Consider the following 55,907-nt stretch of genomic DNA (forward strand, 5'->3'; position numbering starts at 1 on the left):
AAAATATTTCTGTAGTGCAAAATACTTTTCAACCTGCTCACTGTCAACATAGACTTGCTCGTTTTCGAATACTTTTTCTATGAAATTTACAAGCTGTATTTGCTCTTTGCATACACGATATTGACCGCTTTTTACTTGCTTTATGTAATCGTCAAGGTATTTACAGTTCGTCATTTACATCACTTTCGACCTTGTTGATTGATAGCCCCATTTGCGAAAGAATCGCAAGTCTTTGCTTGTTGTACATTATTGAATTTTTCACTGACGGATTGTCTTTAGTATATTCTTTACCTGTCGAGGAAATTGCCTTGTATGACAGGCCGTTTTTCTTGATGTCAGCTTGCATTTGTCGTTCAAGTTTAGTGTAGAAAATGTAACTTTCGATTAAGTCACGATACACATCAATGTCTGCTCCTTTTAATGTGAGTTGTTCAATTAAGCTTTCTTTGATTTTTGCCATTTTAACTTGTGCCATTTTATTGATCCTTTCACAAAAATTTCTCGTGCGTGCGTGCGAGGACAAATTGTCTACCCTGTACACCGTTATCCATACGCTTGAGGTAAGTGCGATTTTTGACCCCGGGGGTGCTACCATTTCTCGGAAAATTCTTCTGAAAAAATTTTTTCTTGCAGTTTGTGATGCTCTTTGTAATGACAATCTTTGCACAAACATTCAAGATTGTTGATGTCAAGAGCAAGATCAGGTCTTGCTTTAAGGTACTTCTTGTGATGCACCACTTCACAGGGGCTATATTTTCCTACGGCTCTGCACCGTTCACATTCATCGTGCTCCATTGTACGCTTTTTATCTCGCACTCTTTGCCAGTCAGCGGTCAAATAGAACCTGTATGCTTTGCCGTCCTGTATTTGTTGTATTATCCATTCTGTTGTTACATATCTTTTTATCATTTTGCAAATAAATAAGCCGCTGCATTAACAGCGACTTGTTTAACTTTGTATTTTCTGAGCTTTGCTCAATTATATTCTAACACACCCTCGAGCGAACAAACGAACAACTTTCACCACTCATAGCGATTGCACATCATACGCACTCCGTCCTCTGTATTCCCTCCGCCCATAATGAACGCTATTTCTTTCCAAGAACGCTTATCACGCAAATGCAAAATTAAGCAGCTGCCCTCTGTTGTTTCAGCTGGTATACTACATATTGCAACAGCTCTTCTCGTTTCTGTGTTGTGTAATTCGTTCCGAAGGTCAGCTATTTGGGGCACTATCTTGTCAATGCTCCCTGACGCACTTGCTCCGTTTGCAGCAGTAATGTTTGAGGTAATGTGCGTTACCTCTGCTTCAAGAGTGGCTATCCTGACTCTGTAATTACAGATATTGTCACTCATTTCTCTGATTTGTTTTAGATTCATTGTTTGTCAGCCTCCTTGTTGCAGTCAATTGCATAAATACAAAATGATAGCTTGCTCCAGTGAAGTCATTAATCCACATTTCGTCACGCACAAGATAATAGCCTTGTGGAATTTGCAAAGCCTCGCCTTTTTCAAGTTTTTTGAATTCACGCTTTTGCAAAAAAATGGGCAAATTGCTTTCGTACTCTTGTCCACCATTTCGTTCACCCCCCTGCACCAATAAGCCGTCCGCAGACAGCTTGTTTATGAAATATCAAATTTTTCGTACGCAAGAGGCAAAAAAGCAAAGTACCAGCTTGCACCTGTTATATCGTTGTAATTGTAGTTCTCATCGTCCTTGAGCATAAAACAGCCGTCAGGAATTTTTATCATTTCACCACGCTCAAGTTTCTTAATCTCCCTGCGCCCTGCCTCTTTTACAGTAACATCAGGCTTTTTAAGACATCTCGCCGTCCTTATCCTCTTTTCCCCTGCTACATCTTTGCTTATGTATTCCGCAAGTTTTTCGTAGTAACCGCTTGTGTATAGTGCAGTAAAGTTTATGCCGTCGTACTCCCAATACTTTTCTACAAATTCAAGAGCCTCACGCTCCACGATAATGTGCATATGCCAGTTCTTGCCCAGCTTTCCACACTCCGTAAACGAAATGTACTTAAACTTTTTTCCAATTTTTCGAAAAGCGTCACGCATTTTTCTTTTCCATTTGCTTGCAATCTTTTCGAATTCATCTTCCGTAAACTCCGCCCTTGGCACGTTCAGCCTTACAAAATAGTCACCGCTTGTAAAATTGCAGAGTATAAGCCTCTGCATATTTTTGATTGCTCGCATTCTGTTAGCTCTTTTTTGCTTTTCGGGTGTAAGACTCTGATTTATTTTTCTACCCCCGTAATTTTTTCCAATTTTGCGAAAGGATCTGTAATATTCAATTTCTGTAAGCGGACCACTTTTAATAGTTCTTTTGTATGTAAACATTATATTATACATCCTTTCTCAAAGTTCGTCACTTAAATAATTGCTTTAGCAGGAAAGTCAAGCGGCTCAATGGCCGCTTTTTTCTTTCCGTTACACCTTAATTCCCGCTCTGTTTTATCTCACCATATGCGTCCTTATACGCTTTCAGCTGTCCGCTCAGGTATATGTTCTGTTCAATCGCCTTGCACAAGTTCACTTCATTGCTGCTGTATGTATCATTAAGATTCTTAAGATTTCCATACACAAGGTTCACCTTTTCTCTGTACTTTCTGCAAGCCTTTACAGCTTTTTCTTTTTCATCTGCGAGCTTTTGTGCCTCTTCCGACATTTCATCCATCAACTTGTCCCTGTGAGTAATGCAGCTTTTCAAGTTTTCTATCTCTTCTTTTGTTTTTTTTTATCAATTCTGTAAATTCCATAAAAGATAAAAGAATAAGCCGCAAATAACGCAATTACAATACCCCCGTACATTCTCTAACTCACCTTTCTGTAAACACACTTAATTGCCTTAATCTGATTATCAGTAAGATTAACAATGTCCTCTCTTGAAACGCCTACAAACATAACCGTTCCCTTGTAAATCTCGCCTGTATCCTTGTTCTCAAGATTATCCTTGCCGCTGCCCGAATAAATCATCTTAATTCTGCCTTTAAGCAAGTCCTTGTTTTTGAGTTTCTCACTCCTCAAAAAGTTCTCAATCTCAACCCTGTCAATCATCTCAACCATACCTCTAATCTCGCCTTCATATCCAACCGGTTCGGCATACTTAAAAACCAGTACCTTTTCCTCTGCCATTTTCTTTGTTTCATCCTTTCTTTTTGTATATTTTTCGTAGCAGTTGCACAACACTCCTCTGCTCCTCGCTGAGCAGCGTGTAAAATGCCTGCAATTCTCACAGCTTTTCATCTTCACTGTCCGCCTTTAGCTTTATGTACTTAAGCAGTACAGCCGAGGCCTCCTCCCATCCGTAACACACGAGCGCCAAATTGCCCTGCTCTCTTAGCCTCTTAATCCATTTTCGCTGCTTTTCAGTCGCCTTGTTGTTGCCCACCTTGAGTTCAATGTAAAGTGCGTGATATTTACCCCTCGATACAGGCAGGCACAAATCAGGCACACCGGCTCTCACACCTTGCCTTTTAAGGTTAAACGCCTCTTTCTGATTTCTCTTGCCGCCATTTGGTACATGAAACAGCAAGTCAAGCTGTGGATAAGTGTTCCTTGCATATGCAACCCAGTTGAATAGCTTGATCTGCTCATACGCCTCATTTGTCATTACTTTCACTCCTCCAAAAGTTCGGGATTATCATAGATATTGCCGATAACCGTAAACCACTTGAAATATTCGTTCCTTTCAAACAACTCGAAATCATCAACATAATTTCTGTTGCCGCTTGCTGCAATAGCAAACTTGCCGTTATTGCCGTCCCAAAAGACTTCGTAAATTCCTTTACTGCCGTCCATATCATCAAACGCCAAAATATCACCCTCAAAAATCTTAGCACCGTCCTTGTCCTTAAAGCCTGTGTACTGTCCAATGGTTTTGAGGATAATCGGGTAAGCTGTATTTTCATCATTAGGTTGCATAATGTGATACTGCCACCATATTATTGCCAATAAACCTTCGACCCACGCACCATTATCTACTCTCTTGCCTCTGAATAATATTTCTCTCATCTACATTCTCCTTTCATTTATCATATTCATAACCTTAAGACTGTCGGCTTGCATTATATGTTCATTAACAATCATTTTCTCTGTTTTAGTAACCTTGAAATACTCACCACACAAATTCAGAACATTCTGAATACATTTCTCAACATTGTCCGCCTGTAATTCCATTCCGTATACAGATTTCAGCGATGTAGTGTAGTCTTTTCTCTTTTTGCAATTTGCAAACTTGCGCTTTAAAATTTCGATTATAAAAACTCCCTCACCACAGCAGGGCTCAAGGAAAGTCCGTTCAGGCTTAAAAGTTTCGGGCGGTAGCATATCAAGCATTTGGTTCACTGTTTCAACCGATGTAAAAACCTCTCCAAATTTTTGTATTCGCTCTTTTTTTGTAAGGCTTGTGCTATTCATCAAGTATCACCTCCAAATCGTCAAGATAATCTGAAACAATTTGAAATGCAATCAGCATACCCTCGCTTATGTAGTAGTTCCTGTCTTTTCTGCTTTCGTTAAGCCTGTTCAGCTTGTCCTGCTCACTTTCTATGCGTTCCGTTATTTCTGCTTTTAATTCATCAAGCGTCATTCTTCTGCCTCACTTTCAAGCCAATTTTTAATCCCTGTGGTACAACTTTTATCATCAAAGTAATAACCGTTGCATTGCTTTTTGTAATAAACGCAATTTCCACACTTATCGAATTGGTGTATGAATAAGAATTGAGTCATATCATGGATGCTCATTGATTTGATTTTCTCATAATTAGTCATTGTTTTCACTCTCCTTACCTGTTTTATTTTGATTTTCAAAGTAAAATTCAATTGGATTGTCCGTTTTTTTAATTAGTCCATACTTCACAGCTAATCGAAAAATAAAGACCTTTTCCAACCTTAAAAGCAATGTGCATAACTGTTTTCTAAAATCATCAACTGTCATTGTTGACTTGTAAAAATTGCACATCCTGCAGGCAGGATTATAATTTTCAATATCGTTTGCACCGTTATACCAATACACGCTCTGTATATGGTCAACTTGCATTTCTTTTAAAGTGAGTGTGCAACCACAATAAGCACACCGTCCATTGTACTTCTCATAAACTTTAAGTCTTGTTGCTTTGGAAATTGATTTTCTCTGACTCAACCAAATCACTCCTTAATTGGCTGATTCCAACATTCTATGCAGCCGTCGCGACAATCATCCATGCTCATAAATCCTAAGACATATAGGCACATTTTAGGCACTCCGTCACGGTTAAGAGGAGCATTCGGATAGTTTTTTAAAAACTCACCTAAGTAAGTTTTCTGTGGGTGTTCATTACTCCACTTTTGGACGCTTTCAATAGCTTTTTCGGGATAGAGTGCTTCAAAGTCTGAACACAACATCGTAGAACCATTATTTAAATGGCTCAAAGGGCAGTCAGCACAATTAAGTTTACATGCATATCCACCGTGATTTAGTTTATGTTTTTTCGTCATCCTTTGCTTTTCGGCAAAGTAATTTTCAGTTCTTGAACAATCAATCATTATTTTCATCTCCTACAAGTTCCGGATTGTCATAGATGTTGCCGATAACTTCAATATTTTTTGAATGATAGTGTCTGCCTAATCCCTCAAAGAGTGAATCATACACAATTCCAAATTCAGTTTCATTTGTGTCATACACAACAACTCCATAGCCGTCACCATCCGAGCGGTCAGAAAAATCAAGGATATCTCCCTCAAAAATTTTCGTACCGTTTTTGTCAGTCAAGCCCGTATACTGTCCAACTGTATCAGCGTAAATATGCCACACATTTGAAGTATTGTTCTTGTACTGCTCTTTAATTACCAGACCCTGGGGTTCAATACTTAAAAATCCGTACTTCCATTCGTTTCCGAATTTACCTCTAAATAATATTTCTCTCATCTATATTCTCCTTTTATTGCTCAGTATCGCATATTTCCTCTGAGCTTGCTTAATTCTCGCAGATCTGCACGCATTACATATGTCGTTACTTTTCCTTTCAAAAAAAGTAATACCGCACCTTTTGCAAAACTGCGGTTCAACTCTCTTAAATGATGTGCAGCTGTCACAGACATTCTCATTTGCAAGACATCCTTTTACATCGTCCCATAACTTGCACATATCTTTTTGCCAATACTGTTTGAACTCATCTGCCACAGGAGATTTCTCTTTAGCAATACATCTAATCTCTCCTGCAAGAGCAGCAAGCAAACTGTTTGCCGCTGCTCTATCATCTTCAGCCATCAGCCTTCTGTATTTTAGCGGTCTAATCGGAATATTATCTCCAAACCGGTCATTCCCAATATATGCACGAACTAAATCAAGCCTCTCGGTCAAATAATGGTCAAACACTCGACCTCTAATAGCTTTGGCGGAACGGTTTATTTTTTCTGATATTTCCTCGTACTTACAGCCTTCCTTAATCATTTCTCCAAGTATCTCAAATTCTTCCTCGCTCCAGGGTATATGATTATCCGCTTTCACCGGGCGGTATCTAATGTTAAGATCGCATATTCTCCTTTGTATTGCCCCCTCTGAGCGGCATAGAATTTTTGACAACTCCTTGTATCCGTATTTCTGCTTTTTTAGCAGCTCGCTCAAGTAGTTGTCCTCCCATTTTGTCCAAGGCGTAGTCTTAATATGCTGTATCCGCACAATATCAGACTTTCTTTTCCTGTCAACCCATTCAGGCTCTGCACCCAAACTATTCTTTTCAAACTTTGAAAAATCCAAAAAGCCTTGATTCTTGTACGCCCAATCCCAAAACTCTTCAATCATCACCGTTTCAAAGACCTGTTCATTGCGCCTTACCTTATGAGTTTTAAGTCCTCTGCTCAAAAACCAAGAAATTTTGCTATATGAGTTCGAATAATTAAGTCCCAATGCTTTAAACAACTGATTTTTAGTGATATATATACTGTTTTCGAGGAACGCTCCCAAGTGCAGCCTGTAAACTTTTTGCAGCACCGAGTTTTCACTCCTGCTCAAATTTTTACAAATCAGCCCAAGTCTAACATTTCCCCACGCATTCCGTAAGTAATCAACCTCTTCCTGCGTCCAGTTCCTTCTCATTTTTTACCTGCCTTTTTCTTTTCTCCTGCTTTCTCGCTGCCCCTAATCTTGCCCTCACGCACTAAAGCGCTGTACTCTCCATAGCTGTAATGCGTGTTGTGCAGCTTATTGTATCTGCTTATCTCTATACATTTCTTGTCCAGTCTGTCTAAAACTTTTTTCATAGCCTTTCACCTCAATATTCTATCCCTATGTAATCAAGCACCCTTGCCCAGCCGTACTGAGTTCCGTCCTCGTCTTTACAACAACGGTACATCCAATACTCCCACTCTTTGGGGTTTCGCTCTTTGAGCAAATCAAATCTATGCGGCCTTTTTTCAAGTTGAATACCAAATCCACACATAGAGCAGCCTGTGCGCTGTGCCTTTGTTGTATACAGAGTACCGTCATCTTTGCGCTCAATCGTTCCGTAAATTTCAGGAACAGGTACTTCCAGCTCAAGCGCAAGCTGTAAAATATCCTGCCTGTTAAAAATAGCGAATGGAGCTGATCGCACCGTTGTCTTGCCAAAATAGTTACACCCATTAATCATAAGTGACTTTGCTCTTCTACCACCCTCAGACGCCATAAGTCCCAGATATGGCACGCTGTTATGTTCTTTCGCCCAGTCGTCGCAAGGCTTTTCCTTTAAATAGTAGCAGCATTTCGATGAAACTTTAAAATTCGGTATGCCATAATTCACACCCTCATTTTCGTTCTCATAACCGCCAAATTTCTCGAGCCATTTGTTGCTCAGTTTCATTCGTGTGTTTTTCCTATAACCGCCAAACTCTCCCGTTTCACCTGTTATTATTGCGTGTCTTACTGTTTTATTTTTCTCAGTCGGATGTTGCAAAGTTTCAATCTTACCTGCAATCTCTTTTGACAATACAGGAAATCCAAACTCCTGCAATATCTCTGGCTTTTTCCATCTATGCTCCGTTCCGTTCTCGTCAACATATCTTACAGCTGACTTTAAGCGCTCAATTCCTAATTGTTTATGTACTCTCTGAATGCTCACATCTTCAAGTATACTAACGCTTACGCCGGGCGCATTAATTCCTATTGACCTCAAAAACATAAACAAAGTAATACTGTCAAGTCCGCCTACGCTCACATGAACATTTAAATCACGCTTTGCAGCCTCGTTATAAAACTCCCATGCTCTTATATATGCATATCTTTTCTTAAACTCATAATCTTGTTTTTGCTTAACTTTAAAATCAGCAATCTTCTTCTCAGCACCAATTCTGTTAAGTCTTTCCATTATATTCTCTGCCATTGTGAAAACCTCTTTTATTTTTAGTGTGCCGGAGCAGCCGCACCTGCTCCGCAGTAACATTATGCAAGTCAGTATATTAAATTTTAGGAAGAATAATCAACAAAAGTTAATTACCAATATATAACAAGCTGTGCGGAGCTTATTAACTCAGTTAATTGATTTTATTCATCGCTCATCAACAGTTTTTCGGCACAAAGCGATAAAAACTCACTCACCGTTAGCTTTCCGCTGCATTTGAAATTCAGTATGTTTTCCCACAATACTTTATTTCGTGGCAGCGTATTCGCTATTGCATTTCTTATTGCTCTCTCGACTCTGTTGCCGTTAGAAAAGAACTCTTTGCCTACTTCCTCGTACAGCTTGCAATAGCTCACCTTCTTGCGTGCTTTTCTCTGCTCAATCAGCTTGCAAATCGCACTTGCAGAATATCCGTATCCTATCAGATTCGGAGTAATGCCCAAAGCGAGCAGCAATATTCTTGTCCTTTTTTCAATCGACTTTTTCATAATTTCACCTCTTGATTTTTCTGCGGCTTATTGCTATAATAAATATGTAGTTTAGGCAATAAGCCTTACTTGAGCGTTGACCACTGCCCTGTGTCAGCGCTCTTTTTTTATGTTTGCACCTCTTGCAACAATAAGGTGCTGCCTTTTTCCCATATCCGTCTGAACCATATCAACAAGTTCAACCGATACCATCATCCTGCCTTTTTGACTTCTGCGGTATATCACAGCATTAATACTGTCAAATCGTTTTTCAATCATATTCGGCAAGCTCAGCACAACAGGCTCTCTGTTGATAAATGCCTCTTTAATCTCCTCTGCTGTCATTACTTTCCTCCAGCGGCTCAAAAATATCTTCTTTGCACCTAACTTTAAACATCTGTATTAACCCTTAACCGCATACTTGCAGCACTTAATAAACTTCTTGCAGTTCTTAACAACACGCTTAAATCCGACTGCTTTGTTACAAAGTTTGTGATTGTCGAGGCTCTCTTTAGTTTCAGCTACATAGTTTAGTATGTCTTCGAGCCTTTCGGCTGTCACTGTATCAAGTCCCTGCAATGTCATTACCTCGCCGTCCTTAATGTTGATAAGTATGTTTTCCGTCCTCATTCGTTCTTCATCTCCTTTGCATATCCGCACGCCGTAGGATCGTTTTTACACGCCTTGTCGCACTCGCCTTTCTTACCGCAGAAAAAACAACAGTTGCCTCCTTTGCAGTATTTCCCCGCACTTACCAAAGTGCACTTAAAGTTATACTTCTCAAGCCTTTCCATCACTCAAGCTCCATTCCGCAAAGCTCCATAAGCTCCTCGCCTGCCTCAAACTCAATGTATTCACCGTCAACCTCAACAGACAGTCTCCAGCAAATCTCATTCTCATTAGGGTAACCCTTGCGATACAGCGTAGCCGTTGTCCATTCGTCTGCCTCCTGCTCTTTGTCGCCCTCGTAATCATCAGGGTAAATCTCAACACCCTTAAATCTAAGTACCGCCTTGTCCTCTCTAAGCTCAAACTTGCAGTCCTCTGCACTCTTTGCCATTGCAAAATAATCGTCCCTGTACATTTCGTACACACTGCCTGCATATGTCTTTACAAGCTTAAACATACTCTCTTTTGTAATAATTGCAACTCTCATAATAATCACTCCTCTCTTAAAAACTCCTGAAGTTCCTCTTTGTAAAATCTCCACTCGTTAAGTACCTTGTGTGCAGGAATTTTCTTTCTTCTGCACTTCTCCGTTATGGTTTCGGCTTTAAAGCCGAGCAGCCTTGCTACATATGGCACATCGACTATTACAGGAACCTCATCCCAGTCCACTATCGTTTTACTTTTCATATAATCACCTCTTTGTTAGTTTCGTTGCTTTGCATCCTCAATACAATGTGATATAATTTCAATGAAAGGAGGTGCAAGCTATGCGGTTAAATTCGGATTGTGTTCGTGATATTTTACTCGCAATCGAAAAAGATGTTGATTATCACAGAATATTGGAGTTAAAATTTGATGATACTCTTCCTGACAATCTCCAAAAATATTCTGCCGAGGAGCTACTCTACCACATTAGACAATGTAAGATAGCAAATCTTATTATTGATGTGCATTCATTTGATGGGGGAAAATATGTAACGATTGCAGATTTATCGCCTGATGGGCATCAATTTCTTGCTAATATTCGTAATGATAATATATGGGGCAAGGTTAAAAAGATTGCTGGAGTTGTTGGTAGCAACTCTCTTTCCGCAGTTACCCAAATTGCTTCAAATGTTGTAACGGAACTTATAAAAGCTCAATTTGGAATTATTTAAACTTTATCGTATTGTCGGCTGCTCGCTTTGTGCAGTCGGCAATTTCTTCTTTAGTGGGGGACCTGAACTTTTCTTCGCAAAATAGTGTAATTGCTCTTGTTGCGATTTTCCACTTCACAGCTTTTATAATTGCTACTACCGCTACAACGGTAGCAATTACTGCGTATACACTTAAAAACATTGTTATCACCTCTTATGCTGTTTTAATATCTTTGTAAAAATTAATTGTGTTTTATTCCTTACAATGTTAAAATCAAATTGTAAGGAGGTGTAATAATGGATAGTACTGTTGCCTTAATAATTTCTATATCTGCACTTTTATTTTCTGTTCTTTCTCCGATAGTCACTGCAATAATAAATGGGCATTATTCAATTAAGGAGAAGAATTTGGCAATGCTCTCAAATAATGTAAAAGAAAATAATGATTTTTACATTAAGCATAGAGCCGAGGTTATTGAAGCTTATCTATCAGCTGCCGGCAGAGTTATCTACTACAATGACAAAAAGGCATCATCTAATTTCGGAAAATGTGCTACGGAGATATACTTATATATTGATGAATCAGATTGGCATTATATAGATTCTATAAATCAAGGTATATCGTCTTTTAAGTATTCCGAAACAAAAGTTGCTTTAGAATCATTGGCAAAAATTATTGCTAAGAAATATAATGTTAGAATTTCAAAATAAGTAGAATACATAAGTATAATAAACAGCAAACGGTTCCAAGTATGTGTGTTATTATTGATATAGCATACTTGGAATTTTTGTATGCAAATGTATAAATTAAAGCAATTATTTCAAGTGCAACTCCGATTGCTCCCAAAAAATATAATGAAAATATATTTTTACACCTCCAATCTGTTCTTATTTGTTCTGTTCAGTTTTTATGCTGTCTTAATATGTTCAATGCTTTGAACTTTTGGATCAAAAAAATATTTCGGTATATCTTCATTACTAATTCCTAAAATCTCACAAGCTGTGCAGATTTCGGTTTGTTTCCATTGTGTTTTTCCGTTCATTTTTAAAGATATGCTTCGCTCTGATAAGCCCATTTTATATGCAAAAATGGCTCTAGTCCTGCATTTTTCTTTAACCAGTCCTTCAAGTTTTCTATAATCGAATGGCATTTAATCAACTCCTTTGTAGTTCAATCTCTTTGAACAATTTTAGAATAACACAGCTTGATTACTATGTCAATACTTTTCTTCAAAAAAATTGAACTTTTTTTCAATATGCTATTGAACTTTTGTTCAAGATGTGTTACAATACACTTAAAGCAAGGTGATATAAGTGAAAAAGTATACAACTTCATATAGATTGAAACAAATAATGTCAGATTTAAATCTTAAACAAGTTGATATTCTTAATTTAGCTGCTCCATATAGCGAAAAATACGGAATTAAACTTAATAAAAATGATTTAAGTCAATATGTTAGTGGTAAAGTTGAACCGGGACAAAATAAATTATACATATTGGGTCTTGCACTAAATGTTAATGAAGCCTGGTTAATGGGATTTGATGTTCCTATGGATAGATCAAATTATAATTGTGATAGTAAAGAATTAACTCTTAATGCACACGAAAAGAAACTTGTTGTTGCATATAGAAATAAGCCTGAAATGCAACCGGCTATTGATAAGTTACTAAATATTAACGATGATTCAAGTGAAGAGTATGTTACAGTTTTAACCGCTGCGAGGAGCAGCGATAATAGACCTATTGAATTTCAAAAAATTTCAAAAGAAAAACTTGAATTACTTAAAAATGCTAAATCCGTTGAAGATGAATCTGATTTGTAAATAAAAAATGCCTCGTTGGTTAAAATACCTACGAGGTGTGATGAATGGATTACGGCAAATACAAAAATGCTCGTAACGCCGCATGGCAATGTATATTAGACTACGATATTAAGACACTACCCATTGAGGTTACGAATATTGTTAGAAAATCAAATGATATTAATTTAGTTAAAAACAGCGATGTTAATATTCTTCAAAACAATGCAAGCGGTGTTACAATTGTAAATAATAACAGTTTTATAATTGTATATAGAGATACAGATAGTTCACGGCGCTGTAGGTTTACTATTGCTCACGAATTAGGGCACATTTTGCTCGGACATATGCTCGTGGACAAAATAGCATACAGAACATTTGCAGTACAGAATGATACCGAGAGCGCAGCTAATGTATTCGCTCGTGACTTGCTTGCTCCTGCGTGTGTATTGCACGAACTCAAAGCCTTAACTGCTGAGGAAATATCTCGGTTATGTAATATAAGTCTTGAAGCTGCGACATATAGATCAGAGCGTATGCAAGAGCTTGAAAAAAGAAATGCTTTTTATAAGCACCCACTCGAGCAAAAAGTTATAAAACAATTTAATCAATTTATTAATAAAAATAAAAGTCAGTCGTAGCACCACCTACGACTGACTAAAAAAGATGTGAGAAGAAAACGCACTCCTCTAAATCTATTTTACAATATATTATATATTTTGTCAAATATTATATTATGTGAGGAGCTTAGCAATGGGATTTTTTGATATTTTTAAAGTTTCACAATATAAGAGTGAAATTGAAACGCTAAAAAAACAAAATGATGAGTTAAAGCAAAAATTAAGCGAATTGTGCTTTGATGATTACGATACATCACAGAGAATTATTCAACAATTAAAGCAAGAAATTGAGAAAAGCAAAGAAGAAGCTTTAAATCTTGAAAATCAGCGTGCTTTATTAAAAAATAAGCTTAACGATGAAACTGAATCAGCAAAAGAAAAGCTTAATGATTTAAAGATTAAAACAGATGAGAGAATACTGAGCTTAAATGTTGAAATCGAAAAAACAGAAAAGAAATTAAAAACAGCTAAAAACAAATTAGACAGAACGAAAGAGCTATACAAGAGTATTGATTATTCTATATCTAATTTTTTTGAATATTCTCCTGATTTAGCAGAATTGAAATTATATAAATCAGAGTTTGATGAACTTGAAGAGTTGTCACCGTCTGTTATTCTTAAGCTACATTATATGGATGTTAAAAGTTTAAGAAAAGCATTTAAAGATAATGACAAACAAATCGAAAAAGTTTTATCACAATATCGTAGCAGGTACACTACAAAGGCGAATCAAGCTATTTATGATTTAATGGTAATAGCTTTAAGAGCAGAATTGCAGAATATCTTATATAATCTGAAATATGAAAAATTAGATAATGCTATTGAGCAAGTAAAAAATACTTCTCAAAAATATCTGAATATCGCAGCTCAAGGTAATCAGAATATAGCTGGAACTCTTACAAAATTTATAGGCGAAATAGAATATTTATTTATAAATGCTGTAAAAATAGAGTATAACTATTATGTAAAAAAAGAGCAGGCGAAGCAAGAGCAACTTGCTATTAAAGAGCAAATTCGTCAAGAAGCTGAAGAACGCAAGGCACTTGAGCAGGAAAAGAAGAAGATTGAAAACGAAGAACTTAAATATAACAATGAAATTGAAAAATTAAAAGAGCAGTTAAAAGCTTCGGCAGATGAAGAAAGTAAAGCTTTAAATGCTAAAATTCTCGAATTGCAAGCAAAACTTGCTGATGTCACTATTAAAAAAGATAATATCGTTCAACTTCAAAATGGTAAGGCAGGTAATGTATATATTATAAGTAATCTTGGGTCGTTCGGTGAAAATGTATTTAAAGTTGGTATGACAAGAAGAATTGACCCGCAAGACAGAGTAAACGAATTAGGAAATGCTTCTGTACCATTTAAATTTGATGTACATAGTTTCATTTTTTCGGAAGATGCTGTTGGACTTGAAAGTAAATTACATAGCATTTTGAACGATAAAAGAGTTAATAAAGTCAATATGCGTAAGGAGTTTTTCTATACTACAGTAGATGAACTTGAAGAGCTTGTAAACAAAATTGAGCCGACTGCTGAATTTAATAAAACTATGCTCGCAGAAGAATTTAGACAATCTCAATCATCTAATGAAAATTATACAAATGATTACACAATAGATGAAGAAGATGAGTAAATAAATCCGCCCTAAAATAATACTTTGCTCTGCATTCTTGGCAAAGTTGTGGGATTTTACAATATTATGTAATAAATTATTTATCAAAAGCTATTGACACATAATAAATTATGTATTATAATATATACATAAAGGGGAGATAAAGTTGAAAAGCTATACTTCAAGAGATGTAATCAAAATTCTTAATGCTGACGGTTGGTATGAGGTCGGTTGCGTTGGCGACCACCACCAATTTAAACACCCAACCAAGAAAGGCAGAGTAACAGTTACTCACCCGAGAAAAGATTTTCCGATTAAAACCTTAAAGAGCATTGAAAAGCAAGCAGGCATTAAATTTGAATAATGCCTGCATCCCCTTAAAACTATTACGGAGGTTTTTACTATGAAAGACAGATATTCGTTCATTGCAGTATTTGATGTTGCAGAAGACGGCATTTCTATTGAATTTCCTGACTTACCGGGTTGTCTGCCTTGTGCCGATACTATGGAAGAGGCATTAAAAAACGCTCACGAGGCACTTGGACTTCACCTTTGGGGACTTGAGCAGGACGGCGAAGAAATTCCCGAACCTACACAAATTCAGAACATCACACTTGAAAAAAATCAAGTCCCAGCTGTTATTGAAGTGTTTATGCCTGCCTTTCGTGACAAGCTCAACAACCGCTTTGTAAAGAAAACTCTTTCTCTCCCGGCTTGGCTTGCAGATATGGCAGATAAGGACGGCGTAAACTGCTCTAAAGTATTTCAAAACGCTTTAATTGATTATCTTGGAGTTAAACAATAATATAAAAAACCGCCCTGCTCGACTGGTCCTCGAACAGAGCGGGATCACCTACACAGGGTGCAGATGATACGATATTAACGCAATAATATTGTACCACAATCCCCTGAATTTTTCAAGCATTGAATTTCAGGGGATTTTTGCACCCTTTTTACATTAAAAAGGAGTGTTTATAAAATGAAAAAACAAAAAGACGGCAGATACCGCATTAGAGTGTTCCTCGGTTGTGATGAAAGCGGTAAAAAGCAGTATAAATCTGTTTACGGCTCGACAGTTAAGGAAGTTAAAGAGAAAGAAGCGGAAATCCGACAGAAAATCGCAAAAGGTTGTACGGTAATATCTTCACTTGTAACTTGGGGAGATTGGGTTGACGCCTGGATTGAATACAAAGCTAACCTCGTGACTGAAAATCAGCTTGCGGCTTATAAAAGCAATATTGAACACTTTGACGAATTACGAAACTATGAACTGCTAAAACTTAATTATGGTGACTTTCAACGAATTATTGACCGTCTTGCAAAAAGAAATCCACATACAGGAAAGCCAACTGCAAGAAAATCTTTAAAAGAATTTAAGATGTCCGCAGGTCAAGTTTTTAAGTATGCTATAAAGAATAGGGTAACGGAATACAACGCAGCACAATACATAGAAATCCCTAACGCAGCCGCTGCACCCAAACACCGCAGAGCATTAACCAATGAAGAACAAGCATTGATAATTAACACACCACACAGAGCACAGTTACCTGCAATGATAATGCTTTTATCCGGACTGCGACTTGGTGAATGTCTTGCACTTCAATGGTGCGACATTGATTTGGGTAACGCAACAATAAATGTACATCAAGTTCTTAGGACGAAATCGGGTAAAGCAGTTATTGAGCAGGGAGCAAAAACCGATAATTCTATCCGCACGGTCGACATACCACAAACTCTTGTGAATTTCTTGAAAGTACAGCCAAGCCACACCCCATTTGATTATGTTGTCACAACGGCAAAGGGTGCATTAATGAATAAAAGTGCTTGGCGCAGACTGTGGGAAAGCTATATGACTGACTTAAATATCGTTGTGTATAACAGCGGTAAAAGCGGTGTAATTGACATAGAGAGAAAACGCAGTAAATACGACCCTAACGGTGTTCCGCAGATTATACAGCCTTTTACAGCTCATTATTTAAGACATACTCACGCAACGAACTTGTTTTATGCAGGTTACGATGTACTTTATGTGCAGCACCAGCTCGGTCACAGTAAGCCTGAAACAACAATGAACATATATACGCATTTTGTTGCTGAAAAGAAGAAAACAAATGTTTCAAAGCTCGATAGTTATCTTGCACAAAATGTAAGTTAAAAGTTTGTATAATATTTTTCGCAAAAATGCTCCGAGAATTTATATTTTTTTCTCGGAGCATAATTTTTTTTGAGCCACCTCTTGAGCCACCTGTTTGCAATTTTTTATACCTTTTTATATGGTTTTAAGTGGGTAGCAAAAAACAACAAACCGCACTAAAACGCCTGAAAACGGCTTAATAGTGCGGTTTTTCTATGGTCGAGGTGACAGGACTTGAACCTGCGGCATCTTGGTCCCAAACCAAGCACTCTACCAAACTGAGCTACACCTCGAAATTATTTAATTTTTGTCGCCTCAACAAGTCAGCTTCATTATTATATAACATAAAATTTGATTTGTCAACAATTATTTTTAATTTTTTTGAAACTTTCGTGATTTTTATTTTTCTTTAATTGACATACGCTGTTATGGGGTATAAAATATGATTACACTGATTAAATATATTACTTTGAAGGGCGGTTTTATATGTCTGACAATACAAAACTAAAAATCTCAAACGGGTTGAACGAGGATAAATATTCTGTAAAAAGCAAGTTTGTCAACTTCTTTTTGCTTGCGATGTTTACGCTCTTTCCCCTATTTTACACGGATTACTACTATAATATAAGACACGACAAATATTATTTTTTTCTTGTTGTCACTGCGGTGCTTGTTTTGATGATTGGCGCTGTTGCAATCACTAATTCCGATTCGCAAAGCGGAACAAAAGACAAAGCCGAATCCGTGCCTTGGTACAAAAAGTTATCGTTTACGGACTATGCATTTGGTGCATTCATTTTGGTATGCACCGTATCCACTGTTTTTTCTCAAGATCCTGCCGATGCTTTCTTGGGTCTTAGCGGAAGAAACAACGGTTTATTGCTGATGATTTTTTATGCGGTGGTTTATTTTTTAATTACCAGATTTTTTTGTTTTAAAAACTATGTCTTTGTTGCCCTTGCAGGTTGTTCAATTGCAATATATCTGCTTGATATTCTCAACTGTTTTTACATAGATCCGCTTGGAATGTTTGCAAGCCTTACAGACGAGCAGACAATCACAAACTTTACCTCCACAATTGGCAACAAAAACCTTATGTCAAGTTTTATCTGCATTGTTATGCCCGTAACCGTCGCTTTTTCGGTTATAAGCAAAAATCGTAATCACCGTATCGTTTATCATATTTCGTCCGCATTCGGTTATATGGCTCTTATGACAGCCGACAGCTACTCGGGTATACTTGGTCTTGGCACTGTTTTTGCCGTGCTTTTAATATGGTTTTCACGCAGCATTGCAAGACTTAAAAGATTTTTCCTCGCAACAACAATTATGCTGTTAAGCGGCAAAATTCTTCGTTTGTTTTCCTTTTTTATGGGTGACAAATCAAAAGGTATCTCGGAATTTCAAAGTCTGCTTGTTTACTCAAAAATCATATGGGCGGCAATTGCATTGTTCGCAATAATTACCGCAATTTTATTTTTTGCAGACAGCAAAACTCCCGACAAGACTTTACCTCTTGCCGTTCCTATTATAATCGGCAGTATATTTGTTGCCTGCATTATTGCAATGCTTTTTGCCGTATATTATTTCAGCGTAATTGACACAAAAACAAATATCGGCTTTTTGAAAAGTTTTTTGAGATTTAATGACAGCTGGGGTACTCACCGTGGCTATATGTGGATAAGGTCTTTCTATATATTCGGAGATTTTTCTCTTTACAACAAACTTTTCGGATGCGGACCTGACACCTTTGCCACAGTGTTTGAACCGTATTTTGAGGGGCTTAAACATTACGGTGACAGCTCCACAAACTGTGCCCACAACGAATACATAAATTACCTTATTACTACGGGAATTTTCGGACTTGCTTCTTACCTTTCGATAATTTTCGGAGCGCTGAAAGGTGCGATTAAATCCGCAAGTAAAAATCCGATTGCAATTGCTTTTGCGGTATCTGTTATCAGCTATGCCGTGCAGGCCGTGGTAAACCTTGCTCAACCGATTACAACACCGCTTTTTATTATTTTTATTGCACTTTGCGAGGCAGTTGCCCGTAAGCAAAAAACAACTGAATAAGCACAAACAAGACAGCCTATATACTAAGCTGTCTTGTTATTTTTTACGCAGCTTTTCTGCGTGATGTATGCCTTGTTGCCGCATTTCGTTTCTTATTTTTTTGTTGAGATTGGGGCTTTTTGAACAATATTGACTTTACGGGATAACGCATAGCGTAGCTTATAATTACGAAAATGCAGACATTAACATATAAATCAGCGTCAGGCATTTGTACAACTCCTTAAGTTTATTTGGGGCTTTGTTATAATTAGCTTAAATGACAAAGTGAAGTTCCTAAACTTAATTTTTGGTAAATTCCACATTCAATAACTATCCTTTCAGACAATGATAAACGACTCATATTTTCCTGCTTTCCGCAGACAGTAACCGTTTTCATTTTACCATACTCTTTTGTCAAGGTGAACCCGTGGTATTTCTCTTTTTTTCCTCAAAAATCCGAACTTCACTTTGGCAATTTAGGTTTGTTATAATTAAATTATACAGTACCGGCTGGGTAATAAACAGGACTTTGCTATGATGTTTGCCGATTTTTCAATAATATTTTTTCGGTGTATTTAACGATTATAAAAGTTTGGTCAACCTTAAGGCTTGACCTAAATTTTAAAATTATTACAAAAACAAAAGCGCAATAACCGCAGTTACCGCACTTTTATTTTGAAAATATAAATTAGAAAGATTTTTAAACCAACATAACTTACTTTTATTAATCGTCAAAATTAGGAGTTTGAATTGCATCGTAGCCGGTTTCGCCTGTACGGATTTTTACCGCCTGCTTTAAGTAGTAAGTAAAGATTTTACCGTCACCCGGATTGCCTGTAAACGCAGTCTTTTTAATAGCTTCTATGGTTTTTGCTTCCCATTCTTCTGATGAAACAACTATTTCAAACTTGATTTTAGGCAATACCTGCACATCTACTTTTTGACCTCTTACATATTCGGACATACCTCTTTGAATACCGCAGCCTACAACCTGATAGGCTGTGATTCCGTTTACGCCTATATCCATTAACGCTTTTTTTACATCGAGGAACATTTCCTCTCTTACAACAGCCTCTATTTTAATAAGCTGAACTTCGTTATTGTTATCCATATGTTAATCCTCCGTTAATTATCAAGACCGTTAAATGACGGGTAAGCAGCTTCACCGTGCTGTGTAATATCAAGTCCGAGCATTTCATCACGCTTGCTTACTCTGATTTTACCTGTAATAATTCTTGTTAAGCCGTAACAGATAAGTGTACCTGCAACTGCAATTACAAGTGTAATTACAATACCTAAAGCCTGTGCGCCGAACTGAGCAAACTCACCGTAGATAAGTCCGTTGCCTGCGTCTGCGTTAATAGCTGTGCTTGAGAACACACCTGTAAGAAGTCCGCCCCAGATACCGCCTGTACCGTGACAGCTGAATGCGTCGAGTGCGTCGTCAAAGCCGAATTTCTTTTTACCGAATGAAATCATAAGGTAGCAAACAGGGCTTGTTGTAAGACCTATAATTACTGCCGCCCAAATCGGAACAAAACCTGCGCCCGGAGTAATGCCTACAAGACCTGCAACCATACCTGTGCTTGCACCGATAAGTGTAGGCTTTTTATTTTTAATTACATCGCAAAGCATCCAAGAAAGGATTGCGGCTGCCGCAGAAACGGCTGTTGTCATAAATGCGTGTGCAGAAAGTCCGTTTGCCTCAAGTGCAGAACCTGCATTAAAGCCGAACCAACCGAACATAAGAAGTGAAGCACCTAAAACTACTGTAGGAATATTGTGGATTCTGTAGTTAGCGTGTTCGTAATCGTGGCGTTTGCCGAGGATAATGCAAAGGACAAGAGCTGATACACCCGAACTGATGTGAACAACATCACCGCCGGCAAAATCAAGAGCACCGATACCGTCAAGACCGAGAAGTCCGCCGTCTGCCCATACCATATGAGCAAGAGGATAATAAACAATTAAAGACCAAAGAATGATAAATACGAAAAGTGATTTAAACTTCATTCTGCCCGCAACAGCACCTGTAATAAGAGCAGGAGTAATAATTGCAAACATCATCTGAAATCCGCAGAATACCATATTAGGAATAGCCGCACCGTCTATGTAACCATCGGTAAGAGATACGCCCTCAAGTCCTATCCAACTAAGGTCGCCTATAATGCCGTTTGAGCTTGGTGCGAACGAAAGTGAGTAACCGAAAAGCACCCACATTACAATGCCTGTACCGATGATGAAAATTGAAGTCATCATTGTGTTTACTACATTCTTTTTGCGAACAAGTCCGCCGTAAAACATTGCAAGGCCGGGAGTCATAAGGAACACCAAAGCCGAGCAGATAAGCATAAAAGCTATATTTCCTGCATCCATTTTAAAACCTCCACATAAACCGACTGAATAAAAACAAGGTTCACCGTATCTTTGAAATTTGCAGGAAAATAAATTTAAATTGCAAATTCTTCAAAGATAAAGTGAACCTCTTTGTTCTTGATTATTCATTTTCAAATTAAATTAAAATAAGAAGTTTTCCGGAAACTTTACTTTACAACTTGAATTATAGCGTTATTTTTACCCTTTGTCAATAGATTTTTGCAAAAAAATCAGCTGAAATTTAAATTTTTCTTATCATAGCCAAATTCAAGCACAAAGTATATGGATATTCAATTTTGCAAGAAATTTTATAAAACTTTCATAATGCCCATAAAAATCAGGATAACGCTTATACAAAAATTGATAAATTCATAGAGTCTAACTTTTTGTGGTCGGCTCATTTTCAAGCCCACTCGGAACATTGCATTTTTATAGACTGCTTTATATTAAAATTCCGTTGCAATGGTCTATTTCGTGCTGAATTATCTGTGCCGTAAAATTTGTGAAAGTGCGTGTAACCGTTTTGAATTTATCGTTGGCATATTTTACGGTTACAGTTTTATAACGCTTTGTTTTGCGCTCCCCGTCAAGCGACAGACAGCCCTCTTCGGTTTCGTATTCACCGTAAGCCTTAACGATTTCAGGATTAAACATAAGAATATACTTTCCGTTATCGCTTATTGCAATAATTCTTTTTGAAACGCCAATCATATTTGCGGCCATACCTACACAGCCCTCAAAATTTGCTTTTAAAGTATCAAGCAAATCAACGGCTATAGGCATATCCGACATATTTGCTTCAACCGATTTTCTCTGTAAAAACATCGGATCTCTTACTACTTCTCTTACCATATTTATCCCTCGCTTAGTTTTTTCTGATTATAGCATATCGGGGATAATTTAACAACATAAAAAGAGTCAAATATAAAAACATCTCAATACACAATAAAGACGCACTCCGAAATTGAGTGCATCTTTAGCAATTGTAAAACACTTATTCAAACTTTTTTATTAAACCGTAATCTTTAAAATCATAATTTTACAAATGCAATTCCACACGCATTTGTGCCTATGTGACTGCCTATAACCGCACCGACTTTTACAGTTTCAACGCCATGCACATTCGGCAGCAGCCTTTTTATGTCGCTTGTCAAATCATTTGCAAGGCTTTCGTTGTCGGAGTACATTACATATACAGGGAAATGAGGATTAAGTTCTTCCCTTTCAAGCCTTTCGGCAAGGCTTTTTATGCCACGCTTAATGTTAAAACTTTTTGCAAGCAACTCAACATTGCCTCCGCTGAGTCTTATTACAGGCTTTATACGGGCAACAGTCGTAAGCATTGCTTTTGTCTGACTTACTCTGCCGCCGTTATGCAGATATTCAAGGGTATCGAGGCAGGCAAGCAAAGATATTTTTGTTTTTATGCGCTCGATTTCTTCATAAATTTCTTTTGAGTTTTTCCCTTGTCTGCGCAGTTTTACCGCATATTCAACAAGCAGTTTTTGACCTGCCGAAGCGGTCAGTGAATCAATAACATACACATTTTTGCAGCCGATCATATCGCAGGCAATTTGTGCGGTATTTGCCGTTCCGCTGATTTTTGACGACATAAAAATTGCCACACCTCCGTCTTTGCTATGCTCGGCAACCTCAAATTCTTCTACTATATCATGCAGTGACGGTTGCGAAGTTTTGACGGTTTCCGTTGTATTTTTTAGTTTATCGAAAAACTCATCTTTTGAAATAGTAACATTATCCTTGTACTCCTCATCGCCGAAATTTACGGAAAGAGGAATACAATCAATCATTAATTTTTTCAGTTCGTTCGGTTCAAAATCCGATGCAGAATCTGTTATTATCTTTACCATTAAAGCACCTCTGAAAAGATTTACATTAACAGTATAACCAATCTGCATTTAAAAAATCGGCACAGAGCGTACCGATTTTAAAATTAATGTGTATTTACATATTCAATAAATTCAGGAGTTTTTGACCAATACTTTATACCCCAATTTTCAAAATTCCACTCTTCCATATAATCATTACATTCGTAGTCTATGTAATAAAGGGTTTCGTTTTGCACTACAAAGTTTGTCGGGAAATAATCTATATTCGTGTTATTTGCGTAAAGCAGTTTGCACATTGCTTTTACCTGCTCCGCATATTCTGACTTTACTCTGTCTGCCTTTACCATATCAAATATTGTGTCGCCCTCTATGTACTCCTTTAATATCCGTTCGTTTTCAATATCTATGTCGAGCATTTTCGGCATAGTTATTCCGATTTTTTTAAGGCGGTTATAATCATTTAATTCGGATTGAATTTTGTCGCCAAACTGATAATAGCTGCACGGCTCGTGATGAATCTGCTTTAAAACATACTGATTTGTACCGTCGGATGCAAGGTAAGAATAACCGCCCTTGCCTTTGCCAAGCAATTTTATTACGGAGTAATTTTTACCGTTTACCGAAAGTTCTGTAGGAATTGCATTTGACATATAATCGCCTCATATACTTCATAAGTTACAGAATAAATATATCATATTGTAGATATTTAAATCAATAGCTTAAACCGAATTTTATAATTATTTGGCAAAGTATTCTGTCAAAACATAATTTATTACAGTTTTTAATAAAAACTCAAAAATCACCGTAAAGCAAAAACTTTACGGTGATTTTTTTGCGCACAGAAACGCATATATTATGTTAATTTCAAAACTTTCAGGCTCTTGCCTTAAGGGCAACACGCTTAATTTTTCCGCTTACAGTCTTTGGCATTTCATCGGTAAATTCAATGTACTGAATCCACTTATATGATGCAAGACGCTTGTTTGAAAATCCTTTAATTTCATTTACAAGATTTTTGTCCGCTTCGCAGCCGTCAACGGTTTTAATAATTGCCTTGATTGCCTGTCCACGGCTATCATCGGGAACACCGATTACTGCGCACTCAAGCACGGCGGGGTGTTTCATAAGCACATTTTCAATTTCAAACGGGCCTACTCTGTATCCTCTTGTTTTTATAAGGTCATCGGCTCTGCCGACATACCAAAAATAGCCGTCCTCGTCCATATATGCGGTATCGTTTGTGTGGTACATTCCGTTTCTCCACGCATATTGGTACATCTGCTCGTCACCTATGTAGCCTGTAAATATACCGTACTGCTTTCTGTCTTTTGGCGGAACAACTACTATTTCGCCTGTTTCGCCCTGCTTTACTTCATCGCCGTTGCTGTCAACAAGTTTTATATTATACATAGGGCTTGGTTTTCCGATTGAACCCGTTTTGCCGTGAGTACCGTTGAGATTTGCAATGAGCAATGTGGTTTCACTCTGACCGTAACCCTCCATCGGATGAAGTCCTGTTTGTTGATATACAGCCTCGGCAACAATCGGATTGAGCGCCTCACCTGCAGTTGTCAAGTATTCGAGTGAACTCAAATCATACTTCTGCATACCTTTTTTCACAAAATATCTGTAAGCGGTCGGAGGTGCGCAGAATGATGTAACCTTAAATTTTTCAATTACTTTCAAAATTTTTGACGGAGAAAATTTATCGAAATCAAAAGCCATAACCGCACAACCGCAAAGCCACTGACCGTAGATTTTTCCGTATGACGCCTTTGCCCAGCCTGTTTCGGCAATTGAAAAATGCAGTCCGCCCTCTTTTACATTCTGCCAATATTTTGCGGAAATTATATGGCACAAAGAATAAATATGATTATGCACAACCGCCTTCGGATAGCCTGTTGTGCCCGATGTAAAGTAGATAAGCATTGGCTCGTCAGCTTTGGTTTCTACCCGTTCAAGCTCGTCGCTTGCAGCTTCAATTTCTTTTGTAATATTTACCGTACCGTCAAAATCTTCTCTCGCAACAAATACGGTTTTTAATGAATTTTCTCGGTTTGCCGCTGTTAGCAGATGTTCAATCGTTTCGCTGTCAGGAGTACATACAGCCATTTTAATATTTGCAACATTTACTCTGTAGCTTATATCCTCGGCAGTAAGCATATTTGTAGCGGGAATTGCAACAACTCCGAGTTTGTGCAGAGCCGTAACAATGTACCAATATTCATAGTTGCGCTTGAGCATCAGCAAAACTCTGTCGCCCTTTTTTATACCGTATTTCAAGAAAACATTTGCGGCTTTATTGCTTAATCTGCTTAAGTCGGCAAAAGTAAAAATTCGTTCTTCGCCCTCGGGATTTGTCCACACAAGTGCAATGTCATTCGGTGCTTTCTCTGCCATTTTATCAAGCACATCGTATCCGAAATTATAATTATCATCAAATTTTAATTTAAAACTTTTCAGCGTATTATCACTATTAAATTCTTCATTGCAAAACTGTTTGTACAACTGCATACTATCTCGCCTTTCAGAATAAAACTAAATTTATTACAAATAAAATAATAGCAAAAATAGACTGATTAGTCAATAAATAAAGCTATTCTTATTTTATTAATAAATCAATCGGTTATGCAAAACTTGCATAACCGATTGAATAATTATATAACCGCCGAATATTACCGCTATTGCAAAAGCAAGGTATTTTTGGTATATTTAGAGTATATAAAACAAATAAAATTTTACAGGGTGTGATTAATATGAAAAAATTTACTCTCGAAGAAATAGCCGCTGCCTGCGGCGGTAAATATGTCGGCGACGAAAGCTTAAAATCAACCGCAATTTCATCGGTTGAGCGTGACAGCAGATGCATTATGGAAAATTCTCTTTTCCTTGCCATTAAAGGAGAGCGTGTTGACGGACACGATTTTATTGAAAAATGCTATGCTGACGGCGCTGTCTGCGCTGTTTGCGAAAAAGCGCCGCAGAACCCGACAAAGCCGTATATTCTTGTTGACTCAACACTTGAGGCGGTTAAAAAAATCGGTATGGCCTACCGCAAAAAATTTGATATTCCTGTAGTAGGCGTATCCGGCAGTGTAGGCAAAACTTCTACAAAAGAGATGCTCTATGCCGTACTTTCTCAAAAATACAAAACTCACAAAACACAAGGCAACCTAAATAACGAACTCGGCGTACCGCTCACTCTCCTTGCAATGCCCGAAGATACCGAGGCTGCTGTAATAGAAATGGGTATTTCAGACTTTGGCGAAATGAGCCGACTTGCGCAGATGGTACAGCCGACTGTATGCGTACTTACAATTATCGGCTGTTGTCACCTTGAAAACCTCGGCGACCGCAACGGCGTTTTAAAGGCAAAAACCGAAATGTTTAAATTTGCAAGCGAAAATGCGGAATTTGTACTCAACGGCGACGATGATAAACTTTCTACAGTAACGGAAGTAAACGGCAAAAAGCCAATCTTCTTCGGTCTTGACCGCAAAAATGACTATTACGCAGAAAATATTCAAAACAATGCGGACGGCGGAGTGCTTGCCGACCTTTGTTTCGGCGACACAAAACTTTCCGTAAAAATTCCTGCAATCGGCAGTTATATGGTTTCAAACGCACTTGCAGCCGTGGCAGTAGGCAAACTTTGCGGACTTAATGACGAACAACTTGTAAAAGGTGTTGAGGCTTATAAAACCGTAGGCAGCCGTGCAAATGTTATCAATACCGAAGATTACAAAATCATTGACGACTGCTACAACGCAAACCCGACCTCCGTTATGGCAAGTATTGACACACTTGTAAATTTCAGCGGCAGAACCGTTGCAATTCTCGGCGATATGAAAGAACTCGGCACAAACGAACTTGAAATGCACCGCAAAACAGGCGAACACGCAAAAGAAAAAGGCGTTGACCTTGTAATTGCAGTCGGCCCGCTTGCCAAAGCACTTGTCGAGGGCAGCGGCGGAAAGTGGTATGCAGACATAGACTCTCTCCTACCCGACCTAAAAAGCCTGCTCAAAAAAGGTGATACAGTTTTGGTAAAAGCCTCACACTCAATGCAATTTGAAAGAATCGTTGCATTTTTGAAAGGTTGAAAATAGGCAATCATTTTGTATATAAATAAATTTAGGTCAAACCTTTAAAAATGTTGACCTTACACCTTACTTTTATAATTGTTAAAAAGCGCTTAGCTAATTCTCAATTTACCCCAACTTTCGATAAAATCTAAAATTCACTGACAAAAAACGGTCATTCGCAAACTTTATGCGAATGACCGTAATTTTGTTTATGCTTTATTTAATGAAATGATACGCTGTAATTCTGTTACATCGCTTATATCAATTTTGCCGTTTCCGTCAACATCTGCGAGCTTTAACTGTGTATCGGTGAAATCAGCGTTTTTAGATACATACATCTGAAGTTCTGTAATATCAAGAATATCTATAGCACCGTTCATATTAATATCACCGTGCTCGTAGTTGTTTCCGTTATCAAGCGGCTTGTCCCTAAGATATTTACAATAATCAAGAGCTACCCAACCCTTTACATTTTTATAAGTTGTATAACCCCATGTGTAACCGCCGGACTGTTTTACATCTGTAACATAAAGTTCTGTACCGTTGTTAATCTGATAAACAGTTTTTGATGAAGTTGTTGCGCTCTCTCTCATATTAAGATAATCGCTTACTTCAACCTCATAAACACCGTTTTTGTAGTCTGTAACAACATTATCGCTGTCACTGCCCTTGTTAAAGTCGCCAAGGTAAATAAAGCCTTGGAAATTCCAACCTGATTCACCCATTGCAGGGTCATTAACATCTGCATATGTAAGATAGAAGTTTTTCCAACCCCACGCAGAGTTTGAAAATGTAACAGTACCGTTCTCTACCTTTTCAACAACGGCAACATGACCGCCTGTTTCGCCGTTTCTGTAATATTCCCAACAAGCAACAGCGCCGACTTTCGGAGTCTGACCTCTGCTGTAGCCGTCGTTGTAGTCATACCACTCGTAAGCGTCATAGTGACAAAGTCCGGGATCTCTGCCAAGAATTTCGTATGCTCTGCCGTAAGCATAAGCTGTGCAGTTTGGCATACCATAGCCGTATTGGTAATAAATATTTTTATTGCTGTAATAATAATCATTGCTGTATGACGGTGCATCAAGTCTTGGTGTAAAAGACGATGACGCATTAGCAATCATTGAATACGAAAATACTGTGGTAAAAAGTAATGCACAAACTAAAAACATTGCCGGAATTCTTTTGAGTTTTTTAAAAAACAATTTAAATCTTCCTTTCTGTCAATTATGTTTACATTTCTGTTTATCAAAGAACATTTTACCACAAAGCTCCGCAAAAGGCAATATTTTTTTAATAATGTTGTAATTATTTGTAATCTTTGTAAAAGTCATTAAAGCAGGCTCTTGATATTTTGGCAGTATTGATATATAATAAAAACCAATAGTAGCATAAAACAAAATGCTGACAAATGGTCGAGAAACCGAAAAAAGCGTCTGTTTTACTTATATTTTTAGCTTTTGTGCAATCGGAAGTGTTAATATGAAGGTTAATGTCGGTGACAGAGTTGAAATGAAAAAACCGCACCCGTGCGGTTGCAAGGAATTTGAAATATTAAGGATTGGAATGGATTTTAAGATCCGTTGTACAAACTGCGGCAGAGAAGTTATGGTGCCGAGAAATAAAATCGAAAAGAATATTAAAAAAATTTTAACCGATAAGGAAAAATAATATGTTTGAAAAAATAGAAATTTTTGATAAAAGATACTCCGAACTTTCGCAAAGACTTTACGAACCGTCTGTTGCGGCAGATCCGGAGCAATATCAGAAAACAATGAAAGAGCTTAAGTCTATTGAAGAAATAGTGCTTACTTACCGAGAGTACAAACAGGCGGTAAAATCTCAAGACGAAAGCATTGAAATTCTTGAAGAGAGCGGCGACAGCGACTTAAAGGAACTTGCACAGCTTGAACTTGACGAGGCAAAACAGAACATAGAGGAGCTTTCGGAAAAGCTTAAGATTTTGCTTTTGCCGAAAAACCCAAATGACGAACGAAATGTTATTGTGGAAATTCGTGGCGGAGCAGGCGGCGAAGAGTCGGCACTGTTCAGTGCGGTGCTTTTCAGAATGTACAGTATGTATGCCGAGAAAAAGGGTTATAAAGTAGAAATAGTAAACGCAAACGAAACCGAGCTCGGCGGCTATAAAGAAATTTCTTTTATGATTGAGGGCGAGGGTGCTTACTCACGCTTTAAATACGAAAGCGGTGTACACCGTGTTCAGCGTGTGCCCGAAACCGAAAGTCAGGGCAGAGTGCATACTTCTACCACAACCGTTGCCGTTCTTCCTGAGGCGGAAGATGTGGAGCTTGAAATTGACCCTAAAGATTTGAAAATAGATACTTTCCGTTCAAGCGGCGCAGGCGGTCAGCATATCAACAAAACAAGTTCGGCTATCCGTATTACTCATTTGCCGACAGGTACGGTTGTTGAGTGTCAGGACGAAAGAAGTCAGTACAAAAACAAAGATAAAGCGCTCAAGGTGCTCAAGAGCCGACTTTTAAAAGAAAAGCAGGATAAGCAGGCGAGTGAAATTGCCGCTAACCGTAAGTCACAGGTCGGCACGGGCGACAGAAGTGAAAGAATTAGAACCTACAACTATCCGCAGGGCAGACTGACTGACCACAGAATCGGACTTACGCTTTACAAACTTGAGGATATATTAAATGGAAATCTTGATGAAGTTATAGACGCTCTTGTTACCGCAGACAGAGCAGAAAAACTCAAAGAAAGTATGGAAAATTCATAAGCAAGGTGACAATATGCAAACATTATTGCTCGACAGTACACAGGAAAATATAAATAAAGCAGGAGAAATCCTAAGAAACGGCGGACTTGTAGGTATGCCGACCGAAACCGTTTACGGACTTGCGGCAGACGCTCTCAACGGTAAAGCCGTTGCCAAAATTTTTAAGGCAAAAGGCAGACCGATGGATAATCCGCTGATTGTTCATATTGCGGAGTTTGGGGATATTGAAAAATTCGGTCTTGTCTCCGAAATTCCCCAAAAGGCAAAAATTCTTGCCGAAAAATTTATGCCGGGCCCTCTTACAATTATAATGAAAAAATCGGAGATTATTCCTGACGAAGTGTCAGCAGGTCTTGAAACCGTTGCAATTCGCTGTCCGTCACACCCTGTTGCAAGAGCGCTCATTAAGGCGGCAAATACACCGCTCGCTGCGCCGTCCGCAAACATTTCGGGTTCTCCGAGTCCTACAACCGCAACCCATGTTATGAATGATATGAACGGTAAAATAGAGGCTGTTATTGACGGCGGCGCAAGTGAAGTCGGCGTTGAAAGTACGGTTATCACTCTTGCGGGCGAAGTTCCTTGCCTGTTAAGACCGGGCGGAATCACCCTTGAACAATTGAGAGATACAATCGGAGAAGTCGAACTTAACAAGGCGGTACTCGACAAACTTGACCCTAACCAAAAGGCGGCAAGCCCGGGTATGAAGTACAAGCATTATTCGCCGAAAGCGAGAGTTATACTTCTTAAAGGCACAGACGAAGAATATATTAATTATGTGAACAGCAAGGACGACGGCAAAACCGCCGCACTTTGTTGTGATGAAGATATTGCGCAGCTTAAGGTAAAAACATTTTCGCTCGGCAAAAGGCAAGACTATGCACAGCAGGCACACAGACTTTTTGATATGCTGAGAGAGGTTGACGAGGTCGGCGGAATTGACACCGCTTACTCAAGACTTCCGTCCTGCGATGGCGTAGGTATGGCACTTTACAACAGACTTATAAGGGCCGCAGGCTATGAGGTGATAGACCTTGAAAAAATATAAAATATTGGGGCTTACAGGTCAGACGGGCGCAGGCAAAAGCACTGTATCAAAAGTTTTTGCAAAAAACGGCACAGCGGTAATAAATGCAGATGAGCTTGTTGCGGAACTTTATATGCCCGACTCGGTATGTCTTAAGATACTTTCGGCTGAATTTGGCAGTGACATTATTTTGCCTAACAAAAATCTTGACCGAAAGAAACTTGCTCAAAGGGCATTTGCAACAAAAGAAAAAACCGCCGTTCTCGGCAAACTTATCCACCCGTTTGTACTTTCCCTTTTCCTTGAAAAGGCGGAAAAACTTGTCAACAGCGATAAAAAATTCATTGTATTTGACGCACCGCAGCTTTTTGAGAGTAAAGCAAATGTAATTTGCGATTATATCATAAGCGTTACGGCTGATGAAAACATACGCAAACAGCGCATAATGCAGCGTGACGGAATTTCGGAAGAAATGGCGGAAAGTCGTATAAACGCTCAACTTTCCGAAAACTATTTTAAAGATAATTCGGACTTTATTCTTGAAAACAACGGCACAAAGCAAGAACTTATCGACAAAGCCGAGGGGCTATTCGGATACATACGGCAGGTGATTTAATGGCGGCAAATCCCCGATACAAAAAGAAACCCAAAAAGAAGGGAAAAAATTTTATTGTTGGCGGTTGCATAGTTTTAACGGCGGTCTTGCTTGCACTGTTTGTATTTAATTACTATGACAACGCAAAAAAACAACTGCTCGAACTCAGCTATCCGAGAGATTACAGCCAATATGTTCAAAAAGCCGCAAAAGATTACGAACTCGACGAATCACTCATATATGCCGTTATCCGTACGGAAAGCGGCTTTAATGCAGACGCACAGTCGGATGCGGGTGCTTGCGGAATTATGCAGGTTATGCCAAGTTCGTTTGAATGGCTGCAGCAGGTAAGAGATTGCGAGGGCAAATATACGGAAGAAGATTTGTATAACCCCGAAATCTGTATAGATTACGGCTCTTATCTTTTAAAATATTTTCTTGATTTTTATGGGACAGAAACATCGGCTATTGCGGCGTACAACGCAGGATTTGTGGTTTCGGACTGGCTTGATGATCCGAATTACAGTACCGACGGTGTAACGCTTACAGATATACCGTATCCCGAAACAAAAGAATATGTTGAACGGGTAACGGACGCAAAAGCAAAGTATATTGAGTTATATTATTCATAAAATAATATGGTACATCTGATGAAAGGAAGATAAATATGTCAGACGAAAAAAGCAAAGCTACACTTCTTAAAGAAGAAATTATGATGAAAGGCAGCAAGGGCGCAGCAATTCTCAATGCCGAAGAGATTAAAAAAGCAGACGATTTCTGCGTAGGCTATAAAAAGTTTTTAGACCATTCTCCTGTTGAGCGTGAGGCTGTAAGCTACACACTTGAACTTGCAAAAAAAGCAGGCTTTACAGAATACGATGAAAATGCGTCATATAACGCAGGCGATAAGGTTTATTATGTAAACCGTGACAAAGCAATCGCACTTGCTGTTATCGGCAAAAACGGTGTAAAGAACGGTGCAAGACTTGCAATCGCTCACATTGACTCACCACGAATTGATTTAAAGCCGAATCCACTTTATGAGGACACAAACCTCGCACTTTTCAAAACACATTACTACGGCGGTCTTAAAAAATATCAGTGGACAGCACTTCCCCTCTCACTCCACGGCACAGTTGTAAAACTTGACGGCACAAAGGTAAACATTACTTGGGGTGACGATGAAAACGAATCTTGTTTTTGCGTTACTGATTTGCTTCCACACCTTGCTAAAGACCAGGTTTCAAAGCCGCTTGCAAAGGTGTTTACAGGTGAAGACCTCAATGTTCTTGTCGGCTCTCGTCCATATGCTGACGGCGAAGACGAAAAAGACCTTGTAAAACTCAATGTAATGTCAATTCTCAATAAGAAATACGGCATAGTTGAGGGGGATTTCCTTTCGGCAGAACTTTGTCTTATTCCGTCATTCAAAGCAAGAGATATCGGCTTTGACGCAAGTATGATAGGCGGTTACGGTCACGATGATAAGGTTTGCGCTTACCCTGCAATAATGGCTTCGCTTGATGTTGAAACTCCGGAGCAGACCTGCGTTACTTATCTTACAGATAAAGAAGAAACAGGCAGCGACGGCAATACAGGTATGCAGAGCGACTTTTTGCGTTACTTTATATATGACCTTGCAAAGCAGGACGGTATTGACGGCTACAAAGCACTGTCTAAGAGCACCTGTCTTTCGGCAGATGTAAGCGCAGCTTATGACCCAACATATGCATCCGCTTACGAAGCAAAGAACTCTTGCTATATTAACGAAGGCGTTGTAATTTCAAAATACACAGGTCACGGTGGAAAGTACGATACTTCCGATGCGTCTGCCGAGTATATGGGCAAGGTAAGAGCTTTGCTTGAGAAAAACAATGTAATGTGGCAAGTCGGCGAACTCGGTAAAGTTGATATGGGCGGCGGCGGAACAATCGCAAAATATGTTGCCAATATGAATGTTGATGTAGTTGACCTCGGTGTGCCTGTACTTTGTATGCACGCACCGTTTGAAATCGTATCAAAAATTGATGTATATATGGCTTACAGAGCATTTTTTGCATTTTTTGATGATAAAATTTAAAAAATTTTAAAAAACACTTGCTTTTTATAAAAGAATGTGGTAATATACTACTTGCGGTTAATAATTAACCGCATATGCGCTGGTAGCTCAGCTGGATAGAGTGTCTGACTACGAATCAGAAGGTCGGGAGTTCGAGTCTCTTCCAGCGCGCCAATAACACACCTTGGTTTTTCAGGGTGTGTTATTTTTTTCGAAATATCTGCGATGAGATTTGCTAAGCATTGTAATTGTTAAATTTTTCGTTAAGTCCGAAATACAATAAACTTGTGTCTGCAAAAACTTTATTTTCACTATTTGTACCTTTCTGTAAATCCTGTTGAATTTCTTTATCGTAAAGTATGCTTCCGGAATTATCTATAGCTGAATTATTATCAAATTCAACACAGAACTTATTATTTTGTTTATCTCTATATATAAATGTGGTTTTTACAGATGACCAAGAGTTGTTTCCATAGGAATCAAAAGTAAATGAATCATTATATTTTTCCGTCAAATATTTTTCAACAGTATCAGTGACTGTTGACATAAATCTGTTGACACGAATTTTTAATTACGATAATATAGTTAGTGTAAAGAAACGGCTTTAGCTGTTTATCTTTTAAGACAAATTATTTTTATAACCGCCTTGTAATCGCAACTACAAGGCGGTTATTTTTTACAATTTCAGATTTAAGGTAAATAACAATTCACTAAAAAAGTTTTTATCAAAACTTGGCACAAATTGTGGTTTAAGGCGAGTAATTTATAATTTAGGTCAAGCCTTTGATTAAAAAAAGGTTGTCCATATTTTTAATGCGAATAATTAGGAATGACTTTTCAAAATTTTTTTGTAACTTTTACATAAATTTTACTTGAAATATTTAAGATTTAACAATATAATAAGAATAACAAGGAGTGATATAATGACTTCAACAATTGATGTAAAAAAGAAACAAGAATTAAAAAAATGGCTTGAAATGCCTTACAATAACAGAGAGCTAAGCTGGCTCGATTTTAACGCCCGTGTACTTGAAGAGGCTTTTGAAAAGGAAAATCCTATAATGGAAAGGTGTAACTTCCTTTCTATTACAGCGTCTAACCTTGACGAATTTTTTATGGTTCGTGTTGCAGGCGTACTTGATAATATTCATCGTGGCACAAATAAGCCCGACCCATCGGGACTTACCCCTAAAATGCAGATGAAAAAAATCAGTGAAAAAGTACATGCCTTTGCCGAAAAGCAGTACAACTGCTACAATCGTTCCATTATTCCGTCACTGAGAGCAAACGGTATTAACTTTGTTAAGGCAGATGAAATGACCGACGAGCAAAAAGCATTTGCAGACGATTATTTTCAGAGAGTGGTATTCCCTGTTCTCACACCGATGGCGGTTGACACAAGCCGACCTTTCCCATTGCTTGCAAACAAAAGTCTTAACATTGCAGTTCTGCTTACAAATGCAGAGGGAGAAGAATTTTATGCGCTTGTACAAGTGCCGTCAATCCTTCCGAGATTTTTGGAACTTCCCGCAAAAGGCAAGCGTGACTTTATAACCCTTGAAAGAATTATTACTATTCACCTCGGTGAACTGTTTGAGCTTTATAACATCAAACAGTCGGCAGCTTTCAGAATCACAAGGGACTCTGACCTTGACATTGACGAGGACACGGAAGACCTTATGGAGGAAATTAAAAAATCCATTAAAAAGCGTCAGCGAGGTGTGCCTGTAAGACTTGAGTTTTCTAAAAAATGCCACAAGTCAATCCGCAAATTCCTTGTAGATGCATTGCATGTAACCGAGGACGAAATTTATGTACAGCACGGTCCGCTTGACCTTACTTTCCTTTCTAAATTTGCAAGAATAAAGGGCTGCGAAAAGCTCTGTTTCGAGCCTATTACACCTGTAAATCCGCCTGCCGAGTTTTACGATTGCGATGATATTTTTGAGGCTATCCGTGAAAAAGACAGACTTGTCCATCATCCGTATGAGAGTTTTGATGTGGTGGTTGACTTTGTCAAAAAAGCCGCAAAAGACCCGAATGTACTTGCAATCAAGCAGACTTTATACCGTGTAAGCGGTAACTCTCCTATCGTTGCGGCACTTATTAAAGCCGCCGAAAACGGCAAACAGGTTACTGTACTTGTAGAACTTAAAGCTCGTTTTGACGAAGAAAATAACATTCAGTGGGCAACCAAACTTGAAAAAGCAGGCTGTCATGTAATTTACGGTCTTACAGGTCTTAAAACCCACTGTAAAATCTGTCTTGTTGTCAGAAAAGACAAGGACGGAATCCGCCGTTATCTGCATATGGGTACAGGTAACTACAACGACAGCACAGCGAGATTCTATACAGATATCGGTATGTTTACCTGCCGAGAGGAATACGGTCTTGACGCATCGTCATTATTCAACACACTTACAGGCTATTCTTTACCGCCCGAATACAATAAATTTATTGTTGCTCCTCAAGGTATGCGACCTTTCTTTGAGGAAATGATAAGAAAAGAAATCGAAAATGCAAAACAGGGACTTCCCGCATCAATCACTGCAAAGGTAAATTCACTTGTAGACCCCGCAATCATCTGCTTGCTTTACGAGGCATCGCAGGCAGGCGTAAAAATTGAACTTATCGTGCGTGGTATTTGCTGTCTTATTCCCGGATTAAAGGGGTGGAGTGAAAATATAAAGGTAATCAGCATTGTAGGACAACTCCTTGAGCACAGCCGAATTTTTAAATTTGAAAACAACGGCAATCCGCTCTACTACCTTGGCAGTGCAGACTGGATGCAGAGAAACCTTGACAGACGAGTTGAACTTGTGTTCCCTGTTGAGGACGAAGACATTAAAAACAGGGTTGAACAGATTTTAAAAGTTACGCTAAAAGACACGGTAAATGCAAGAAAGCAGTTACCCGACACCACATATCACCTTGTAGATAAGCGTGGCAGAAAACGACTTAACAGCCAAAAACATTTTTCAAAACTTGCACAACAGGCACAAAATGCCGTTAAAAAACAGACATATGTAAGAACAGTAGGCACTCCTATAGTACCTGCAAAGGAAGGAGAAAAAGCAGAATGAAAAGAATCGGTATTTTAACAAGCGGCGGTGACTGTCAGGGACTTAACTCTACTATCCGTGCAGTCGCAAAAACACTTTATCAGAATTACGGCAATGACGGTGTGCAGATTATCGGCATTATTGACGGCTACCGAGGACTTATTTACAACGAAACAAGGATGATGAAACCTGATGATTTTTCGGGTATTCTTACAAGGGGCGGTACTATTCTCGGCACATCAAGACAGCCGTTCAAACTTATGAGAGTTATTGACGAAAACAGCGTTGATAAAGTTGCCGAAATGAAAAAGAACTATAAGAAGCTTGAGCTTGACTGCCTTGTTGTTCTCGGCGGAAACGGCACACAGAAAACCGCAAACCTCTTGCGTGAAGAGGGCTTGAATGTTGTTTCTCTGCCAAAAACAATTGACAATGACCTTTGGGGTACAGATAAAACATTTGGTTTTCAGAGCGCCGTTGACATTGCAACAAATGTTATCGACTGTATTCACACCACCGCAACCTCACACGGAAGAGTTTTCATTGTTGAGGTTATGGGTCACAAGGTTGGCTGGCTGACTTTGTATGCAGGTATTGCCGGCGGTGCGGATGTTATTTTAATTCCGGAAATTCCGTACGATATTAATTCCGTAATTAATACAATTAAGAAAAGAACCGAAAGCGGAAAGAAATTCTCAATTCTCGCCGTTGCAGAAGGTGCAATTTCAAAAGAGCTTGCGGCTATGCCGAAGAAAAAAAGAAAAGCCGCTATGGCTGAAATCGCATATCCGTCAATCTCATACAAAATTGCAAAAGAAATTCAAGACGCAACTGGTCAGGAAACAAGAGTTACCGTACCCGGACATTTCCAGAGAGGCGGAAGTCCTGACGCATACGACCGTGTGCTCTCCACCCGTTTCGGTATTGCAGCTGCCGAACTTATCATAAACGGTGACTACGGCAAAATGGTTGCACTTGTAAATAATAAAGTAGTTGCAGTTCCGCTCGAAGAAATCGCAGGTAAACTTAAAGCCGTTCCTGCCGACCACGAAATAGTAGCTGCAGCAAGAAAGATGGGTATCTGCTTTGGCGACGAAAAATAATTAACAATTTAAGTTTGAAATGTTGAAAACTTTGGCAGTGTGAGTATTAACCTCACACTGCCGTTTTCTTTATTATATCGTTTTACAAAAACTAATCTTCCCCTCCTTATCAAAACCAAAAAAATTGCCCGAAAAAGCAAAAATCTCATTTCAAAATCAATGAAATGAGATTTCTGCTAATATAAAAATCAAACTTCCAATTTCTTAACCACTGAAATAGAAACAATGTAAGAAACCACTAAATAAACTATAATGCAAACTCCGCTTGCGAGTAATGTTTGTACCGAAATGTTATTTACTGCAAGGATAGAAACCGCATTACCAAGCCATAAACAGCTTAAATTAATATGTAAGTATGAGCTGATTATCGAAATTCCTGTTGGCAAAGCCAAAAGAGCAAGCAACGAAACAACTATTGCAGGAGCGCTCTTTTTAAAGATTGAACACAGCATAAAGAATATGCCGGCAAATGAGATAAGTCCAAACACAAGGATAATTAATTGCGGAATAAACAGAGCGTATATTGAGCCGATGTTATGATATAAAGCGCTTGATACCGCAAAAACAGCAACTAAATTGAGGATTACCATAAAAAGGGTGCTGACAATAACCGCCATAAACTTTGCCGTAAAAATCGACTGTCTGCTGTAACCTCGTGAAATAATATTTTTCAATATGCCGTTGTCAAAATCATTGCAAATAAAGCTGCAAATAAACATTAGTATAAATACTGTAACGGGACTTGTTTTAAAAAATCCTATTGCACTGATAATACCGGACTCCGGTGATACTATTCACTGCATATTTTGCGAAGATTGTAACGAAAACATACCGAATGAGCAAAGCAGGTAAATCAAACTAAGTGCAACCGATGAAAAAGTCCAAATATAAAGGCTTTTGTTTTTGAAAAGCTCACGAAGTTCAAATAATAATAACCTTTTCATTTTATGCCCCTACCTTGCGTAAAAAGTATTCTTCAAGATTAATTGCGTGAATAGAAATCTGATTTACCGTAACACCATTTTCAACAAGATATTTATTAATTTGACCCGTTCTGTCAATCATTGAGTCAAGATAAACAGATTTATTATAAATATGTATCTGTTGAGGCGGCATAATTTTTGATAAAATCTCCGCCGCTTTTTGCGGATTGTCAGGCACAATTAAAACTCTGTCGCTGCATTTTTGTGAAAGCTCAACAGCGGAAATTTCTTCTATAAGTTTGCCGTCATGAATAAATCCATATCGTGTGGCAATCTTTGACAGTTCCTCAAGCAAATGGCTTGAAATCATAAAGGTAATTTTCTTTTCGGTATTTAGTCTGATGATTAAATCACGAATCTCCATAATACCTGTCGGATCAAGTCCGTTTATCGGTTCGTCAAGAATAAGCAATTCTGGATTGCCGAGCAAAGCCATAGCAATTCCAAGTCGCTGGCGCATACCGAGCGAAAACTGTCCTGCTTTTTTGTTGCCTGTATTGCCAAGACCTACAAAATCAAGAATTTTCCTGACACTTTTGTCTGAACTTCCTGTAAGAATTGCCATTCTCTTCATATTTTCGTATGCGGTGCAGTTTTTATAAATTGACGGAAACTCAATGAGCGAACCGATTTTCTTCCTTGCAGTGTTGAGCGGCTCACCGCCAAAGAGGGTAATTTCGCCACTGTCGGGAAAAGCAAGCCCTAACACCTGGCGCATAAATGTAGTTTTGCCTGCGCCGTTCTTGCCCACAAATCCGTAAATATCACCTTTGTTTATCGTAAGGCTGATGTTGTTAGAAACAATTTTATAACCGTATTTTTTCACTAAATTTTGTGTCGATAATATTGCACTCATAATTATTCTCCGTAATTAGTTTTTAGCGTCATAAATTCTTATTAAGAGGTCAAGAACCTTGAAGTAGAGCCAAATTACTGTAAATGCCAAGCCAAATGAAACTGACCACTCGTATTCTTTTGGGCGCTGATTTTCAACTGTTTCACGAATAATCTGAAAGTCGCTGATAAGAAACAAAGCTGCGATAATAATAAAAATAACTGACATTGCTATGTCAAAGATAGGATTTCCTGCGAAAATCATTACATAACCTCTTGTTGCAGTAATGAGGTAGCCGATAAAAGCAAGGATTGAAATGCTTATTGTTGAAAGTAAAAGTGCAAGTGTAACAGATTTAAATTTTTCTGTTGCCTTAATCTTGCCTGAAGTATAGAGTAAAAGCATTGTAAATACGATTACAAGAGCTTATATGTCAATACAATATAGGCAATTTTACACTATTCTTGCATCCTGTATACACAAAAAAGGATTGCAGATTTTGCTCTGCAATCCTTTTGAATATGATTATAACTTTTACGAATTATGCGATATAAATCTGTAATGCGGTTGCGTCAAGAATATCAAGCTTGCCGTCGCCGTACATATCGGCAGCGTCAAACCAAGCCTTGTTTGTAACATCAATAAGCTGATTTTTATCGTCATTTGAAATGTGAATCTGTAAGTGTGTAACATCGTTTACATCTACAACTCCGTCGCGGTTTACATCGCCCTTGAGGATAGTTTCCTGCTCGCCGCCGTCCGAAATATAGAATGACTTTGTGCTTTCAGCTATACAGCCGTCTGAATCAATAGCCTTTACAGACAATGTGTATGTGCCTGCATTATTTGCTGTAAAATTGTATGTATTGTCAGATGAAGTCTTTACAGTTGCACCGTTTACCGCAAACTCGTAAGTAACATTGCCATGGTTGTTGTATGGCTCTGCTTTAAGCTCGAGTGCTGTGCCAACAGGCTGAGATGAGCTCTTGTCTGCGCCAAAGTTTACTTCAAACTCTGCCTCCTGAACCTGTGTATCAGGGAGGATCTTGCCAAGTCTTGCAAGCGGAACTGTAATGTTGTCTATATCCTCTTTTTCGTGTGAAGTAGACGGATCGTAGCTGTATTCACCATCTGCAACATCAAGCATTGAGGGGTCGTGTGGAAGTGTATCCATACCCGAAGTACCGTATGTGAGAATCTGCATTGCGCCAATGCCCTGAGTTTCTACATAATTTCTGTCGATACCGAGTGCAGAGTAAGGAATAGCAACCTCGTAAACATAACCGTAGTTTTTCTTGTAGCCGAGTTTAAAGAAATCAACCCAATTTGAGTTAGGGTCAGTGTTGTCGCCTAATGTTCTGTCGCCCTTTACTTCTCTTACACCGTAGAGAGTTTCGCTCTTTGTGCCGTTTGCATATTTAATTTTGAATCCGTTCCGGTTATCCTGTGCCTGATAGCTTGTTACGCCAATCGGAACTCTTGTATCATAATCAAACAGGTATGTTCCGTCCGTATCCTGAACATCAGCCTTGAAGATTGATGCGCCGCCGTTTGAATTGTTTGAATCGAAAGCAACAAGTGTATCAATGTGAGTTGTAAAGCCTACACCGCCGTCTTTTGCTACGCCGCCGTCACAACCCCATACAAACGGATTTGTGTAAACAGAGCCGTCTTTGTTTGTGCCTACTGCCTTGCCTGTTGCCTGCTTGCTTGGGTCTATTGAAAGCGCAATATACATTGGAATACTGTTTCTCCAAGGGCGAGCCTCATTTGATGCCGCAAAATTATCGCTCGGAGAAGTAATGTATGATGTATTTGCCATTTCCCACATAAAGTAGAGGTTTTCATCGTCCCATGCGCCATAGAGAGCGTATGCGTCCCACGGCTGCTCATGCATTGAAGATGGCATATATACTCGGGGGTCATCGTTTGCTGTACCCTGAGCAATAATCATTGAGCTGTCCCAATCGCTTACATCGCCGTCAACAGAAATTGTCTTGTATTTACCCAGCTGCATATTCGGGTTTGTTCCGTAATAGCCGCTTTCGGGAGCTGTTGTGTGTCCGTCCGAGTCAGCAGAAAAAGTTGTTTTGTCTGCTGTAAATGTTTTGTTGTAAGTGAAAGTCTGTGTTGTTTCAACACCGTCATCGCCTGTTGCTGTAAGCACAAGAGTAATTTCGCTGTTACCGATTTTACCCTCGCCTATTTCAATAATTGTGCCGTCGGTATAAGATTTTTTTGCCGAACCGTCAACAGAATAGTATCCTACTGAGGCATTTTTTAGTCCGAGCTGAACCTGCAAAAATTCTGACGAAAAGCTTTTACCGGAGGCTGTGTAAGCAATTCCGTATCCATGAGAATCAGGCTTGCCGTAATCTACCCACTGCTTTGCGGCTGTGAGAAGCTTGCACTGACCTGCCTTTAAAGAAAGTCCGCTTGCCTTTGGATACTGCTCCTTGCCCTCGTCCTTTTCTTTGCCGTTATTAAAAATAATGCTTTCTGATTTATATGCTGAAGTAAAGCTTGCCTTGTAAAGTCCGTTATCAGTTGCGCTCATCAGCTGACCCGGCCATTTGGCATTTTCTTTTGTGCCATAGGCATAAATATAAACATTTTCCCAATTAAAAACCGAATTATCAAAATATACCTCTGAGCCGTCTGCTGCGGCAGCCGCCGAAACAGCTGTTATCACCATGGCAGACATAATGATAGCTGCACTAAGCAACAAACTTATAATTTTTTTGCTTGTTTTCATAAAAAAAATCAACTCCTAAATTCAAACTTTATTTAAAATTATATCATTGCCTCATTTTATTTACAACAATAAAAAATAATTTTGTTTACTTGACCAAAGAGTATAAATGATTTTTGAACAAAAAAGCAAGGCATATGACTTATTGTATAAATCATATACCTATATTTTATATAATATTTTTATTTAGTTTACAGTTATCTCTTATATATCCTTTTCCACTTGCCTGTTCTGTACTCCAAAAAGGATATAACCCAATTTGAAAACCAACCGATCGGCACTGCAATCCATACCATTTGCAAGCCGAAAATCGGTGCAAATGCCATTGCGACAAACACACGGATAAACAGATTTACAAAGTTTGCGACTGTAAACATTTTCATATCTCCAGCACCTCGCAAAAGTCCGTCAACCGCCATTTTAAATCCGATAAAGCAGAAGAACCACCCCATAAAACTAAGGTATCCGCAGCCCGTATTCATTGCGGTTATTGTGCCGTCATCACCGAGAAACATTGATACAATCGAACCGTTAAAAGGTTCTATAATCAGAATAAGTAAAAGAGAAAATGCTGCCACAAGAATGTTTGCGGCATGGTAACCCTCTACAACACGCTTTTCATTCTTTGCACCCAAATTTTGCGCAGTGTACGAAGACACAGCATTGTTTATACTGTTAAAGGGAACTATGCAAAGCGATTCCACTCTTATTGCGGCAGAATATCCTGCGAGAGCCTCCGAACCGAAGCCGTTTACCACCGACTGCACAAGCATCATTCCGATTGATACCGTTGACTGCTGAATAATTGACGGAAAAGCAATTTTTGCCATAGGCAAAAGCTCACTCTTTTCAAAAAATTTTGCACGACCTATGTTGAGCTTTTTAAACTCCCACACAAGCACTATGAATGATAATACAACCGAAATTCCTTGTGCAATAAGTGTTGCCCAGGCAACGCCCGTTACACCCATACTGAAATTTTTTACGAGCAAAAGGTCGAGCGCAACATTGAACACCGATGAAAAAATCAAAAAATAAAGCGGTATTTTAGATTTTCCGAGTGCATTGAACATTGCGGAAAGCACATTATACATAAATAAAAACGGCAAACCCGCAAAGTAAATGTTCAGATAATCGACCGCCAGATCAAGTACATCAGACGGAGTATTGAGCGCAATAAGAATAAGACGGCTGAACACAAGACCGATAATTCCAAGCAAAACACTAAGTGCGGTAAAAGCAATCAGCGCAGTGTACACTGCCGTTTTTGTCTTTTTATATTCCTTGGCGCCAAAATACCTACTGACTATTACCGACGCACCTATTCCGCCACCAATTGCCACACAAATAAAAATATTCGTAAGCGAATATGACGCACCTACCGCCGCCAAAGCCTTTTCACTTACAAATCTGCCTACAATAGCCGAGTCCGCCATAGTGTATGTCTGCTGAAAAATATTACCTATAATAATAGGCAGAGCAAACACAAAAAGCGCATACATCGGCTTTTTCTTAACTAAATAATCATTATTCACATAAATCACCTATCCGCAGATATTATAACATATCTTGTCGGAAAAAGGAATATTGTTTAATCACGGTTTTGCAGATGTACACCGCTAAGCCATAAATTAAACCAATTTTGATAAAGAACCTCAGAAAAGGCTTTGGGCAGTGCTCAAACGAACACTGCCCTTCGCAAACTATTATTTAGAGTTTGATTATGAAACTTGTTATCTGATTAATTATAAAAGAGTTTTAAGATAGTCGCTTATCTCTTTTTCGGTAGTCATTGCAAGTACCTTTTCGGCAACCTTGTCTGCCTCTGCCTTTGACCATGTAGAAATTGTTTTTCTTACCTTTAATACCGACGGTGCGGATACACTGAACTCGGTAAGTCCGAATGACATAAGTAACGGCACCATCATCGGGTTAGCCGCTGCCTCGCCGCACATACCTACAGAAATATTATTCTTGTTTGCGCAATCAATAATATACTTAATGCCCCTTAATACACTTGGCTGTAACGGAGAATACAGATATGCAACATCGTCATTTCCTCTGTCGCAAGCCATTGTATAACCCGTAAGGTCATTTGTACCAATGCTGAAAAAGTCGGATTCTTTTGCAAGAATATCAGCAATCATAACTGCCGCCGAGGTTTCTGTCATAATGCCTACAGGGATATTTTCGTTAAATTCTACTCCCTGTTCCCTAAGTTCAGCCTTAACCTCTTCAACAAGAGCCTTGCCCTCTCTAAGTTCTTCAACGGCTGTAATAAGCGGGAACATAATTCTTACATCGCCAAAAGCGCTTGCTCTTACAATTGCACGGAGCTGTGTTTTGAACAAATCTTTATGCTTTAAGCAATATCTGATTGCTCTGAAGCCCAAGAAAGGATTTTCCTCTTTTTTAAGTCCGAGATAAGGAATTTCCTTGTCGCCGCCGATGTCAAGAGTTCTGATAATTACAGGCTTTCCCTTTAATGTAAGTGCCGCCTTTTTGTAAGCGTCAAACTGCTCGTCCTCTGTAGGCAAAGCGGTTCTGTCCATAAATAAAAATTCAGTTCTGAACAAACCAACGCCCTCGCCGTCTGCATCAACTGCCTTTATTGCATCCTCCGGCTTGCCGATATTGCAGAAAAGCTCATATTCCTCACCGCTTAAAGCTTTAGTTGCCTTGCCTCTGAAATTTTCAAGTTCTTTGCGCTCTTTAAGAAAATTAATTCTCTTTGTATCGTACTCCTGAATAACAGCGTCATCCGGCTCATCAATTACTACGCCCTCACTGCCGTCAACGATTACATAAGCACCGGCCGAAAGTTTTGAAACCGCACCGTTTACGCTTAGCACGGCGGGAATTTCAAGTGCCCTTGCAAGGATAGCCGAATGAGATGTTTTGCCGCCTGTTTCGGTAATAATTCCGACAATATTTTCTTTATTGATGCCTGCTGTCATGGACGGAGTAAGTTCTTTTGCGACAACTACCGTACCCTTTGGCGCTGCCGAAAGTTTTACTTCTTTTACTCCGAGCAAAATGCTTAGCATACTTGTTTTTAAGTCTTTTACATCTGCCGCTCTCTGCTGTGTAAGTTCGTCATCTGTGGCAGAAAACATAGAGATGAACATATCGCACATATACTCAAGTGCAGCCTCGGCACACTGACCGTTATCAATCAACTTTTCGATTTCGCCGCACATATACGGGTCTTTCATCATCTGAATGTGACCCTCAAGAATTTCTGCCTCTTTTTTACCTGCCGACGCTTTCAGCGCATCTGCCTGTGCCGCAGTATTGTCGCAAAATATTTTAACCGCATTTCTGAAACGCTCAACCTCTGCCTCGGTATCCGTAACAGTTACATTATTATATTCAAGTTTTGCTTCTTCTACAATCATTACTCTTCCGAGTCCGATACCCTCGGAAGCGGGTGTTCCGTGTAACATAACCTCACCTGCTTTCAAATTTTAGAAAGAAAGCGTGCCAAAAGACACGCTCCCGTTTTTATTCACCAAGTCCGCCTTCAATAAGCTCTACTGCCTTTGCAAGAGCCTCTTCTTCGTCAGGACCGTTACATTCTACTACAAACTCGCTGCCGCACTTAATGCAAGCTGCAATAATATTTAAAAGACTTTTTGCATTGATTTTGTTTGAGTTGAAATCAATTGTAACATCACTCTGGAACTTTGCCATTGCTGTTGCAAATACTGATGCGGGACGCATATGAAAACCTGATGCATTATTTAATGTAAGTTTTTTTGATACCATAATAGAAAACCCCTTTATAATAGTTTTGTGTCAGACAGGGAGGGTTACTCCCTGTCTGAATTAAGTTTATTTTATCATATTTTAAGAAAGAATGGAAGATTTTTTGTGAAATTTATTTAACTTTTTTAATCTCTCTGTTAAGAGGTTTTTTAAGAAGTGCAAGCATAAACATTGAAACTACTGCACCGATTGCAAGAGCAAGGAGGTAGAAATACCATGTACCCTGCATTGTTGCGAATACGAAGATACCGCCGTGAGGAGCCATAAGCTTACAGCCAAAGAGAGCTGAAAATGCGCCTGCTACTGCAGAACCAACGATACATGAAGGGATAACCTGAAGCGGATGACCTGCTGCGTAAGGAATTGCACCTTCTGTGATGAATGAAAGTCCCATTACATAGTTTACGGGAGCATTCTTTCTTTCTTCGTCTGTCCAACGATTCTTGAAGAATGTGTTTGAAAGAGCGATTGCGATTGGAGGAACCATACCGCCGATCATAACTGCTGCCATAATGATGTATGCCTGATCGTCTGCGTTTGCAAGGTTAAGTGTTGCGAATGCATAAGCTGCCTTGTTGAAAGGACCACCCATGTCGATAGACATCATACCTGCGAGGAGCGCACAGAGCGGAACCATCATTGCAGGGTTAGAGGCAATAGCGTTAAGGCCGTCTGACATACCTGAGTTAATCATACCCATGAACGGGTTGACTGCGCACATTACAACAAGAATACCGCCGAGTCCGAGAAGCGGATAGATGAGAACGGGCTTGATACCCTCAAGAGCCTTAGGCATCTTATCGCACATTTTTTCAATAGCAAGCATTAAGTAACCGCCTGCGAAACCTGCAAGCAATCCACCGAGGAAGCCTGACGGAACTGTGTTAACAGCACCCGGATCTGCAAAGGTTGCGCCTGATGTTGCAAGGAAACCGCCTACAAGACCAACGAGAAGGCCGGGACGGTCTGCAATTGACATTGCGATAAAGCCGGAAAGAATAGGAACCATAAGGTTAAATGCCACACCGCCGAGTGTCTTAAACCATGCGGCTGCAGGAGTTACCGTACCGAATGTACTGCCAGCCTCCTGTGCGTTAACACCGCATGCAATATCAATGAGGAATGCAATTGCAATGAAAATACCGCCTGCTACAACGAACGGGAGCATATGTGATACACCGTTCATAAGGTGACCGTAAGCGCCGCCTCTCTTCTTTGGAGCATCTGCAGAACCGCCTTTGTGATGATATACGGGAACTTCTTTGTTTACAATCTTGTTGATAAGCTCTTCCGGCTTATGAATACCGTCTGAAACGGCACACTGTAAAACGGGCTTGCCGTCAAAACGGGCAAGATTTATTGTGATGTCAGCGGCAATGATGATACCGTCACAATTTGCAATTTCTTCTTCGGTAAGCACATTCTTTGCACCGCCCGAACCGTTTGTTTCAACCTTAATCGGAATGTTAAGGCTGTCGCCGGCTTTCTGGAGTGATTCAGCCGCCATATAAGTATGAGCAATACCTGTTGGACAAGCTGTGATAGCAAGAACTCTGTAACCCTTCTTTGCAGGAACTTCTGCCTTTGGTTCATCGGGGAACTTCTCTGTTTCTTTTGCGTCAATAATAGAGATAAATTCTTTCGGAGTTTTTGCGGCTTTAAGTTTCGCTGTAAAATCTTCATGCATTAAAAGCTGCATAAGTCTTGCGAGAACCTCAAGGTGAACATCGCCGTCTGTTGTAGCCGCTATCATAAAAATAAGTTTGCAAGGCTGTCCGTCCGGAGCCTCATAATCTACACCGTTAGGAACTGTAATTGCAGCAAGTGCAGGAGCTTTAACTGCTGTGCTCTTTGCGTGCGGAATGGCAACTTCCATACCGACTGCTGTTGTTCCCATTTCCTCTCTTGCGAGGATTCCTTTCTTATACTCGGCTGCGTTTACAAGGTTTCCGCTCTTTTCGTGCAATGAAACGAGCTTGTCGATTGCTGCCTGTTTTGATGCCACTGATACATTAAGCTCTATGGCACTTTGTTTTAATAAATCAGTAATACGCATAAATTTTTCTCCTTTTTAGTTTATTTATTTCTACCCACTCAGAATTGAGCGAGCAATTCATCAATTTTATCTTTTGTGGCAAGTCCGTTTAAAAATGCTGTTGCATTTCCGCAGGCACTGCCGAGCTTTAACGCATAGGCGTAATCATTTTTGTCAATGCAGCCGGCTACAAAGCCTGCTACCATCGAGTCACCCGAGCCTACTGTATTCAGTACCTTGTGACCTTTAATAACGCCCTCTTTATGAACCTTTCCGAATTCGTCAACAAGTAATGCACCGTCGCCGCCCAGAGAAACGAGAACATTTTTTGCACCCATTTTCTGCAATTCCTGCGCATATTTGACAACATCGCTTTCTGTCTTTACTGTTGTGTCAAAAATTTCTGAAAGCTCCTGACGATTCGGTTTGATTAAAAACGGTTTGTATTTTAGTGAATTAACAAGCAACTTTTTAGTTGCATCAACTACAATTCTTACATCTTTTCCGTCAAGTTTTTCGATGATTCTTTCATAAACATCGTCAGGCAATGTATTTGGAATATTTCCTGCAATGATAAGTGTATCACCACTCTGAATATTGTCGATTTTATCAAACAGATTCAAAAGTTCTTCCTCATCTATGTGCGGTCCTTGACAGTTGATTTCGGTTTCTTCGCCTGCCTTGATTTTGATGTTTATTCTTGAAATTCCGCTTTTAAGCGTGATAAAATCTGCTGTGATTTTAGGATTTTTAAGACCTTTTTCAATAGCCTCTCCGGTAAATCCTGCAACAAAACCAAGCGCTGTGCTCTTGATACCGAGTTCGGCAAGTACGCACGAAACATTTATTCCCTTGCCGCCGATGTAATATTCCTCACTTGTTGTTCTGTTTGTAATGCCTGTCTTAAGCTCATCAAGACGAACGATGTAATCAATTGACGGGTTTAGTGTAACTGTGTAAATCACTTCATAACCTCCTTGATTATTGTTTTTTCCGAAAACTCATTATACGGGAGTTTGTCGGTTATAATACAGCAGTCTTTAAGCTCTGCAAAGGTAATCGGAAATACCTTTCTGAATTTGGTATTGTCGGCAAGAACAAAAGACATATAACTTCTTTTTATAACTTCCTCTTTGATCAAGCCCTCTTCCATATCAGGAGTGGTAAAGCCTGCATTTAATTCAATTCCGTTAGTACCCATAAAGGATTTTGTAAAGTTAAAGGTTTTCAGCGACCTTAAACCTTCCGCGCCCATAATAGCCTCGGTAGCAGGTTTGATTCTGCCGCCGATTGTGTATGTTGTAAGTCCCTTTCTTATAAGATTTTTTGCGTGGGTAATACCGTTTGTAACATAGGTTGCGTTTTTGTTTGTAATGTAATCTGTGAGAATATCAGTGGTTGTGCCTGCGTCTATATATACAAAATCCGTATCGTTAATAAGTTTTGCACAATAAATTGCGATTGCTTTCTTTTCGTCAAGCATTATACCTTCTCTTGATTTCACATCAGCCTCATATACGCCCGAAAGCTGGTGAATTGAGGTTGCTCCTCCGAATACTTTATTAAGCTTGCCCATCTCGTCAAGTGTTGTGAGGTCACGCCTTATGGTTGACTCCGATGTATTCAAAAGCTTTGTAAGCTCCTGTACCGTGACTGTGTTTTTCTCGCTTAATATTTGAAGTATTGTTTGATATCTTTCCTGAGTAAGCATTTCCCTCACCTCTTGACTACATTATAACACCTGTTTTGTTAAAGTCAAGCAAATTCTTTCAAAAAAATTCATCAAAATTGAAATTCAGTTAGTTTATATCAAAAATTGCATATAATTTTGTACGTTTTAACAAGTGATTTTGCTTTTGCATTTTTAAGTCATTCAGATTCAGTCATAAATCAGTCAAGATTATTCAAAAATATTCTATCCCGATTACTGTCTTTTTATTCCCGTATTTTATCATTTATAAAAGCAAAAAGCTGTTCGATAACTCTTGCCCGAACAGCTTTAATGTACTTTTAATATTAAGTTTTAATTACGAAGCAATAATAGTCTGAATCTTTGTAACATCGGCAACATCAATTTTACCGTCGCCGTTTGCGTCTGCCGTCTTTGTATTTTTAATTACATATGATGAATTGCCCGAAAGATACATCTGTAAGTATGTAACATCCGATACATCTATTTTGCCGTCATTATTTATATCACCTACAGGTACAGTTTCCTCCTGCAATGCTTTGAATGTAATTTTATTTTTGATTGCGTATGTCTGCGCCTTTGTATTTTTATAGCCGTAAATTATAAATCCGTCAATAACGCTGCCATCACTATAGCCCACTGCGGTTGTACCAAAATATGTAACACTCTTTGGAATAGTAATAGATTTCATAGCTTGGCAATTTTTAAATGCAGATGTTTCGATTGATGTAAGAGTATTCGGCAAAGTTACCGAGGATAATTTTGTACAGTCATAAAAGGACATTGAACCGATTTTCTTTACTGTATTCGGAATTGTTACTTTAGTTAAATTTTTAGCGTTACTGAAAAGATTGTCTGCTACTGCTGTTGCGCCGTTTTCGATTGTGGCTGTTTTAAGTGCCGAACCGTTAAATACATCAATGCCTGCTTTGGTTACAGTCTTCGGTATTGTAATTGTTGTGAGCGCTGTTGTTCCGTTAAATGCGCTATAGCCGATTTCGGTAAGAGTATTTGGCAATGTTACCGATGAAAGTTTTTCACAATGATAAAATGACATTGAGCCTACTTTCTTTACTGTATTCGGAATTGTTACTTTAGTTAAATTTTTAGCGTTACTGAAAAGATTGTCTGCTACTGTTGTTGCACCGTTTTCTATAGTGGCTGTTTTAAGTGCCGAACCGTTAAATACATCAATGCCTGCTTTGGTTACAGTCTTCGGTATTGTAATTGTTGTGAGCGCTGTTGTTCCGTCAAATGCGCTATAGCCGATTTCGGTAAGAGTATTTGGCAAAGTTACCGATGATAGACTTTTACAACTGTAGAATGACATTGAGCCGATTTTTTTAACTGTATTCGGTATAGTTACTTTAGTTAAATTTTTAGCGTTACTGAAAAGATTGTCTGCTACTGCTGTTGCACCGTTTTCTATAGTGGCTGTTTTTAGTCCCGAATCTTCAAACACATCACTGCCTGCTTTGGTTACAGTCTTCGGTATTGTAATTGTTGTGAGCGCTGTTGTTCCGTTAAATGCGCTATAGCCGATTTCGGTAAGAGTATTTGGCAATGTTACCGACGAAAGTTTTTCACAATGATAAAATGACATTGAGCCTACTTTCTTTACTGTATTCGGAATTGTTACTTTAGTTAAATTTTTAGCGTTACTGAAAAGATTGTCTGCTACTGCTGTTGCACCGTTTTCTATAGTGGCTGTTTTAAGTGCCGAACCGTTAAATACATTATTACCGGCTGTTGTAACCGTTTTTGGAATTGTAATTGTTGTGAGCGCTGTTGTTCCGTTAAATGCGCTATAGCCGATTTCGGTAAGAGTATTTGGCAATGTTACCGATGATAGACTTTTACAACCGTAGAATGACATTGAGCCTACTTTCTTTACTGTATTCGGAATTGTTACTTTAGTTAAATTTTTAGCGTTACTGAAAAGATTGTCTGCTACTGCTGTTGCGCCGTTTTCTATAGCGGCTGTTTTAAGTGCCGAACCGTTAAATACATTATTACCGGCTGTTGTAACTGTTTTTGGAATTGTAATTGTTGTAAGTGCTGTTGTTCCTTCAAATGCATTATAGCCAATTTCCGTAAGATTGCTTGGTAATGTAACTTTTGAAAGTTTTGTACAATTGTGAAATGCCATTGAACCGACAACTTTTATTGTATTTGGTATTTTAACAGAAGTTAATGTGCTATTGTTGTAAAAAGAATTATCAGAAATTTTTACAACATTTTTATTTAAAATTTGTGACGGAATTATAATATCAGTTGCTATACCCTTATATCCCGCAATATTTACGGTATCATCTGAATTTACAGTATATTCATAGTTGCCGCTTATAAAAATAGTTGCCGCATTTGCTGTAATTGAAATCACAGATAACCCGCTTACAGCTAAAACCACAGCAATAATTGATGCTAATATTTTTTTCATTTATTTTCTCTCCTTGTCATTATGACAAAATATTTTATATACTTCTCAATATACAATAAAAATAATAGCAAATATGAAATTTACTGTCAATACAAAATTGTGCAATTCAGTTACATATACAATCATCAAAAATATAAATTTTTTTATTTGTCAACTTTAACACAAAAAGGTCACATCATTGCATAAGCGGAAAGTATTTGTGGGCTTTGCCCACACCCACAGCCTTTGAAAAAGTTGACCAAACTTTTATAATTGCTTGGAAAATCAATTTGCTAAACCATAATTTATTAATGCTATCTCAAATAATCTTATAGCCTTTGACCGAAAACAAGTCAAAGGCTATATATTTTTCTCAATATTACTTTTCAAAATCAATTGAAAGGCTCTTTTTGTCGGAAGTAAATTTACGGCACGCTACCCCTGCCGACTGCAACATTCTTTTAGACGCAACAGTTGCGGCGCTGTCGGCATATTTATCATAAAGATAAACAACCTCTGCTATACCCGACTGAATAATGGCTTTTGCACATTCGTTGCAAGGAAAAAGGTCAACATACAGCCTTGCGCCCTTAAGATTTTTGCCTCTTGCATTAAGTATAGCATTAAGCTCGGCGTGTACCACATAGCTGTACTTTGTGTCTTCACCATCTCTGCACCACGGATAATCATCATCGGAACAGCCGAAAGGAAAGCCGTTGTAACCAGTTGAAAGAATGATATTGTTATTGTCTACAATACACGCACCCACCTGAGTGTTCGGGTCTTTACTGCGCTTTGAGGCAAGAATAGCCACACCCATAAAGTATTCGTCCCATGAAATATAGTCTTTTCTTTTCATTTATCTTTATCCTCCTTATCAATAACCTGATTTTTTCAAGTCTGCAAGCATCTGCACATAAAATTCTCTTATGTCAAAGTCCTTAATATTTTCACGGTTAAGGTCAATCATATCTCCGTGAGAAATACCTCTTTTACCTTTTTTAGTAATGTATGTATATTTTTCGCCCCAGGCAAAGGAGTTTTCTGAAACCAAGCCGTCATTCTCGCCGTCAAAATATTTTACAAGATTGTATGAAAAGTTAAGCGGAAATTTTCCGCCCGACGCTCTGTTCAGCTTTGAGCCAAAGCTCTGATAATAAACCTTTGGTGAGTCAAATACATCAGCGTTAAGTTTCGTACAATTTGCCTGCGTAAGGTCGGTTACGGCAGAGATGAAGTCGGGATTTTTGTCGCCAAACTTTAAAAGTGCGTTATTGTATGCAAAAGCAATTTTGTTTTTAACATTAGGCGAAACTTTTGTTAAAAGATAGTCGGCAAAACCGCAACCACGATGCGGAGTGTTTATTGTGGTGAGCGATGCTGTCATATCTTCAACGCCGTAACAGGCAATCGCCTTTCTGCAATCAAGCCCGCCCTTTGAATGAGCAATAATGTTCAGCTTTTCACAACCTGTTTCCGCAACGATTTGTTTAATTCTCTCGGCAATCTCTTTGGCGCTGTCATCTACAGATGCGGCCGATTCGTGATTACCGTAGTAAATTTCTGCGCCATTTGCAATAAGCTCTGCCGGCACTCTGCCCCAATAATTGAAATATGTGCTGTCACGAAAAAACACACCGTGCACAAGCAACACAGGGTATTTTGTTTTGCAAATTTTCTCATTAATTCTTTTTCTGTCTTGTTCGGCTTTATCAATCTCAAAATTAACCTCTTGCATAGTTATTTTTATAATAACGCCAAGACAAAATAAATTTACAATCGGAATAAAACCGCAAATTATTCCGATAAACCTATGCTTTATACCAAGTTGAACCGATGTGCAATAAACGGAAATGATACCGTTCCAAAACAAAATAAACTCCGCAAGCAGAGCACCTCCAAGGCACAGCGCCCATTTTACCCAATTGTCAGGTAACATTTGAAAAGCCGACTGAATATAAATCACACTTGAAAGCAGAGTTGTTATTAAAAATTGCAAGAGCAATTCACTGCCGTGTGCAATCATTCTGAATTTAAAAGACGGATAGCCGTCCTTTGCACCGGACGGAAAAACATTTGCGGCAACAAACGCAAAAACACTGATAAGCGGCAAATACCACCTGTCAAGCATCTCTGCAAGAAAAATGCCGTTAATACCGACCATAAGCATAAGCGTGAGCAACAGCCTATAAAAGAATGTAAACACTCCGGATTTTTTCATTAAATCACCCGTTTTTATAATAACACGCACACACAAAAATTGCAACAAAAAAGCGGATGCAACTAATGCAACCGCTTTAAGATAATTATTTAATTACACCATAAGACTGCAAACGAGATCTGCATATTCGCCGGGATTTTCAATCGGAAGTCCTGCAATGAGGAGAGCCTGATCGTAGAGAAGCTCTGCGTACTTCTTTGCTTTTTCAATGTCTGTCTGCACTGCGCTTTCCATTGCCTTTACAGCCGAGTGGTTCATATTAAGCTCAAGAACTCGCTGAGCTTTCATACCGCTGTCAGGCTGAACTGCGTTGAAGTACTTTTCCATTTCAAATGAAATTCCGCCCTTTGCGGTAAGGCAAACAGGGTGAGAAACCAACTTTTTAGACGCAACAACTTCGCTTACCTTGTCGCCGAGTGTTTCTTTTACAAAAGTAAGGATTGCACTGCTGTCCTTTTCTTCCTCTTTGTTCTCGTCATTCTCAATGCCGAGGTCATCGTTTGTTGCCGAGCAGAATTTCTTATCCTTATACTGCATAAGTGTCTGGAGTGAGAACTCATCAATTTCTTCTGTACAATAGAGGATTTCGTAACCCTTTGAACGCAAAAGTTCTGTCTGTGGGAGATTGTCAATTGAAGAAATGTTCTCGCCGACTGCAAAGTAAATAAACTTCTGATCCTCTTTCATTCTGTCAACATATTCCGAAAGAGTTACAAGTTTTTTCTCTGTAGAAGAGTAATACATAAGTAAGTCTTGTAATTCTTCTTTATGCATACCGTAGTCGGCAGATACTCCGTACTTAAGCTGTCTGCCAAAGGCATTGAAGAACTTTTCATAATTTTCTCTGTCATTTGCAAGCATTGAAGTAAGCTCGTTCTTAATCTTCTTCTCAATGTTCTGTGCAATAGTGATAAGGTGACGGTCATGCTGGAGCATCTCTCTTGAAATGTTAAGAGAAAGGTCTGCACTGTCAACAATACCCTTTACAAATCTGAAATGTTCAGGTAAAAGCTCCTCGCAGTTTTCCATAATAAGAACACCGCTTGAATAAAGCTGAAGTCCCTTTTTGTATTCCTTTGTATAGTAATCGTAAGGTGCCTGTGACGGAATGAAAAGCAATGCCTTGTATGTAACAACACCCTCTACGGAAGTTACGATTGTATGCAAAGGCTTGTCCATAGCCATAAACTTTTCACGATAAAAATTATCGTACTCCTCCTGCTTAACATCTTTCTTTGCTCTTTGCCAGATTGGGAGCATACTGTTAAGAGTTTCGGTTTCTGTATAATCCTCATACTCCGGTTTTTCGCTGTCCTTGGTTTCTTCCTTAACTCTGCTGTGAGTCATATCCATCATAATCGGATAGCGGATATAGTCGGAATACTTCTTGATAAGTCCCTGGATTCTGTACTGCTCAAGGAACTCATCATAGTTTTC

69 protein-coding genes and 2 tRNA genes (2 of these 71 running past the window's edge) are annotated in these 55,907 nt (G+C 38.8%); 19 read left to right on the forward strand and 52 right to left on the reverse strand.

Annotation, left to right across the window (positions count from 1 at the left end):
- The 24 genes from KGF34_RS06750 to KGF34_RS06865 form a co-directional block, all read right to left on the reverse strand.
- Positions 1-174, reverse strand: partial view of a terminase large subunit gene (locus KGF34_RS06750; protein WP_252558514.1) — the 5' end (the start) only. It extends 1,473 nt beyond the left edge of the window; only the first 174 of its 1,647 coding nucleotides appear in the window; its start codon is at positions 172-174; the stop codon falls past the left edge of the window.
- Positions 161-475: a P27 family phage terminase small subunit gene (locus KGF34_RS06755; RefSeq protein ID WP_252558515.1), complete on the reverse strand. Its 315-nt coding sequence runs from the start codon at positions 473-475 to the stop codon at positions 161-163. The genes KGF34_RS06750 and KGF34_RS06755 overlap by 14 nt, the downstream gene beginning before the upstream one ends.
- Positions 476-588: 113 nt before the next feature.
- Positions 589-909 carry an HNH endonuclease gene (locus KGF34_RS06760; RefSeq protein ID WP_252558516.1) on the reverse strand — a complete coding sequence of 107 codons (321 nt, stop codon included), beginning with the start codon at positions 907-909 and terminating at the stop codon, positions 589-591.
- 110 nt (positions 910-1,019) lie between these two features.
- Positions 1,020-1,379 carry a hypothetical protein gene (locus tag KGF34_RS06765; RefSeq protein WP_252558517.1) on the reverse strand — a complete coding sequence of 120 codons (360 nt, stop codon included), beginning with the start codon at positions 1,377-1,379 and terminating at the stop codon, positions 1,020-1,022.
- Entirely contained in the window at positions 1,348-1,539 is a 192-nt protein-coding gene (locus KGF34_RS06770) for a hypothetical protein (protein ID WP_252558518.1), read from the reverse strand. Before KGF34_RS06770 ends, KGF34_RS06765 begins: the two co-directional genes overlap by 32 nt.
- An 83-nt stretch (positions 1,540-1,622) precedes the next feature.
- Positions 1,623-2,351 (reverse strand): hypothetical protein, encoded by a 729-nt coding sequence (locus tag KGF34_RS06775; RefSeq protein ID WP_252558519.1) that lies wholly within the window; start codon positions 2,349-2,351, stop codon positions 1,623-1,625.
- A 97-nt stretch (positions 2,352-2,448) separates the two neighbouring features.
- On the reverse strand, positions 2,449-2,688 hold the full coding sequence (locus tag KGF34_RS06780; protein WP_252558520.1) for a hypothetical protein: 240 nt from the start codon (positions 2,686-2,688) through the stop codon (positions 2,449-2,451).
- A 137-nt stretch (positions 2,689-2,825) separates the two neighbouring features.
- Complete coding sequence (locus KGF34_RS06785) at positions 2,826-3,257, reverse strand: hypothetical protein (protein ID WP_252558521.1); 432 nt, start codon at positions 3,255-3,257, stop codon at positions 2,826-2,828.
- On the reverse strand, positions 3,244-3,624 hold the full coding sequence (locus tag KGF34_RS06790) for a VRR-NUC domain-containing protein (protein ID WP_252558522.1): 381 nt from the start codon (positions 3,622-3,624) through the stop codon (positions 3,244-3,246). The genes KGF34_RS06785 and KGF34_RS06790 overlap by 14 nt, the downstream gene beginning before the upstream one ends.
- 5 nt (positions 3,625-3,629) lie before the next feature.
- Positions 3,630-4,025 (reverse strand): YopX family protein, encoded by a 396-nt coding sequence (locus KGF34_RS06795; protein ID WP_252558523.1) that lies wholly within the window; start codon positions 4,023-4,025, stop codon positions 3,630-3,632.
- Positions 4,026-4,430: an N-6 DNA methylase gene (locus tag KGF34_RS06800; RefSeq protein WP_252558524.1), complete on the reverse strand. Its 405-nt coding sequence runs from the start codon at positions 4,428-4,430 to the stop codon at positions 4,026-4,028.
- Positions 4,423-4,602, reverse strand: coding sequence for a hypothetical protein (locus KGF34_RS06805; protein ID WP_252558525.1), 180 nt, complete (start codon positions 4,600-4,602; stop codon positions 4,423-4,425). The genes KGF34_RS06800 and KGF34_RS06805 overlap by 8 nt, the downstream gene beginning before the upstream one ends.
- Before the next feature lie 174 nt (positions 4,603-4,776).
- Positions 4,777-5,154, reverse strand: coding sequence for an HNH endonuclease signature motif containing protein (locus KGF34_RS06810; protein ID WP_252558526.1), 378 nt, complete (start codon positions 5,152-5,154; stop codon positions 4,777-4,779).
- A gap of 5 nt (positions 5,155-5,159) precedes the next feature.
- Positions 5,160-5,537, reverse strand: coding sequence for a hypothetical protein (locus tag KGF34_RS06815; RefSeq protein ID WP_252558527.1), 378 nt, complete (start codon positions 5,535-5,537; stop codon positions 5,160-5,162).
- A complete protein-coding gene (locus tag KGF34_RS06820; protein ID WP_252558528.1) occupies positions 5,530-5,919 on the reverse strand; it encodes a YopX family protein in 390 nt (129 codons plus the stop codon). Before KGF34_RS06820 ends, KGF34_RS06815 begins: the two co-directional genes overlap by 8 nt.
- Positions 5,920-6,855, reverse strand: coding sequence for a hypothetical protein (locus KGF34_RS06825; protein WP_252558529.1), 936 nt, complete (start codon positions 6,853-6,855; stop codon positions 5,920-5,922).
- 230 nt (positions 6,856-7,085) lie between these two features.
- Positions 7,086-7,253 (reverse strand): hypothetical protein, encoded by a 168-nt coding sequence (locus KGF34_RS06830; protein ID WP_252558530.1) that lies wholly within the window; start codon positions 7,251-7,253, stop codon positions 7,086-7,088.
- A gap of 11 nt (positions 7,254-7,264) precedes the next feature.
- Complete coding sequence (locus KGF34_RS06835) at positions 7,265-8,350, reverse strand: hypothetical protein (RefSeq protein ID WP_252558531.1); 1,086 nt, start codon at positions 8,348-8,350, stop codon at positions 7,265-7,267.
- Positions 8,351-8,511: 161 nt separating this feature from the next.
- Positions 8,512-8,856 carry a sporulation initiation factor Spo0A C-terminal domain-containing protein gene (locus tag KGF34_RS06840; protein WP_252558532.1) on the reverse strand — a complete coding sequence of 115 codons (345 nt, stop codon included), beginning with the start codon at positions 8,854-8,856 and terminating at the stop codon, positions 8,512-8,514.
- Positions 8,857-8,949: 93 nt separating this feature from the next.
- Positions 8,950-9,180 (reverse strand): hypothetical protein, encoded by a 231-nt coding sequence (locus KGF34_RS06845; RefSeq protein WP_252558533.1) that lies wholly within the window; start codon positions 9,178-9,180, stop codon positions 8,950-8,952.
- Positions 9,181-9,237: 57 nt separating this feature from the next.
- Positions 9,238-9,465 (reverse strand): hypothetical protein, encoded by a 228-nt coding sequence (locus tag KGF34_RS06850; protein WP_252558534.1) that lies wholly within the window; start codon positions 9,463-9,465, stop codon positions 9,238-9,240.
- Positions 9,462-9,629, reverse strand: a complete 168-nt coding sequence (locus tag KGF34_RS06855) for a hypothetical protein (protein ID WP_252558535.1) — start codon at positions 9,627-9,629, stop codon at positions 9,462-9,464. The genes KGF34_RS06850 and KGF34_RS06855 overlap by 4 nt, the downstream gene beginning before the upstream one ends.
- A complete protein-coding gene (locus KGF34_RS06860) occupies positions 9,629-9,991 on the reverse strand; it encodes a hypothetical protein (protein ID WP_252558536.1) in 363 nt (120 codons plus the stop codon). The genes KGF34_RS06855 and KGF34_RS06860 overlap by 1 nt, the downstream gene beginning before the upstream one ends.
- A gap of 5 nt (positions 9,992-9,996) precedes the next feature.
- The gene (locus tag KGF34_RS06865; RefSeq protein WP_252558537.1) at positions 9,997-10,191 is read right to left on the reverse strand and encodes a helix-turn-helix domain-containing protein; all 195 of its coding nucleotides are present in this window, start codon (positions 10,189-10,191) and stop codon (positions 9,997-9,999) included.
- An 80-nt stretch (positions 10,192-10,271) separates the two neighbouring features.
- Here KGF34_RS06865 and KGF34_RS06870 point away from each other — a divergent pair, with 80 nt between their 5' ends.
- Positions 10,272-10,661 (forward strand): DUF2513 domain-containing protein, encoded by a 390-nt coding sequence (locus KGF34_RS06870; protein WP_252558538.1) that lies wholly within the window; start codon positions 10,272-10,274, stop codon positions 10,659-10,661.
- Here the strand turns inward: KGF34_RS06870 and KGF34_RS06875 are convergent.
- Positions 10,654-10,842, reverse strand: a complete 189-nt coding sequence (locus KGF34_RS06875; RefSeq protein ID WP_252558539.1) for a hypothetical protein — start codon at positions 10,840-10,842, stop codon at positions 10,654-10,656. The genes KGF34_RS06870 and KGF34_RS06875 overlap by 8 nt on opposite strands.
- 95 nt (positions 10,843-10,937) lie before the next feature.
- Between KGF34_RS06875 and KGF34_RS06880 the strand changes: the two genes are divergently transcribed.
- The gene (locus tag KGF34_RS06880; RefSeq protein WP_252558540.1) at positions 10,938-11,351 is read left to right on the forward strand and encodes a hypothetical protein; all 414 of its coding nucleotides are present in this window, start codon (positions 10,938-10,940) and stop codon (positions 11,349-11,351) included.
- A 197-nt stretch (positions 11,352-11,548) separates the two neighbouring features.
- Here the strand turns inward: KGF34_RS06880 and KGF34_RS06885 are convergent, their stop codons facing one another.
- Complete coding sequence (locus tag KGF34_RS06885) at positions 11,549-11,791, reverse strand: DUF739 family protein (RefSeq protein WP_252558541.1); 243 nt, start codon at positions 11,789-11,791, stop codon at positions 11,549-11,551.
- A gap of 163 nt (positions 11,792-11,954) precedes the next feature.
- Here KGF34_RS06885 and KGF34_RS06890 point away from each other — a divergent pair, with 163 nt between their 5' ends.
- The 6 genes from KGF34_RS06890 (at position 11,955) to KGF34_RS06915 (ending at position 16,827) form a co-directional block, all read left to right on the forward strand.
- A complete protein-coding gene (locus KGF34_RS06890) occupies positions 11,955-12,464 on the forward strand; it encodes a hypothetical protein (protein ID WP_252558542.1) in 510 nt (169 codons plus the stop codon).
- Positions 12,465-12,508: 44 nt separating this feature from the next.
- Positions 12,509-13,081 carry an ImmA/IrrE family metallo-endopeptidase gene (locus tag KGF34_RS06895; protein WP_252558543.1) on the forward strand — a complete coding sequence of 191 codons (573 nt, stop codon included), beginning with the start codon at positions 12,509-12,511 and terminating at the stop codon, positions 13,079-13,081.
- A gap of 112 nt (positions 13,082-13,193) precedes the next feature.
- On the forward strand, positions 13,194-14,693 hold the full coding sequence (locus tag KGF34_RS06900; protein WP_252558544.1) for a GIY-YIG nuclease family protein: 1,500 nt from the start codon (positions 13,194-13,196) through the stop codon (positions 14,691-14,693).
- Positions 14,694-14,838: 145 nt separating this feature from the next.
- The gene (locus KGF34_RS06905) at positions 14,839-15,036 is read left to right on the forward strand and encodes a type II toxin-antitoxin system HicA family toxin (RefSeq protein WP_252558545.1); all 198 of its coding nucleotides are present in this window, start codon (positions 14,839-14,841) and stop codon (positions 15,034-15,036) included.
- Positions 15,037-15,075: 39 nt separating this feature from the next.
- On the forward strand, positions 15,076-15,477 hold the full coding sequence (locus tag KGF34_RS06910; RefSeq protein ID WP_252558546.1) for a type II toxin-antitoxin system HicB family antitoxin: 402 nt from the start codon (positions 15,076-15,078) through the stop codon (positions 15,475-15,477).
- A 174-nt stretch (positions 15,478-15,651) separates the two neighbouring features.
- The gene (locus KGF34_RS06915) at positions 15,652-16,827 is read left to right on the forward strand and encodes a site-specific integrase (RefSeq protein ID WP_252558547.1); all 1,176 of its coding nucleotides are present in this window, start codon (positions 15,652-15,654) and stop codon (positions 16,825-16,827) included.
- A gap of 195 nt (positions 16,828-17,022) precedes the next feature.
- On the opposite strand, the gene KGF34_RS06920 is transcribed toward KGF34_RS06915, so the two are convergent.
- Positions 17,023-17,099, reverse strand: a tRNA-Pro gene (locus tag KGF34_RS06920).
- 193 nt (positions 17,100-17,292) lie between these two features.
- Here KGF34_RS06920 and KGF34_RS06925 point away from each other — a divergent pair.
- On the forward strand, positions 17,293-18,882 hold the full coding sequence (locus KGF34_RS06925) for an O-antigen ligase family protein (RefSeq protein WP_252558548.1): 1,590 nt from the start codon (positions 17,293-17,295) through the stop codon (positions 18,880-18,882).
- Positions 18,883-18,925: 43 nt separating this feature from the next.
- Here KGF34_RS06925 and KGF34_RS06930 read toward each other — a convergent pair whose 3' ends face one another.
- The 8 genes from KGF34_RS06930 to KGF34_RS06960 all read right to left on the reverse strand — a co-directional run bounded on the left by KGF34_RS06930 (position 18,926) and on the right by KGF34_RS06960 (position 25,601).
- Positions 18,926-19,090 carry a hypothetical protein gene (locus KGF34_RS06930; protein WP_022234814.1) on the reverse strand — a complete coding sequence of 55 codons (165 nt, stop codon included), beginning with the start codon at positions 19,088-19,090 and terminating at the stop codon, positions 18,926-18,928.
- A 39-nt stretch (positions 19,091-19,129) separates the two neighbouring features.
- A complete protein-coding gene (locus KGF34_RS11755) occupies positions 19,130-19,258 on the reverse strand; it encodes a hypothetical protein (protein ID WP_289780770.1) in 129 nt (42 codons plus the stop codon).
- 327 nt (positions 19,259-19,585) lie between these two features.
- The gene (locus KGF34_RS06935; protein WP_022234815.1) at positions 19,586-19,972 is read right to left on the reverse strand and encodes a P-II family nitrogen regulator; all 387 of its coding nucleotides are present in this window, start codon (positions 19,970-19,972) and stop codon (positions 19,586-19,588) included.
- Positions 19,973-19,986: 14 nt separating this feature from the next.
- Positions 19,987-21,237: an ammonium transporter gene (locus KGF34_RS06940; RefSeq protein ID WP_252558549.1), complete on the reverse strand. Its 1,251-nt coding sequence runs from the start codon at positions 21,235-21,237 to the stop codon at positions 19,987-19,989.
- Between the two features lie 441 nt (positions 21,238-21,678).
- On the reverse strand, positions 21,679-22,089 hold the full coding sequence (locus KGF34_RS06945) for a peptide deformylase (protein WP_022234817.1): 411 nt from the start codon (positions 22,087-22,089) through the stop codon (positions 21,679-21,681).
- Between the two features lie 179 nt (positions 22,090-22,268).
- Entirely contained in the window at positions 22,269-23,156 is an 888-nt protein-coding gene (locus tag KGF34_RS06950) for a DegV family protein (protein WP_252558550.1), read from the reverse strand.
- A 35-nt stretch (positions 23,157-23,191) separates the two neighbouring features.
- The gene (locus KGF34_RS06955; protein ID WP_252558551.1) at positions 23,192-23,737 is read right to left on the reverse strand and encodes a hypothetical protein; all 546 of its coding nucleotides are present in this window, start codon (positions 23,735-23,737) and stop codon (positions 23,192-23,194) included.
- Between the two features lie 223 nt (positions 23,738-23,960).
- Positions 23,961-25,601 (reverse strand): AMP-binding protein, encoded by a 1,641-nt coding sequence (locus tag KGF34_RS06960; protein ID WP_252558552.1) that lies wholly within the window; start codon positions 25,599-25,601, stop codon positions 23,961-23,963.
- Between the two features lie 242 nt (positions 25,602-25,843).
- Between KGF34_RS06960 and murF the strand changes: the two genes are divergently transcribed.
- Positions 25,844-27,190 (forward strand): UDP-N-acetylmuramoyl-tripeptide--D-alanyl-D-alanine ligase, encoded by a 1,347-nt coding sequence (murF, locus tag KGF34_RS06965; RefSeq protein WP_252558553.1) that lies wholly within the window; start codon positions 25,844-25,846, stop codon positions 27,188-27,190.
- A 191-nt stretch (positions 27,191-27,381) separates the two neighbouring features.
- Here murF and KGF34_RS06970 read toward each other — a convergent pair whose 3' ends face one another.
- On the reverse strand, positions 27,382-28,377 hold the full coding sequence (locus KGF34_RS06970; protein WP_252558554.1) for a CHAP domain-containing protein: 996 nt from the start codon (positions 28,375-28,377) through the stop codon (positions 27,382-27,384).
- Between the two features lie 277 nt (positions 28,378-28,654).
- On the opposite strand from KGF34_RS06970, the gene KGF34_RS06975 reads away from it, so the two are divergent.
- The 7 genes from KGF34_RS06975 to KGF34_RS07005 all read left to right on the forward strand — a co-directional run bounded on the left by KGF34_RS06975 (position 28,655) and on the right by KGF34_RS07005 (position 33,776).
- Entirely contained in the window at positions 28,655-28,843 is a 189-nt protein-coding gene (locus KGF34_RS06975) for a DUF951 domain-containing protein (protein ID WP_022234456.1), read from the forward strand.
- A gap of 1 nt (position 28,844) precedes the next feature.
- Entirely contained in the window at positions 28,845-29,921 is a 1,077-nt protein-coding gene (gene prfA / locus KGF34_RS06980; protein WP_252558555.1) for a peptide chain release factor 1, read from the forward strand.
- A gap of 13 nt (positions 29,922-29,934) precedes the next feature.
- A complete protein-coding gene (locus tag KGF34_RS06985) occupies positions 29,935-30,969 on the forward strand; it encodes an L-threonylcarbamoyladenylate synthase (RefSeq protein WP_252558556.1) in 1,035 nt (344 codons plus the stop codon).
- Positions 30,956-31,564 carry a dephospho-CoA kinase gene (gene coaE / locus KGF34_RS06990; RefSeq protein ID WP_252558557.1) on the forward strand — a complete coding sequence of 203 codons (609 nt, stop codon included), beginning with the start codon at positions 30,956-30,958 and terminating at the stop codon, positions 31,562-31,564. Before KGF34_RS06985 ends, coaE begins: the two co-directional genes overlap by 14 nt.
- Positions 31,564-32,175 carry a lytic transglycosylase domain-containing protein gene (locus KGF34_RS06995; RefSeq protein WP_178586018.1) on the forward strand — a complete coding sequence of 204 codons (612 nt, stop codon included), beginning with the start codon at positions 31,564-31,566 and terminating at the stop codon, positions 32,173-32,175. Before coaE ends, KGF34_RS06995 begins: the two co-directional genes overlap by 1 nt.
- Before the next feature lie 35 nt (positions 32,176-32,210).
- Positions 32,211-33,623 carry an aminopeptidase gene (locus tag KGF34_RS07000; protein WP_252558558.1) on the forward strand — a complete coding sequence of 471 codons (1,413 nt, stop codon included), beginning with the start codon at positions 32,211-32,213 and terminating at the stop codon, positions 33,621-33,623.
- Positions 33,624-33,699: 76 nt separating this feature from the next.
- A tRNA-Arg gene (locus tag KGF34_RS07005) sits at positions 33,700-33,776 on the forward strand.
- Positions 33,777-33,837: 61 nt separating this feature from the next.
- Here KGF34_RS07005 and KGF34_RS07010 read toward each other — a convergent pair.
- Positions 33,838-34,149: a hypothetical protein gene (locus KGF34_RS07010; protein ID WP_252558559.1), complete on the reverse strand. Its 312-nt coding sequence runs from the start codon at positions 34,147-34,149 to the stop codon at positions 33,838-33,840.
- A 376-nt stretch (positions 34,150-34,525) separates the two neighbouring features.
- Here KGF34_RS07010 and KGF34_RS07015 point away from each other — a divergent pair, with 376 nt between their 5' ends.
- On the forward strand, positions 34,526-36,685 hold the full coding sequence (locus KGF34_RS07015; RefSeq protein ID WP_252558560.1) for an RNA degradosome polyphosphate kinase: 2,160 nt from the start codon (positions 34,526-34,528) through the stop codon (positions 36,683-36,685).
- Positions 36,682-37,767: an ATP-dependent 6-phosphofructokinase gene (locus KGF34_RS07020; RefSeq protein ID WP_022234463.1), complete on the forward strand. Its 1,086-nt coding sequence runs from the start codon at positions 36,682-36,684 to the stop codon at positions 37,765-37,767. The genes KGF34_RS07015 and KGF34_RS07020 overlap by 4 nt, the downstream gene beginning before the upstream one ends.
- A 188-nt stretch (positions 37,768-37,955) precedes the next feature.
- Here KGF34_RS07020 and KGF34_RS07025 read toward each other — a convergent pair whose 3' ends face one another.
- The 15 genes from KGF34_RS07025 to htpG all read right to left on the reverse strand — a co-directional run.
- The gene (locus tag KGF34_RS07025) at positions 37,956-38,486 is read right to left on the reverse strand and encodes a hypothetical protein (RefSeq protein ID WP_252558561.1); all 531 of its coding nucleotides are present in this window, start codon (positions 38,484-38,486) and stop codon (positions 37,956-37,958) included.
- A gap of 75 nt (positions 38,487-38,561) precedes the next feature.
- Positions 38,562-38,711: a hypothetical protein gene (locus KGF34_RS07030; RefSeq protein ID WP_252558562.1), complete on the reverse strand. Its 150-nt coding sequence runs from the start codon at positions 38,709-38,711 to the stop codon at positions 38,562-38,564.
- 1 nt (position 38,712) lies between these two features.
- Entirely contained in the window at positions 38,713-39,606 is an 894-nt protein-coding gene (locus KGF34_RS07035) for an ATP-binding cassette domain-containing protein (protein WP_022234469.1), read from the reverse strand.
- A gap of 15 nt (positions 39,607-39,621) precedes the next feature.
- A complete protein-coding gene (locus KGF34_RS07040) occupies positions 39,622-40,002 on the reverse strand; it encodes a Bax inhibitor-1/YccA family protein (RefSeq protein ID WP_289780785.1) in 381 nt (126 codons plus the stop codon).
- Between the two features lie 124 nt (positions 40,003-40,126).
- Positions 40,127-42,340, reverse strand: a complete 2,214-nt coding sequence (locus KGF34_RS07045; protein ID WP_252558563.1) for a starch-binding protein — start codon at positions 42,338-42,340, stop codon at positions 40,127-40,129.
- A 194-nt stretch (positions 42,341-42,534) separates the two neighbouring features.
- Positions 42,535-43,872 (reverse strand): MATE family efflux transporter, encoded by a 1,338-nt coding sequence (locus KGF34_RS07050; RefSeq protein WP_252558564.1) that lies wholly within the window; start codon positions 43,870-43,872, stop codon positions 42,535-42,537.
- A 210-nt stretch (positions 43,873-44,082) separates the two neighbouring features.
- The gene (gene ptsP, locus KGF34_RS07055) at positions 44,083-45,783 is read right to left on the reverse strand and encodes a phosphoenolpyruvate--protein phosphotransferase (RefSeq protein WP_252558565.1); all 1,701 of its coding nucleotides are present in this window, start codon (positions 45,781-45,783) and stop codon (positions 44,083-44,085) included.
- 58 nt (positions 45,784-45,841) lie between these two features.
- Positions 45,842-46,105 (reverse strand): HPr family phosphocarrier protein, encoded by a 264-nt coding sequence (locus KGF34_RS07060; protein WP_195411201.1) that lies wholly within the window; start codon positions 46,103-46,105, stop codon positions 45,842-45,844.
- 112 nt (positions 46,106-46,217) lie between these two features.
- Entirely contained in the window at positions 46,218-48,161 is a 1,944-nt protein-coding gene (locus tag KGF34_RS07065; protein WP_252558566.1) for a PTS fructose transporter subunit IIABC, read from the reverse strand.
- A gap of 38 nt (positions 48,162-48,199) precedes the next feature.
- Positions 48,200-49,105 (reverse strand): 1-phosphofructokinase, encoded by a 906-nt coding sequence (gene pfkB, locus KGF34_RS07070; RefSeq protein WP_022235582.1) that lies wholly within the window; start codon positions 49,103-49,105, stop codon positions 48,200-48,202.
- Entirely contained in the window at positions 49,102-49,851 is a 750-nt protein-coding gene (locus KGF34_RS07075) for a DeoR/GlpR family DNA-binding transcription regulator (protein WP_022235581.1), read from the reverse strand. The genes pfkB and KGF34_RS07075 overlap by 4 nt, the downstream gene beginning before the upstream one ends.
- Before the next feature lie 316 nt (positions 49,852-50,167).
- The gene (locus KGF34_RS07080; protein WP_252558567.1) at positions 50,168-52,270 is read right to left on the reverse strand and encodes a leucine-rich repeat protein; all 2,103 of its coding nucleotides are present in this window, start codon (positions 52,268-52,270) and stop codon (positions 50,168-50,170) included.
- 358 nt (positions 52,271-52,628) lie between these two features.
- On the reverse strand, positions 52,629-53,108 hold the full coding sequence (locus KGF34_RS07085; RefSeq protein ID WP_186935491.1) for a dCMP deaminase family protein: 480 nt from the start codon (positions 53,106-53,108) through the stop codon (positions 52,629-52,631).
- Between the two features lie 18 nt (positions 53,109-53,126).
- The gene (locus KGF34_RS07090) at positions 53,127-54,470 is read right to left on the reverse strand and encodes a triacylglycerol lipase (protein ID WP_252558568.1); all 1,344 of its coding nucleotides are present in this window, start codon (positions 54,468-54,470) and stop codon (positions 53,127-53,129) included.
- Positions 54,471-54,563: 93 nt separating this feature from the next.
- On the reverse strand, positions 54,564-55,907 hold the 3' portion of the coding sequence (htpG, locus tag KGF34_RS07095; RefSeq protein WP_186935494.1) for a molecular chaperone HtpG. The gene runs 540 nt beyond the window's last position; 1,344 of the gene's 1,884 nt are visible here — the last part of the coding sequence; the start codon falls outside the window, past its right edge; its stop codon occupies positions 54,564-54,566.

The sequence above is a fragment of the Ruminococcus sp. FMBCY1 genome (assembly GCF_023921805.1).
Classification (GTDB): Bacteria; Bacillota; Clostridia; order Oscillospirales; family Acutalibacteraceae; genus Ruminococcoides; species Ruminococcoides intestinale_A.

Excerpts from the sequence above, each read along its gene's own strand:
- KGF34_RS06755 (WP_252558515.1), bottom strand. The coding sequence starts at position 475 with ATGGCACAAGTTAAAATGGCAAAAATCAAAGAAAGCTTAATTGAACAA.
- KGF34_RS06760 (WP_252558516.1), bottom strand. The coding sequence starts at position 909 with ATGATAAAAAGATATGTAACAACAGAATGGATAATACAACAAATACAG.
- KGF34_RS06765 (WP_252558517.1), bottom strand. The coding sequence starts at position 1,379 with ATGAATCTAAAACAAATCAGAGAAATGAGTGACAATATCTGTAATTAC.
- KGF34_RS06775 (WP_252558519.1), bottom strand. The coding sequence starts at position 2,351 with ATGTTTACATACAAAAGAACTATTAAAAGTGGTCCGCTTACAGAAATT.
- KGF34_RS06780 (WP_252558520.1), bottom strand. The coding sequence starts at position 2,688 with ATGGATGAAATGTCGGAAGAGGCACAAAAGCTCGCAGATGAAAAAGAA.
- KGF34_RS06785 (WP_252558521.1), bottom strand. The coding sequence starts at position 3,257 with ATGAAAAGCTGTGAGAATTGCAGGCATTTTACACGCTGCTCAGCGAGG.
- KGF34_RS06790 (WP_252558522.1), bottom strand. The coding sequence starts at position 3,624 with ATGACAAATGAGGCGTATGAGCAGATCAAGCTATTCAACTGGGTTGCA.
- KGF34_RS06795 (WP_252558523.1), bottom strand. The coding sequence starts at position 4,025 with ATGAGAGAAATATTATTCAGAGGCAAGAGAGTAGATAATGGTGCGTGG.
- KGF34_RS06800 (WP_252558524.1), bottom strand. The coding sequence starts at position 4,430 with ATGAATAGCACAAGCCTTACAAAAAAAGAGCGAATACAAAAATTTGGA.
- KGF34_RS06805 (WP_252558525.1), bottom strand. The coding sequence starts at position 4,602 with ATGACGCTTGATGAATTAAAAGCAGAAATAACGGAACGCATAGAAAGT.
- KGF34_RS06815 (WP_252558527.1), bottom strand. The coding sequence starts at position 5,537 with ATGATTGATTGTTCAAGAACTGAAAATTACTTTGCCGAAAAGCAAAGG.
- KGF34_RS06820 (WP_252558528.1), bottom strand. The coding sequence starts at position 5,919 with ATGAGAGAAATATTATTTAGAGGTAAATTCGGAAACGAATGGAAGTAC.
- KGF34_RS06830 (WP_252558530.1), bottom strand. The coding sequence starts at position 7,253 with ATGAAAAAAGTTTTAGACAGACTGGACAAGAAATGTATAGAGATAAGC.
- KGF34_RS06835 (WP_252558531.1), bottom strand. The coding sequence starts at position 8,350 with ATGGCAGAGAATATAATGGAAAGACTTAACAGAATTGGTGCTGAGAAG.
- KGF34_RS06840 (WP_252558532.1), bottom strand. The coding sequence starts at position 8,856 with ATGAAAAAGTCGATTGAAAAAAGGACAAGAATATTGCTGCTCGCTTTG.
- KGF34_RS06845 (WP_252558533.1), bottom strand. The coding sequence starts at position 9,180 with ATGACAGCAGAGGAGATTAAAGAGGCATTTATCAACAGAGAGCCTGTT.
- KGF34_RS06850 (WP_252558534.1), bottom strand. The coding sequence starts at position 9,465 with ATGAGGACGGAAAACATACTTATCAACATTAAGGACGGCGAGGTAATG.
- KGF34_RS06855 (WP_252558535.1), bottom strand. The coding sequence starts at position 9,629 with ATGGAAAGGCTTGAGAAGTATAACTTTAAGTGCACTTTGGTAAGTGCG.
- KGF34_RS06860 (WP_252558536.1), bottom strand. The coding sequence starts at position 9,991 with ATGAGAGTTGCAATTATTACAAAAGAGAGTATGTTTAAGCTTGTAAAG.
- KGF34_RS06865 (WP_252558537.1), bottom strand. The coding sequence starts at position 10,191 with ATGAAAAGTAAAACGATAGTGGACTGGGATGAGGTTCCTGTAATAGTC.
- KGF34_RS06870 (WP_252558538.1), top strand. The coding sequence starts at position 10,272 with ATGCGGTTAAATTCGGATTGTGTTCGTGATATTTTACTCGCAATCGAA.
- KGF34_RS06875 (WP_252558539.1), bottom strand. The coding sequence starts at position 10,842 with ATGTTTTTAAGTGTATACGCAGTAATTGCTACCGTTGTAGCGGTAGTA.
- KGF34_RS06880 (WP_252558540.1), top strand. The coding sequence starts at position 10,938 with ATGGATAGTACTGTTGCCTTAATAATTTCTATATCTGCACTTTTATTT.
- KGF34_RS06885 (WP_252558541.1), bottom strand. The coding sequence starts at position 11,791 with ATGCCATTCGATTATAGAAAACTTGAAGGACTGGTTAAAGAAAAATGC.
- KGF34_RS06895 (WP_252558543.1), top strand. The coding sequence starts at position 12,509 with ATGGATTACGGCAAATACAAAAATGCTCGTAACGCCGCATGGCAATGT.
- KGF34_RS06900 (WP_252558544.1), top strand. The coding sequence starts at position 13,194 with ATGGGATTTTTTGATATTTTTAAAGTTTCACAATATAAGAGTGAAATT.
- KGF34_RS06910 (WP_252558546.1), top strand. The coding sequence starts at position 15,076 with ATGAAAGACAGATATTCGTTCATTGCAGTATTTGATGTTGCAGAAGAC.
- KGF34_RS06915 (WP_252558547.1), top strand. The coding sequence starts at position 15,652 with ATGAAAAAACAAAAAGACGGCAGATACCGCATTAGAGTGTTCCTCGGT.
- KGF34_RS06925 (WP_252558548.1), top strand. The coding sequence starts at position 17,293 with ATGTCTGACAATACAAAACTAAAAATCTCAAACGGGTTGAACGAGGAT.
- KGF34_RS06930 (WP_022234814.1), bottom strand. The coding sequence starts at position 19,090 with ATGCCTGACGCTGATTTATATGTTAATGTCTGCATTTTCGTAATTATA.
- KGF34_RS11755 (WP_289780770.1), bottom strand. The coding sequence starts at position 19,258 with ATGAAAACGGTTACTGTCTGCGGAAAGCAGGAAAATATGAGTCGTTTA.
- KGF34_RS06935 (WP_022234815.1), bottom strand. The coding sequence starts at position 19,972 with ATGGATAACAATAACGAAGTTCAGCTTATTAAAATAGAGGCTGTTGTA.
- KGF34_RS06940 (WP_252558549.1), bottom strand. The coding sequence starts at position 21,237 with ATGGATGCAGGAAATATAGCTTTTATGCTTATCTGCTCGGCTTTGGTG.
- KGF34_RS06945 (WP_022234817.1), bottom strand. The coding sequence starts at position 22,089 with ATGGTAAGAGAAGTAGTAAGAGATCCGATGTTTTTACAGAGAAAATCG.
- KGF34_RS06950 (WP_252558550.1), bottom strand. The coding sequence starts at position 23,156 with ATGCAGATTGGTTATACTGTTAATGTAAATCTTTTCAGAGGTGCTTTA.
- KGF34_RS06955 (WP_252558551.1), bottom strand. The coding sequence starts at position 23,737 with ATGTCAAATGCAATTCCTACAGAACTTTCGGTAAACGGTAAAAATTAC.
- KGF34_RS06960 (WP_252558552.1), bottom strand. The coding sequence starts at position 25,601 with ATGCAGTTGTACAAACAGTTTTGCAATGAAGAATTTAATAGTGATAAT.
- murF (WP_252558553.1), top strand. The coding sequence starts at position 25,844 with ATGAAAAAATTTACTCTCGAAGAAATAGCCGCTGCCTGCGGCGGTAAA.
- KGF34_RS06975 (WP_022234456.1), top strand. The coding sequence starts at position 28,655 with ATGAAGGTTAATGTCGGTGACAGAGTTGAAATGAAAAAACCGCACCCG.
- prfA (WP_252558555.1), top strand. The coding sequence starts at position 28,845 with ATGTTTGAAAAAATAGAAATTTTTGATAAAAGATACTCCGAACTTTCG.
- KGF34_RS06985 (WP_252558556.1), top strand. The coding sequence starts at position 29,935 with ATGCAAACATTATTGCTCGACAGTACACAGGAAAATATAAATAAAGCA.
- KGF34_RS06995 (WP_178586018.1), top strand. The coding sequence starts at position 31,564 with ATGGCGGCAAATCCCCGATACAAAAAGAAACCCAAAAAGAAGGGAAAA.
- KGF34_RS07000 (WP_252558558.1), top strand. The coding sequence starts at position 32,211 with ATGTCAGACGAAAAAAGCAAAGCTACACTTCTTAAAGAAGAAATTATG.
- KGF34_RS07010 (WP_252558559.1), bottom strand. The coding sequence starts at position 34,149 with ATGTCAACAGTCACTGATACTGTTGAAAAATATTTGACGGAAAAATAT.
- KGF34_RS07015 (WP_252558560.1), top strand. The coding sequence starts at position 34,526 with ATGACTTCAACAATTGATGTAAAAAAGAAACAAGAATTAAAAAAATGG.
- KGF34_RS07020 (WP_022234463.1), top strand. The coding sequence starts at position 36,682 with ATGAAAAGAATCGGTATTTTAACAAGCGGCGGTGACTGTCAGGGACTT.
- KGF34_RS07025 (WP_252558561.1), bottom strand. The coding sequence starts at position 38,486 with ATGTTTATTTGCAGCTTTATTTGCAATGATTTTGACAACGGCATATTG.
- KGF34_RS07030 (WP_252558562.1), bottom strand. The coding sequence starts at position 38,711 with ATGAAAAGGTTATTATTATTTGAACTTCGTGAGCTTTTCAAAAACAAA.
- KGF34_RS07035 (WP_022234469.1), bottom strand. The coding sequence starts at position 39,606 with ATGAGTGCAATATTATCGACACAAAATTTAGTGAAAAAATACGGTTAT.
- KGF34_RS07045 (WP_252558563.1), bottom strand. The coding sequence starts at position 42,340 with ATGAAAACAAGCAAAAAAATTATAAGTTTGTTGCTTAGTGCAGCTATC.
- ptsP (WP_252558565.1), bottom strand. The coding sequence starts at position 45,783 with ATGTTACACGGAACACCCGCTTCCGAGGGTATCGGACTCGGAAGAGTA.
- KGF34_RS07060 (WP_195411201.1), bottom strand. The coding sequence starts at position 46,105 with ATGGTATCAAAAAAACTTACATTAAATAATGCATCAGGTTTTCATATG.
- KGF34_RS07065 (WP_252558566.1), bottom strand. The coding sequence starts at position 48,161 with ATGCGTATTACTGATTTATTAAAACAAAGTGCCATAGAGCTTAATGTA.
- KGF34_RS07075 (WP_022235581.1), bottom strand. The coding sequence starts at position 49,851 with ATGCTTACTCAGGAAAGATATCAAACAATACTTCAAATATTAAGCGAG.
- KGF34_RS07080 (WP_252558567.1), bottom strand. The coding sequence starts at position 52,270 with ATGAAAAAAATATTAGCATCAATTATTGCTGTGGTTTTAGCTGTAAGC.
- KGF34_RS07085 (WP_186935491.1), bottom strand. The coding sequence starts at position 53,108 with ATGAAAAGAAAAGACTATATTTCATGGGACGAATACTTTATGGGTGTG.
- KGF34_RS07090 (WP_252558568.1), bottom strand. The coding sequence starts at position 54,470 with ATGAAAAAATCCGGAGTGTTTACATTCTTTTATAGGCTGTTGCTCACG.